At 40.3% G+C, this 57,671-nt stretch carries 54 protein-coding genes and 2 tRNA genes (2 of these 56 cut by a window edge); 35 read left to right on the top strand and 21 right to left on the bottom strand.

Annotated elements, in window-relative coordinates; all coding sequences use genetic code 11:
* Positions 1-262 carry the 3' end of a sterol desaturase family protein gene (locus tag L1264_RS04965; protein ID WP_199526379.1) on the top strand. The gene continues 860 nt to the left of window position 1, outside the view, so 262 of the gene's 1,122 nt are visible here — the last part of the coding sequence; its start codon lies off the left edge, out of view; the stop codon is at positions 260-262.
* Between the two features lie 37 nt (positions 263-299).
* Here L1264_RS04965 and L1264_RS04960 read toward each other — a convergent pair whose 3' ends face one another.
* From L1264_RS04960 to L1264_RS04950, 3 genes are all read right to left on the bottom strand, one after another.
* Positions 300-1,574, bottom strand: coding sequence for a protein kinase (locus L1264_RS04960; RefSeq protein ID WP_199526380.1), 1,275 nt, complete (start codon positions 1,572-1,574; stop codon positions 300-302).
* Between the two features lie 54 nt (positions 1,575-1,628).
* Positions 1,629-2,342, bottom strand: coding sequence for a YebC/PmpR family DNA-binding transcriptional regulator (locus tag L1264_RS04955; RefSeq protein ID WP_235403687.1), 714 nt, complete (start codon positions 2,340-2,342; stop codon positions 1,629-1,631).
* Between the two features lie 74 nt (positions 2,343-2,416).
* Positions 2,417-4,159 (bottom strand): ABCB family ABC transporter ATP-binding protein/permease, encoded by a 1,743-nt coding sequence (locus L1264_RS04950; RefSeq protein ID WP_425343226.1) that lies wholly within the window; start codon positions 4,157-4,159, stop codon positions 2,417-2,419.
* Between the two features lie 211 nt (positions 4,160-4,370).
* Between L1264_RS04950 and L1264_RS04945 the strand changes: the two genes are divergently transcribed.
* From L1264_RS04945 to L1264_RS04905, 9 genes are all read left to right on the top strand, one after another.
* Positions 4,371-5,417 carry an NAD(P)-dependent alcohol dehydrogenase gene (locus tag L1264_RS04945; RefSeq protein ID WP_199526404.1) on the top strand — a complete coding sequence of 349 codons (1,047 nt, stop codon included), beginning with the start codon at positions 4,371-4,373 and terminating at the stop codon, positions 5,415-5,417.
* Between the two features lie 207 nt (positions 5,418-5,624).
* Positions 5,625-5,996: a hypothetical protein gene (locus tag L1264_RS04940; protein WP_199526405.1), complete on the top strand. Its 372-nt coding sequence runs from the start codon at positions 5,625-5,627 to the stop codon at positions 5,994-5,996.
* 73 nt (positions 5,997-6,069) lie between these two features.
* A complete protein-coding gene (gene secD / locus L1264_RS04935) occupies positions 6,070-7,881 on the top strand; it encodes a protein translocase subunit SecD (protein ID WP_199526406.1) in 1,812 nt (603 codons plus the stop codon).
* The gene (gene secF, locus L1264_RS04930; protein WP_199526407.1) at positions 7,878-8,798 is read left to right on the top strand and encodes a protein translocase subunit SecF; all 921 of its coding nucleotides are present in this window, start codon (positions 7,878-7,880) and stop codon (positions 8,796-8,798) included. The genes secD and secF overlap by 4 nt, the downstream gene beginning before the upstream one ends.
* Positions 8,799-8,874: 76 nt before the next feature.
* A complete protein-coding gene (locus tag L1264_RS04925) occupies positions 8,875-9,351 on the top strand; it encodes a GreA/GreB family elongation factor (RefSeq protein WP_199526408.1) in 477 nt (158 codons plus the stop codon).
* A 241-nt stretch (positions 9,352-9,592) separates the two neighbouring features.
* The gene (locus tag L1264_RS04920) at positions 9,593-10,987 is read left to right on the top strand and encodes a RimK family protein (RefSeq protein WP_199526409.1); all 1,395 of its coding nucleotides are present in this window, start codon (positions 9,593-9,595) and stop codon (positions 10,985-10,987) included.
* On the top strand, positions 10,987-12,090 hold the full coding sequence (locus L1264_RS04915; protein WP_199526410.1) for a GNAT family N-acetyltransferase/peptidase C39 family protein: 1,104 nt from the start codon (positions 10,987-10,989) through the stop codon (positions 12,088-12,090). Before L1264_RS04920 ends, L1264_RS04915 begins: the two co-directional genes overlap by 1 nt.
* Positions 12,091-12,120: 30 nt before the next feature.
* Positions 12,121-12,615, top strand: a complete 495-nt coding sequence (locus L1264_RS04910) for an MgtC/SapB family protein (RefSeq protein WP_235403686.1) — start codon at positions 12,121-12,123, stop codon at positions 12,613-12,615.
* Positions 12,616-12,641: 26 nt separating this feature from the next.
* On the top strand, positions 12,642-13,085 hold the full coding sequence (locus tag L1264_RS04905) for a GNAT family N-acetyltransferase (protein WP_199526411.1): 444 nt from the start codon (positions 12,642-12,644) through the stop codon (positions 13,083-13,085).
* Here L1264_RS04905 and L1264_RS04900 read toward each other — a convergent pair.
* The 3 genes from L1264_RS04900 to L1264_RS04890 form a co-directional block, all read right to left on the bottom strand.
* Positions 13,062-13,961 (bottom strand): S41 family peptidase, encoded by a 900-nt coding sequence (locus L1264_RS04900; protein ID WP_199526412.1) that lies wholly within the window; start codon positions 13,959-13,961, stop codon positions 13,062-13,064. The two genes, L1264_RS04905 and L1264_RS04900, sit on opposite strands and share 24 nt — an antisense overlap.
* Positions 13,962-13,981: 20 nt before the next feature.
* The gene (locus L1264_RS04895; protein ID WP_199526413.1) at positions 13,982-15,181 is read right to left on the bottom strand and encodes a GAF domain-containing sensor histidine kinase; all 1,200 of its coding nucleotides are present in this window, start codon (positions 15,179-15,181) and stop codon (positions 13,982-13,984) included.
* 119 nt (positions 15,182-15,300) lie between these two features.
* Positions 15,301-16,347 (bottom strand): GlxA family transcriptional regulator, encoded by a 1,047-nt coding sequence (locus tag L1264_RS04890; protein ID WP_199526414.1) that lies wholly within the window; start codon positions 16,345-16,347, stop codon positions 15,301-15,303.
* 91 nt (positions 16,348-16,438) lie between these two features.
* Here L1264_RS04890 and L1264_RS04885 point away from each other — a divergent pair, with 91 nt between their 5' ends.
* The gene (locus tag L1264_RS04885) at positions 16,439-18,337 is read left to right on the top strand and encodes a beta-ketoacyl synthase (protein WP_199526415.1); all 1,899 of its coding nucleotides are present in this window, start codon (positions 16,439-16,441) and stop codon (positions 18,335-18,337) included.
* 102 nt (positions 18,338-18,439) lie between these two features.
* Positions 18,440-19,516: an energy transducer TonB gene (locus L1264_RS04880; protein ID WP_199526416.1), complete on the top strand. Its 1,077-nt coding sequence runs from the start codon at positions 18,440-18,442 to the stop codon at positions 19,514-19,516.
* 4 nt (positions 19,517-19,520) lie between these two features.
* Here L1264_RS04880 and L1264_RS04875 read toward each other — a convergent pair whose 3' ends face one another.
* A complete protein-coding gene (locus L1264_RS04875) occupies positions 19,521-19,937 on the bottom strand; it encodes an MgtC/SapB family protein (RefSeq protein WP_199526417.1) in 417 nt (138 codons plus the stop codon).
* A gap of 227 nt (positions 19,938-20,164) precedes the next feature.
* Here L1264_RS04875 and L1264_RS04870 point away from each other — a divergent pair, with 227 nt between their 5' ends.
* Together L1264_RS04870 and L1264_RS04865 are read left to right on the top strand one after the other, a co-directional pair.
* Positions 20,165-21,655, top strand: coding sequence for a BCCT family transporter (locus L1264_RS04870; protein WP_235403684.1), 1,491 nt, complete (start codon positions 20,165-20,167; stop codon positions 21,653-21,655).
* A gap of 228 nt (positions 21,656-21,883) precedes the next feature.
* Complete coding sequence (locus tag L1264_RS04865; protein WP_199526418.1) at positions 21,884-22,192, top strand: hypothetical protein; 309 nt, start codon at positions 21,884-21,886, stop codon at positions 22,190-22,192.
* Positions 22,193-22,202: 10 nt separating this feature from the next.
* Here the strand turns inward: L1264_RS04865 and fghA are convergent, their stop codons facing one another.
* Positions 22,203-23,039, bottom strand: a complete 837-nt coding sequence (gene fghA, locus L1264_RS04860; protein ID WP_138557592.1) for an S-formylglutathione hydrolase — start codon at positions 23,037-23,039, stop codon at positions 22,203-22,205.
* Positions 23,040-23,094: 55 nt separating this feature from the next.
* Positions 23,095-24,216, bottom strand: a complete 1,122-nt coding sequence (locus L1264_RS04855; RefSeq protein ID WP_138557591.1) for an S-(hydroxymethyl)glutathione dehydrogenase/class III alcohol dehydrogenase — start codon at positions 24,214-24,216, stop codon at positions 23,095-23,097.
* A gap of 110 nt (positions 24,217-24,326) precedes the next feature.
* Between L1264_RS04855 and L1264_RS04850 the strand changes: the two genes are divergently transcribed.
* From L1264_RS04850 to L1264_RS04825, 6 genes are all read left to right on the top strand, one after another.
* Positions 24,327-25,208, top strand: coding sequence for a LysR family transcriptional regulator (locus L1264_RS04850; RefSeq protein ID WP_199526419.1), 882 nt, complete (start codon positions 24,327-24,329; stop codon positions 25,206-25,208).
* A gap of 89 nt (positions 25,209-25,297) precedes the next feature.
* Positions 25,298-26,515 (top strand): lipoprotein-releasing ABC transporter permease subunit, encoded by a 1,218-nt coding sequence (locus L1264_RS04845; RefSeq protein WP_138557589.1) that lies wholly within the window; start codon positions 25,298-25,300, stop codon positions 26,513-26,515.
* Positions 26,508-27,206 (top strand): lipoprotein-releasing ABC transporter ATP-binding protein LolD, encoded by a 699-nt coding sequence (gene lolD, locus L1264_RS04840; protein WP_199526420.1) that lies wholly within the window; start codon positions 26,508-26,510, stop codon positions 27,204-27,206. Before L1264_RS04845 ends, lolD begins: the two co-directional genes overlap by 8 nt.
* The gene (locus tag L1264_RS04835; RefSeq protein WP_235403683.1) at positions 27,196-28,440 is read left to right on the top strand and encodes a lipoprotein-releasing ABC transporter permease subunit; all 1,245 of its coding nucleotides are present in this window, start codon (positions 27,196-27,198) and stop codon (positions 28,438-28,440) included. The genes lolD and L1264_RS04835 overlap by 11 nt, the downstream gene beginning before the upstream one ends.
* Before the next feature lie 9 nt (positions 28,441-28,449).
* Complete coding sequence (locus L1264_RS04830; protein WP_425343222.1) at positions 28,450-28,980, top strand: DUF924 family protein; 531 nt, start codon at positions 28,450-28,452, stop codon at positions 28,978-28,980.
* Between the two features lie 113 nt (positions 28,981-29,093).
* The gene (locus tag L1264_RS04825) at positions 29,094-29,540 is read left to right on the top strand and encodes a DUF4826 family protein (protein ID WP_199526423.1); all 447 of its coding nucleotides are present in this window, start codon (positions 29,094-29,096) and stop codon (positions 29,538-29,540) included.
* 46 nt (positions 29,541-29,586) lie between these two features.
* On the opposite strand, the gene L1264_RS04820 is transcribed toward L1264_RS04825, so the two are convergent.
* The 12 genes from L1264_RS04820 to L1264_RS04765 form a co-directional block, all read right to left on the bottom strand.
* A complete protein-coding gene (locus L1264_RS04820; RefSeq protein WP_135924853.1) occupies positions 29,587-30,048 on the bottom strand; it encodes a GNAT family N-acetyltransferase in 462 nt (153 codons plus the stop codon).
* Between the two features lie 12 nt (positions 30,049-30,060).
* Entirely contained in the window at positions 30,061-31,206 is a 1,146-nt protein-coding gene (locus L1264_RS04815; RefSeq protein WP_135924851.1) for a cupin domain-containing protein, read from the bottom strand.
* Positions 31,207-31,279: 73 nt separating this feature from the next.
* Positions 31,280-32,650, bottom strand: coding sequence for an adenylosuccinate lyase (gene purB / locus L1264_RS04810; RefSeq protein ID WP_135924849.1), 1,371 nt, complete (start codon positions 32,648-32,650; stop codon positions 31,280-31,282).
* Between the two features lie 33 nt (positions 32,651-32,683).
* Complete coding sequence (gene hflD / locus L1264_RS04805) at positions 32,684-33,286, bottom strand: high frequency lysogenization protein HflD (RefSeq protein WP_138557585.1); 603 nt, start codon at positions 33,284-33,286, stop codon at positions 32,684-32,686.
* On the bottom strand, positions 33,286-34,386 hold the full coding sequence (gene mnmA, locus L1264_RS04800; RefSeq protein WP_119852693.1) for a tRNA 2-thiouridine(34) synthase MnmA: 1,101 nt from the start codon (positions 34,384-34,386) through the stop codon (positions 33,286-33,288). Before mnmA ends, hflD begins: the two co-directional genes overlap by 1 nt.
* Positions 34,387-34,562: 176 nt before the next feature.
* On the bottom strand, positions 34,563-34,997 hold the full coding sequence (locus L1264_RS04795; RefSeq protein WP_199526424.1) for an NUDIX hydrolase: 435 nt from the start codon (positions 34,995-34,997) through the stop codon (positions 34,563-34,565).
* Positions 34,990-35,637 (bottom strand): rRNA large subunit pseudouridine synthase E, encoded by a 648-nt coding sequence (locus L1264_RS04790; protein WP_199526425.1) that lies wholly within the window; start codon positions 35,635-35,637, stop codon positions 34,990-34,992. The genes L1264_RS04795 and L1264_RS04790 overlap by 8 nt, the downstream gene beginning before the upstream one ends.
* Positions 35,637-35,966: a TusE/DsrC/DsvC family sulfur relay protein gene (locus L1264_RS04785; protein WP_135924837.1), complete on the bottom strand. Its 330-nt coding sequence runs from the start codon at positions 35,964-35,966 to the stop codon at positions 35,637-35,639. Before L1264_RS04785 ends, L1264_RS04790 begins: the two co-directional genes overlap by 1 nt.
* A 3-nt stretch (positions 35,967-35,969) precedes the next feature.
* Positions 35,970-36,236: a sulfurtransferase complex subunit TusB gene (tusB, locus tag L1264_RS04780; RefSeq protein ID WP_135924835.1), complete on the bottom strand. Its 267-nt coding sequence runs from the start codon at positions 36,234-36,236 to the stop codon at positions 35,970-35,972.
* Positions 36,233-36,589: a sulfurtransferase complex subunit TusC gene (gene tusC, locus L1264_RS04775; protein WP_199526426.1), complete on the bottom strand. Its 357-nt coding sequence runs from the start codon at positions 36,587-36,589 to the stop codon at positions 36,233-36,235. Before tusC ends, tusB begins: the two co-directional genes overlap by 4 nt.
* The gene (tusD, locus tag L1264_RS04770; protein WP_199526427.1) at positions 36,586-36,939 is read right to left on the bottom strand and encodes a sulfurtransferase complex subunit TusD; all 354 of its coding nucleotides are present in this window, start codon (positions 36,937-36,939) and stop codon (positions 36,586-36,588) included. Before tusD ends, tusC begins: the two co-directional genes overlap by 4 nt.
* Before the next feature lie 55 nt (positions 36,940-36,994).
* A complete protein-coding gene (locus tag L1264_RS04765; protein WP_135924827.1) occupies positions 36,995-37,660 on the bottom strand; it encodes a Bax inhibitor-1/YccA family protein in 666 nt (221 codons plus the stop codon).
* A gap of 259 nt (positions 37,661-37,919) precedes the next feature.
* Between L1264_RS04765 and L1264_RS04760 the strand changes: the two genes are divergently transcribed.
* From L1264_RS04760 to L1264_RS04690, 15 genes are all read left to right on the top strand, one after another.
* Positions 37,920-38,010, top strand: a tRNA-Ser gene (locus tag L1264_RS04760).
* Between the two features lie 42 nt (positions 38,011-38,052).
* Positions 38,053-38,143, top strand: a tRNA-Ser gene (locus L1264_RS04755).
* 152 nt (positions 38,144-38,295) lie between these two features.
* A complete protein-coding gene (locus L1264_RS04750) occupies positions 38,296-38,691 on the top strand; it encodes a hypothetical protein (RefSeq protein WP_138557581.1) in 396 nt (131 codons plus the stop codon).
* Positions 38,692-38,816: 125 nt separating this feature from the next.
* Positions 38,817-39,278, top strand: coding sequence for a GAF domain-containing protein (locus tag L1264_RS04745; protein WP_135924823.1), 462 nt, complete (start codon positions 38,817-38,819; stop codon positions 39,276-39,278).
* Positions 39,275-39,553 (top strand): hypothetical protein, encoded by a 279-nt coding sequence (locus L1264_RS04740; RefSeq protein ID WP_135924820.1) that lies wholly within the window; start codon positions 39,275-39,277, stop codon positions 39,551-39,553. The genes L1264_RS04745 and L1264_RS04740 overlap by 4 nt, the downstream gene beginning before the upstream one ends.
* 14 nt (positions 39,554-39,567) lie before the next feature.
* Positions 39,568-40,218, top strand: a complete 651-nt coding sequence (gene proQ, locus L1264_RS04735; RefSeq protein ID WP_138557580.1) for an RNA chaperone ProQ — start codon at positions 39,568-39,570, stop codon at positions 40,216-40,218.
* Positions 40,219-40,245: 27 nt separating this feature from the next.
* On the top strand, positions 40,246-42,270 hold the full coding sequence (prc, locus tag L1264_RS04730) for a carboxy terminal-processing peptidase (RefSeq protein WP_135924815.1): 2,025 nt from the start codon (positions 40,246-40,248) through the stop codon (positions 42,268-42,270).
* A 175-nt stretch (positions 42,271-42,445) separates the two neighbouring features.
* On the top strand, positions 42,446-43,927 hold the full coding sequence (gene nhaC / locus L1264_RS04725; RefSeq protein WP_135924812.1) for a Na+/H+ antiporter NhaC: 1,482 nt from the start codon (positions 42,446-42,448) through the stop codon (positions 43,925-43,927).
* Positions 43,928-43,972: 45 nt separating this feature from the next.
* Entirely contained in the window at positions 43,973-46,567 is a 2,595-nt protein-coding gene (pepN, locus tag L1264_RS04720) for an aminopeptidase N (protein WP_199526428.1), read from the top strand.
* Positions 46,567-46,788 (top strand): DUF2835 family protein, encoded by a 222-nt coding sequence (locus tag L1264_RS04715; RefSeq protein WP_199526429.1) that lies wholly within the window; start codon positions 46,567-46,569, stop codon positions 46,786-46,788. The genes pepN and L1264_RS04715 overlap by 1 nt, the downstream gene beginning before the upstream one ends.
* A gap of 309 nt (positions 46,789-47,097) precedes the next feature.
* Entirely contained in the window at positions 47,098-49,182 is a 2,085-nt protein-coding gene (locus L1264_RS04710; protein WP_235403682.1) for a DUF1302 domain-containing protein, read from the top strand.
* Between the two features lie 12 nt (positions 49,183-49,194).
* Complete coding sequence (locus tag L1264_RS04705) at positions 49,195-50,559, top strand: DUF1329 domain-containing protein (protein WP_135926279.1); 1,365 nt, start codon at positions 49,195-49,197, stop codon at positions 50,557-50,559.
* Between the two features lie 124 nt (positions 50,560-50,683).
* The gene (locus tag L1264_RS04700; protein ID WP_199526430.1) at positions 50,684-51,688 is read left to right on the top strand and encodes a WD40/YVTN/BNR-like repeat-containing protein; all 1,005 of its coding nucleotides are present in this window, start codon (positions 50,684-50,686) and stop codon (positions 51,686-51,688) included.
* Positions 51,688-54,012 (top strand): efflux RND transporter permease subunit, encoded by a 2,325-nt coding sequence (locus L1264_RS04695; protein WP_135924801.1) that lies wholly within the window; start codon positions 51,688-51,690, stop codon positions 54,010-54,012. The genes L1264_RS04700 and L1264_RS04695 overlap by 1 nt, the downstream gene beginning before the upstream one ends.
* A gap of 212 nt (positions 54,013-54,224) precedes the next feature.
* A protein-coding gene (locus L1264_RS04690; protein WP_135924798.1) for an NAD-glutamate dehydrogenase crosses the window boundary here: on the top strand, positions 54,225-57,671 show its 5' portion. It continues 1,392 nt past the right edge of the window; the window shows 3,447 of its 4,839 coding nt (coding positions 1-3,447); its start codon is at positions 54,225-54,227; its stop codon lies beyond the right edge, outside the window.

Below are 57,671 nucleotides of genomic sequence, written 5' to 3'. Positions count from 1 at the left end.
GTTTAACCACGCCAATGTTCGGGTGAAATTTGGTTGGTTAAAGTATTTGCTGGTTACGCCTCAGTTTCATCATTGGCATCATTCATCTGATAAAGCGGCCATTGACCGTAACTATGCTGCGCATTTTTCTTTTTTAGATTATCTATTTGGCACTGCTGTCAAAGGCCAAGCAGAGTGGCCCGACAAATATGGTGTGGTTGGCGATTACATGCCCGAAGGTATGTTAAAGCAGCAGGTGTTCCCGTTTAAAAAGCAAAAATAAAGCCTCACTGAGGCTTTATTTTTATAATGACCCTAAATCATAATCGCGAAACTAGCTCAGAAAGGCGAGGGCGTTTTTCTGAGTTGAGTACCAAGCACTCTTGAGCTATGTCAGCAAGCATCTTAGTAATGTCGTTTTGTTCAGTCACTACAGTCAGTAGATCATCAATGAAATAACCAAGGGCGCGCACTTCAATGCCTTCTAATAGCTGCTGTTGATCAGGCGTCAGCATTGATAAGTCTGTTGCTGCACCAAAGTCACCGAATAATAAATCGCCCTGTGAATTGATCATGCTGTTATGGGCATAAATGTCACCATGGCTTACTTGCTTTTGATGCAAATGAGCGAGGGTACTGGCCATTTGCTTAACAATTTTTAGCACCATTTCTGGCGCGTACTGGCAGTTGTCTTCGAATGTGTCACGGGTACAAGTTGCAAGGGAAGGTGGCAAACCAAGATTACTAAACTCTTTACTGATAAGCTCCATCACTAAACCAAGTTGTGACTCTTCATCAACATAGCCTAATGCTTTTATGAGATTTGGATGCTCACTGGCTTTTAAACAGCAATTTAGCTCATCAAGTGGATAGCCATCACTGGTGATCTCGCCTTTAAATAACTTAAGGGCAACAGGCCGTTGATGCCAATTGGCTAAATGAATAACCCCAGATGCGCCTTGGCCAACCTGCTTTTTAACATCGATTTCATCCAGTGCGATTTGGCTAAACAGCTCACAGTGCAAGCTAGTTGAGCGATTTAAATCGTTACCAGAGAAGGCAAGCCAAGCAAGTTTCGGTAAAGCTAAAAGCCAATCTTCAATTTTTGTAAGTTTATTGGCACTTAAACGTATTAGCTCAAGCTCTTTACAATTAGCCATTGAGACTGGCAAATGTGTTAACTGATTACCTGCCAGTGCGAGCTTTTTAAGCTTGCTGTACTCACCAAATGTATCAGGTAAAGAGGGAATTTGATTATCAGTTAAAATCAGCCATTCAATCCGCGTTGGCAAACAGTGCGCTTTAAATTCAGTAATTTGATTACCTTTAAATGCCACCATGATTAAGTTTGGGCATTCTCTTAGCACGTCTGGAATATGTTTAAACTGATTAAATGATAAAAACAGCCGTTTGAGATTTTTTAATTTGTAAAAATCGTCAGGTAAATCACTTAGCTGATTATTAGATAAATCGAGAATTTCTAACGTATCGGCTAGGGTATAAATTTCTTTTGGGAATTCGGTTAGTTCTGCAACAAGCTGAAGCCGTGTACAACCTTGTAGAGAACCGGCTTGTAACTCTTCGAGGGTATTCAATGTTGATTCCTTTGGGCTAAAAAGGTAAAAGGCCAACTTGGTTGGCCTTTTTTATTAAAACTGTGCGTTGTGGTAAACGTTTTGTACGTCGTCACAGTCTTCTAGCATGGCTAAAAAGCGTTCCATGACTTCAACGTCTTCATCTTCAATGGGTGCTTCTACTTGCGGCACAAAAGCAATTAGATCTTCGTGGAAATCAGTAATTCCCATTTCTTCAAGTGCTGTACGGGTGTTGTTGTATTCAGTGTGTGGAGCAAATACGGTAATTTTACCGTCTTCAACTTCTACATCAGTTACATCTACATCAGCCATCATTAGTGCTTCTAAAACAGCTTCGTCATCATCACCATCAAAGACAAAAATAGCAAGGTGATCGAATAAGTGTGATACTGAGTTTTGCGCACCAATTTTTGCATTCGCTTTTGTAAAACAAACACGTACGTCAGCAAAGGTACGTTTGTTATTGTCGGTTAAACAGTCAACAATAATCATACAGTTACCCGGGCCGTAACCTTCATAGCGAGTTGCTACGTAATCTTCACCGCCACCGCCTTTGGCTTTATCGATTGCACGCTCAATTACATGCGTAGGTACTTGGTCTTTCTTTGCACGCTCAATTAAGCGACGAAGCGCTAAGTTGCCATCGGGATCAACACCACCATTCTTAGCGCAGATATAAATTCCTTTTCCGTACTTTGAATAAACTTTGGTTTTTGCACCCGCAGTTTTTGCCATTGAGTCTTTTTTGTTTTGATAAGCTCTGCCCATCTGCGTGTTGCCTTTTTGTCATAGATAAAAATAAAGCGGTTATTCTAATCATTTAACCCACTAGTTAACAGTGTTTATTCATCGCTTTGCTGCAACTGCCACATTCGAGCGTATTCACCATTCGCAGCAAGTAGCTGTTGGTGCTGACCTTGTTCAACAACCTGTCCTTGTTTCATCACAATAATTTTGTCTGCGTCAGTAATTGTTGATAAACGATGTGCAATAACTAAGCTGGTGTGCCTTTGTGCGACTTCACGCATCGCACTAAGAATGGCTTGCTCTGAATGCGAATCTAGCGCCGATGTTGCCTCATCAAATAATAAAATCGGTGAACCTTTTAAAATGGCTCTGGCTATTGCAATGCGCTGCTTTTCACCGCCCGACACTTTTAAACCGCGCTCACCAACAAGGGTTTTATCGCCTTTGTCTAGGCTTGCAATAAATCCATCTAAATGGGCAAGGCTTATGGCTTTATCAATTTCATCTTCGCTTGCCGTTGGGTTTCCGTAGGCGATGTTTTCGCGAATACTGGAGTTAAATAGCACGGTATCTTGCGGTACGATGGCAATCGCTTGGCGCAAACTTTCAAGTGTCACTGTGTTGATTGCTTGCTCATCGATATAAATTTTGCCTGCATCCACATCATAAAAGCGGTAGAGTAGGCGGCTTAGAGTGCTTTTACCTGCGCCACTGGCACCCACAATCGCCACTTTGCTGCCAGAAGTAACCTCAAAGCTTAAGTTATTTAAAATTGGTCGTTGTTTGTCGTAACTAAACGACACATTTTCAAATCGAATAGCTGCTTTGGTTGCTTTTAATGGTTTTGCATCTTTGTCATCGCTAATGGCGGCTTTGCGATTTAACAGCCCGAGCATGTTTTCAAGGTCAGTCAGCGCACGGCGTATCTCACGATAAACAAAGCCTAAAAAGTTAAGCGGTAAAAATAGCTGGATCATGTAGGCATTGATCATCACAAGCTCACCTATTGTCAGCTCTTTATTGACCACTGAACTGGCACCTAGCCACATTAGCGCTGTAATAGCTGCGGCTATAATAAGTGCCTGCCCTGAATTAAGCGCCAGTAATGATAAACGATTTTTTAGCCTTGCTTGCTCCCATTTAGCTAAAAAGCCGTCGTAGGTATTTGCTTCATATTGTTCATTGTTGAAGTACTTAACGGTTTCGTAATTTAGCAAGCTGTCGATAGCACGGGTATTAGAGTTGTTATCGGCAGTATTTGCTTCACGAATAAATCGGTTACGCCACTGAGTTACTATCACAGTGAAAGCAATGTAAATAGCGACCGCTATAACGGTGACTAGTGCAAACCACGGCGAAAATAAGGTCGCAAAAATAATCGCTACTGTGATTATTTCAAATAAGGTTGGTACGATATTAAACATCAAAAAGCGCATTAAAAAACTAAGGCCACTTGTACCACGCTCTATATCGCGACTAATTCCACCTGTTTGCCTGTCAAGATGAAAGGCAAGCTCTAAACTATGCAGGTGTTTAAATACTTTTAAGCCAATATGGCGCATTGCGTGCTCTGTAACTCGGCCAAATAATGCATCGCGAACTTCACCAAAAAACACACTGGCAAAGCGCAGCAAACCATAGGCGATGAGCAGGGCAATGGGAACACTCAATACCGGGTTGATACTCGCATCAACCGCGTCAATTATTTCTTTAAGTGCCCAAGGCATCAGCAATGTGGCGCCCTTTGCTGCAATAAGCGCCATTACGGCTAAAATAACTCGGCCTTTAAAGGTCATTAAATAGGGCCAGAGTGTTTTGATGCTTTGTGATAGGTTCATTGCATCAGGCGATCTCGTCACCTGTTCTTTGCGGCTCATTCCACGCATGGGGGTCTCTTAAAAATCAATTTGATAAAAATAGGCAAAAGCTTTCGTGTTTTAGGCAAGTGTATTTTGCAAATTTACCTCTATACTGAGTGCAGTATACACCAGCGCATTAGCAAATTTGTTAATTGCATGAGTTAAACACGAAGAAAATTAAGGAGTAAGCATGAAAACCGTCGGTTATGCAGCACATGATTCTGAAAAACCATTAGAGCCGTATCATTTTGAACGCCGTGCACTTCGTGATGAAGATGTATCAATTGAAATTCTTTATTGTGGCGTGTGCCATTCAGACTTGCACACAGCAGAAAACGATTGGGGCTGGACTCAGTACCCAGTCGTGCCAGGCCATGAAATTGTTGGTCGTGTTCTTGAAGTAGGCAGCGGCGTTACTAAATACAAAGTGGGCGATAATGTTGCTGTAGGTTGTATGGTTGATAGCTGTTTAAGCTGTGACCAATGTCATCACGGTGAAGAGCAGTTTTGTCGTGAAGGTATGGTAGGGACTTACTCAGGACAAGATCGCATTAGCGGTGAACTCACTCAAGGTGGCTATTCAAAACACATTGTGGTGCGTGAAGAATTTGTATTGAGCGTGCCTGAAGGCTTAGACCTTGCTAAATGTGCACCAATTTTATGTGCGGGTATCACAACGTATTCGCCATTACGTACCTGGAATGTCGGCCCAGGCAGCCGTGTTGGTGTGATTGGTTTAGGTGGTTTAGGCCACATGGCGATTAAAATCGCAGCTGCAATGGGCGCACATGTTACGGCAATTAGCCGTAGTGATAAGAAAAAACAGCAGGTTTTATCTTATGGCGCAAAAGATCTATTAGTATCAAGCGATGAAGCTGCCATGCAAGCGCATGCTAATCAATTTGATGTGATCATTAATACCATTCCGGTAAAACACGACTTTACGCCGTATATCCCGCTTTTAGATATTGATGGTACGCAAGTATTGGTTGGTCAAGTAGGTGAGCTTGCTGAGTCTAACTCTGTGCCGTTATTAATGGGGCGTCGCCGTGTTGCAGGCTCATTGATTGGCGGTATTGCGCAAACTCAAGAAATCCTCGACTTCTGTGCACTACATAATATTCTGCCAGAAGTTGAAATGATCAAAATGGAGCAAATTAATGACGCATTCGATAAATTAAAGCAAGGTGATATGGCCTCACGCTTTGTTATCGACATGTCATCATTAGAGGTTTAACCCATTTAATAAAGTTAAACTAACTAAGCGGGTCTAGTTAGGCTCGCTTTATTTTAGTTACTTTTATTTAAGTAATACCTTGTGTTTTATTTTTTTACCCTCATTATAGCCCTGTTATCCGCTTAATTTATTGGTCAGTTCTTGTTACGGTTTTTCTCAGTCATTATCTTGCTATTTACTGTGTTCTTTAGTGCACAGAGCATGGCTATGCCTGACAATCACTCACACTTTGCTGCGACTAAATTGTTCCAAGTCGAGCTGACTAAAACCCCAGTTATTTCCCAAACTCATACAGTCGAACATCCTAAGCCGGTAGAACCATCGGGGTTTGATACCCTAGTGCCGCGTTTAACTGCCAGTAATTCATCATTGTTTCTTTATCATAGTCAGGTTGACCCTGATTACGAGCTATTAATTGAATTCTTTGCTGAAGATTGGGGGAAAGAGCACTTTTTAGCGCCGCCAGGGGCTGTGCGTGAGATCCCATGGTTTGCCTTAGCAACCCAACGTAAATCCCGTATTAGTGGCTGGAAAGACGCTAATCTTTTGTACAAAGCCAATACGACCTACCATAACTAAACGACTTCCTTCGTTACTTTTATATTTTTGGAATTAATTTTTACCGGCTGACAATGCCGGAAGGAAGTCATGTATGTCACATAAATCAAAGCCGGCGCTATGGCGTCGTCTAAAAATGAGTTATGTCGCTATGATAGCGGCGTGTATTTTACTAGCGGTAAGCGCATTACCTAATCTTTATCCTAATAAGTCTTGGTTGCACATTAGCTTGCCTGATCAAACTGTGACGCTGCAAAGTGTGACAACGTCACTAAACCAACATGGTTTTGAAGTGACTGAAGCAAATGATAGCCAAGCACAACTGGCTATTTTATTAAGCGAGCCAACCCAAAGTGCCAATGCGCTGAGTTTTATCAAAACACAATACCCACAGTTAGACGCTAAAATTGTTGAGCATGCGACAAGCCCACAGTGGCTTCAGCAGCTGGGTCTTTCACCAATTAAATTGGGACTCGACCTAAATGGTGGGGTGTTATTTGTGCTTGATGTTGACTTAGATAAGGCAATGCAAGAGCACTTAAGCAGTGTATATCAACAAACTAAATTGGCGCTTCGTAAAGATAAAATTCGTGGTATTCGGGCAAGTGAAGTAAAAGGAGGGGTTGAGCTACAAATTTTACCAAGCTCCGAGGAGCAACTCGCAGGGCTCGTCTCAACGTTACAAGGTCAATTCAAAGGCCTGATGCAAACTAAATCAACCACTAATAACCTAACCACGGTATTACTGCATTTTAATGAGCAAAGCCAAAGCGAATTCAATAAACAAGTTATGGCGCAAAGCTTAACAACCCTGCGTGGTCGTATTGAAGAGCTTGGCATCACAGAAGCGGTAACGCAACGACAAGGTAAGCAACGCATTCGCATCGAGTTACCCGGTGTGCAAGACCCATCTGAAGCTAAGCGTATTATTGGTGCAACAGCGACCCTTGATTTTTACCAGGTCGTCGAAGTAGGTGGTAAAGCGTTTAATGTGCAAGGCGGTGGCGTTGTTAATTTAAATCCTATAGCGATTTTTTCAGGTGATCACATCAATAATGCCAGTGTTGGTAAAGATGAGTGGGGCAAGCCTTTAGTTCAGCTCAGTTTAGACTCGCAAGGTGGTGATGCGATGTCTGCTTTTTCGAAGCACAACATAGGAAAACCAATGGCCACGGTGTATTCTGAATACTCGCGGGGTGAAAATGGCGAAGTTGTGAAAAAAAGCGAAGTGATCAATGTGGCAAACATTGGCCAGCACTTAAGCTCTCGTTTTAGCATTACCAATATGAAAAGCCCACAAGCTGCTTACGATTTAGCGCTTCTATTACGGGCAGGGTCGCTCACAGCACCAGTGACCATTGTACAAGAGCAAACCATAGGCCCAAGCTTAGGCAGTGAAAACATTGAGCATGGCTTAGCTGCGTTAATGCTGGGTATCGGTATTACCCTTGCATTTATGGCGCTTTGGTATCGTCGCTTAGGGCTGATTGCCAATATTGCTTTGCTACTAAATTTAACTGCTTTAGTTGGTTTAATGTCGTTATTGCCGGGTGTTGTACTGACCTTACCGGGCATTGCAGGTCTTGTTCTGACGATAGGTATGGCTGTTGATACGAATGTGATTATCTTTGAACGAATAAAAGAAGAAAAACGCAAAGGCAGGCCTACATATCAAGCGATTGAGCAAGGTTATAACCAAGCATTTACGACCATTTTTGATGCCAATGTAACAACCATGATCACGGCGATTATTTTATATGCCATAGGTTATGGGCCTGTGAAAGGCTTTGCCATCACGTTAGCGCTCGGCCTATTAACTAGCGTATTTACTGGCGTTTACATTTCAAAAGCGCTTAGCCAAACACTCTACATTAAACTAACCAATTTAACGGGGGCAAAAGCATGAGTTGGTCAACATTAACTGCACCGAGTAAAGCGCGCGTTTTAGGATTACTGCTAAGTTGTATTTTAGTCATCGCGAGCTTGGGTGTTTTATCTGTTAAGGGGCTTAACTTTGGCCTTGATTTTACAGGTGGCTACATTACTGAAATTAATACAACGTCAGTCACCACAATTACTGATTTAAAAGCAAAGTTAAGCTCTGAGGTTGCGAGCAAATTAACCATCACTAAAGCGGGTGAATATCACTATGTTTTAAGAGAAGCGCCAGAGGCTAGCAAAGCCAGTACTTGGCAATCAGAGCTGAATGAGCAAGGCGTAGACTATAGCGTATTATCTAGCTCATTTTTAGGCTCACAAGTGGGTGATGAGCTTTTTGAACAGGGCTGTTTAGCTTTATTTGCAGCGCTGATTGCCATTATGGTTTATCTTGCCGTGCGCTTTGAATGGCGACTCGCAGTAGGTTCAGTGGTTGCACTGTTACATGATTTAATCTTAGTGCTTGGTTTGTTTTCCTTGCTAGGGCTTGAGTTTAATTTAACCGTGCTGGCGAGTTTACTGGCTATTATTGGTTATTCATTAAATGACTCAATTATTGTTGGCGACAGAGTCAGAGAGCTTTTACGTATTAAGCCAGATAATCAACGGATTAATACCCATGTTGTGATTAATGATGCAATTGGTTCTACGTTAACGCGTACATTGATCACCTCAGGCACAACACTTGCGACCATTGCCTGTATTTGGCTGCTTGCAGGGGCTGCATTAACGGGTTTTGCTATCGCGTTATTTGTGGGCATAGTGGTGGGGACATTCTCATCGATTTGTATCGCCGCGACCTTGCCGCAGCTATTGGGGTTAAGTTCAGAAAATTACACCCAAACACTGGATGATAAAACCAAAGCCTATATGGAGATGCCGTAAGTCAGTTTTATAACTTACTTTCATCAGCCGCTATTTTTCCATAGAATAGCGGCTTTTCTGTTTTAACTGCTTTGATATGAATAAAACACACGTAATTGAACATTTACGCTTTGCGCTAGAGGCACAACTGCATAACGCCAAAGAAGCGGCAAAAGCGGCCCATGATGCTGCAACTCACGAAGAAAGTGTAGCTGAAACTCAATACGATACCTTGGGTTTAGAAGCCGCTTATTTAGCGCAAGGGCAAGCTGAGCGAGTCAATGAGTGCTATCGTGACATTCAAGCATTTAATACAGTGTTTAAAGAAAGCGAATTTAATAAGGTTCGCGAAGGTGCATTAGTGTGTCTTATCGATGAGCACGATAACTCAAAGTGGTTTTTTATAGGCCCAAGTGCAGGTGGCTTAATGGTCACCGTAAAACAGCAGCCCATTTATGTTGTAACCCGAGAAGCGCCGTTAGGTAAACAACTGATTGGTAAGCAAGTCGATGATGAAGTAACACTGACAATTGCAGGTAATAAGCAGTTTTACAGCATTGCAGAAATAAGCTGACCAAGAAAATTTATTAATCAATAAATTTCATCTTAAGGTAAAAAATAACTCGTTGGTCACAAAGCTAAAAACCCTCTATAAATCACATCAAGCTTAAGGCTTATACCAATACGCGCAATTACCAATTCTCGGGTATTGGTATTTTAAGCACCCATCTAGTTAAGTGAAGTTTAGCCTCATGCGTTCACTTAATTGGTTGGGTGTTTTCATTTTTTTCATAAGACTTAATTTAGGAAAAGTCGTGTTTAAAACCTTGATTGTGGTTGATAACAATGAGCAACGTATTGCTCAAAATTTCGAAAATGTCATTACCTTTGACACCTACTTACGTGATTACCCAAAACATAATGAGCCAAAAACGCGCATTTTAAACTTGTGTGATACTGGGCAGTATTTAAGTAAAGGTTATTATTGTTCTTTGCTTGCTGAAGCAAGAAAGCATCAGGTATTACCAAGTGTAAAAACAATTAATGCGCTACGTAGCGATGAGCACAGCACGCGTCATAAAGCGCTTGCTGGTGGCACTGTATTTTTTGGTCACACAGATCAAGAACAGCAAAGCAAAGCAACTAAAGTATTATTCTCGCAATATCCTGCGCCTATTTTGGTGTGTGATGAGCAAGGTGTTGTAAAGCAAGGCACAATTGCATCATTAGATGACGCTGGCTTTACAGAGTTTGTAAAACAACTCAGTAGCTTTACTGAGTCTGTATGGCGAATTCACGATAAAAAACGTCGTTACCGTTGGGATATGGCTATATTGGTTGATCACCAAGAAAAAGTGCCGCCAAGTGATAAAGATGCCATTACTAAATTTATTAAAGCAGCCGCTAAACATGGTATTTATGCTCAAGCACTGACATTTGATGAAATTACCAACATTGCACAATTTGATGCGTTATTTATTCGTCAAACAACGGCTATCGACCATCCAACTTATCGCTTAGCGAGTAAAGCGCAAAGCTTAGGCTTAGTGGTCATTGATGATGCAGAGTCAATATTGCGTTGTTGTAATAAAGTGTATTTGCACGATGCCTTTAATTATCAAAAAGTGCCGAGTTTAAAAACTCATGTTGTGGCTGATACAAACGAAGAGACAATCGAAAGTTTAGAAGCAAACTTTAGCTACCCACTGGTATTAAAAATGCCAGAAGGCTCTTTCTCTAAAGGTGTATTTAAAGTTGCTAATCGTGATGAGTTAGTAGCTAAGTTAACTGAGCTGTTTGAGTTCAGTGCACTTGTGCTAGCGCAAGAGTATATGTACACCGAATATGATTGGCGTGTCGGGGTGTTAAATGGCCGTGCAATTTATGCATGTCGTTATCTAATGGCGCGTAATCACTGGCAAATTTACAACCATGATGCAAAACGTTTCTTCTCTGGTGGCTTTGAAACCTTGCCAACATTTGAACTACCTAAAGTGGTTCTTGATGCAGCATTAAAAGCCTGCAAAACGGTGGGTAAAGGTTTGTATGGCGTTGATGTTAAAGAGCATCAAGGTAAAGCATACGTGTTAGAAGTGAATGACAACCCGAGTATCGACCATAAAGTCGAAGATGCTTATTTAGGTGATGAGCTTTATATGATCATTATGGATGAGTTTAAACAACGCCTAGAAGCACGAGGCCGCGGTTAATGAACGCATCTGTTTGCCAAATCCGTTTTGCTCAGGCAACGGATTTGGCGGCCCTTGTAGCGATTGAAGAACAAAGCTTTAGTCAAGATAGGTTAAGTAGCCGTAGCTTAAAACGCTGGATCAGCGCAACGCATGGTTTACTGATGGTGGCAGAGGTAGATAACCAACTGGTTGGCTATGGTTTAGTGTGGTGTCACAAAGGGACGCGCCTCGCTCGGTTATATTCACTGGCTGTTTTGCAATCTCAGCAAGGCAAAGGCATTGCCTCAAAGATACTGCTTGCGCTTGAAAACGAAACGGCTAAACGTGGCCGTTTATACATGCGTTTAGAAGTTGCGGTAAACAACCATTCAGCAATTCGCTTATATGAAAAACTGGGTTATCAGGTGTTTGGTCATTACAGTGATTATTATGATGACCACAGTGATGCACATCGAATGCAAAAAAACATTCGTCGTAATATCGAATTTAATGCCGATAAACACACGCCTTGGTATCAGCAAACAACCGAGTTTACCTGTGGTCCTGCGGCACTATTAATGGCAATGTCATCCTTGAATGATAGCGCAATGAGCCAACTGAAAGAGTTGGATATATGGCGTGAAGCGACGACTATTTTCATGACATCAGGGCATGGCGGTTGCCATCCTCTAGGGTTAGCACTTTCGGCAATGAAGCGAGGTTTTAAAGCTGATGTTGTTTTAAATACCCGCGATACTTTGTTTATTGACGGGGTAAGAAGCGAAAAGAAAAAAGCCATTTTGCATACGGTACATAATCAATTTGTGGCCGAAGCAATAGCTGCCAAGTTGCCAGTACGCTATCAAGAGTTAACCTTGGCAGCTATTGAGACTTGGCTTGCTGAGGGTAAAGCTGTGGTGTTATTGATCAGCACCTATCGATTCGATGGAAAAAAATCACCGCATTGGGTGTGTGTAACCCATATTGATGAGCACTGCTTGTATGTTCATGATCCATTCTGTGAAAACGAAAAGCAATTGGCGATTGACTGTCAGCACGTGCCAATAGCCAAAGCCGATTTTAGCAAAATGGCGAGTTTTGGTTCATCACGACTCAGCACTGCGATGGCCTTTTATTTATAATTTTGATTGTTAGTTTGATTTGGAAGTACAGTGACACTGAGTAGTTTATTTGATATTGCCCCTTATTCTTGGTCAGCAATTGGTAGCGCCGCTTTTTGCGGCGCAATTATTGGTATGGAGCGTCAATTACGCGGCAAACCTGTTGGCATACGTACCTCAGCACTCATTGTGTTGGGTACCTATTTATTTCTGGCTACTGCATTTATGTTACATGGCGATGTGATAGACCATTCACGTGTAGTGGGGCAAATTATCACCGGTATTGGCTTTTTAGGTGCCGGAGTAATGCTTGCAAAAGATGGCGCGGTTGTAGGAGTAACGTCCGCAGCAACTATCTGGGTGCTAGCCTCTATTGGTGTTGTGATTGCCACCAACAACTTACTAGCTGCAATAAAACTATCTGTGCTAGTAGTAGGTATTTTGTATGGCGTTGATGTACTCGAAGCTAAATTTAAAAGTTTAGGTCGCGGTGTACATGTGCGTGTAAAACGCTATTCAAAGTTGTATTATCGAAAAGAAAAGTGAAACAAGAAATTAGAGTGGAATAATCCATGGAACCTTGCTACACAATAAAGCCTGCTAATCTACAAGATTTACTGCTCGTGGATAGTCAAATCCCTGAGTTTGATGGTAGAAATACGCTCGGTAAATTACAAGCAAGGATAGCAGATGTTGAGTATTTAATTTTAGTAGCCTTTATCGATAATGAGCCTGTGGCCTACAAACTCGGTTATGCATTAGATTCAAATACTTTCTATAGCTGGCTTGGCGCAGTAGCGCCAAAGTGCAGAGGGCAGGGCATTGCACAGGCATTATTAAACGCACAAGAAACATGGGTTCAAGAGCACAATTACCGAGCTATTAAAGTTAAGTCGATGAACCGTTTTCCTGCAATGCTGAGTATGCTGATTAAAAATAGTTATGCAATAGTGGGTTATGAAGACAGAGGCTGCCCACAAGCTAGCAAAATTTTATTCTCCAAAATCTTTGATTAGCCTAATAAATTCTAGACTACTCATACTCGGTGTGATGCCATTTTTAAACGTTTGACCATGAATATTGGCCATCTCGCCTGTTGTTAAAACAAGAATACTTCCGTCACTGAGCTCAAACGGAGTATTGACGGTAGCTAAGCCACACGTTTTCTCGCCAACGAGTGTTACATTTTCAAGCGATGATAGGCCAATTGCCAATGCTTCTGCAGAACTTGCGACACTAGAATCAATCAAAACATAAATCCCAATAGGCTGATGTTTTAAATGATAGGTATCTGGTTGGAAATTGATTTTTTGTAGCGAGCTTTCATGGGCTATTCCATCTTTAAAACCAAATCTAGTAATGCTTCCAGATGACAAATGGAATTCACCTAATGTCTGTGTAGCGTCGAAAAAAGGGGAAAGTGCTTGTAACATAGGCCACATATTGCCGCCGCTATTTTTTCTTAAATCAATAATCCAGTATCGAGAGTTCTCGTTGTCTTGAGATCTTATCTTATTGATTGAATTACTAACATATTGAGATTTTTCTTCCGTGGTTGTTATACCAATACTGGAAACCTTTAGATAAGAAAATTTACCTTTTTGAAAATTCAGCTTAATTTTACTGTTATTAACACAGCGTTTTTTTGCACTAAAGAAAGTTGTATTTAAACCTTTAACTTTTAGGTAAGAGTGTGGCTCATTAAGTGATTTTATGAGTGATTTTAGGTTTAAGTTACCATATTCGAGATAAGCTGCTTTATTAGCATAATCAGTTTTATGGATAAAATGTAGGTCAATTAACTGTTTTACTTCTTGATAATTTGGTTCTGCAAATAAAGTTAAACTGCAAAAAGAAATATGGGCTAAAAGGCACCATTTGAAAATAGTCATTTTCTGCAATTTACTACTCACTATTTTGGCAGGCTTAATAAAAAGTGTACTCCCTCGTTGCTATCTATTACTGAGATATTACCTTGTAGTTGCTGCGTTACAATTTTTTTAGCAATACTAAGACCTAACCCCATTCCTGTATGGTTGTTTTTTCCTTTATAGAAAGGTGTAAAAATAGCGTTGATCTGATCATCTTCGATTCCGATGCCATTGTCAGTGTAATGAATTTTCAATATACCATTGTAATCTTGCATATCAATTTTGATTCGTGGTTTTTCAACGCCTAAAAATGCGTGCTCCATAGAGTTTTGTAGCAAAATGAACAGCACTTGTTTTAGTAAATCTATTTCAATTTCACATTCTGACTTGGAAGGCGAGTAACTAACCTCAAGCTTGGCATTCGTATCTTTAAGTGGTTGTGTTAAATGGTTAGTTAATGTATCAGCTAACTGTTTGAGGCTAAAGGGAGACTTTGATGATTGAGCTTTTGTGTATAGCAAGTCTTGTAAAATACGTATTTTATGGGCACAGGTGGTGAGGTTCCGTGTTAATAACTCATTAGTATTAGCCATTGTTTCAAGAGCCTTATATAGAGCTTTTTGGCCTAAACTTTTATTTTCAAGACTTTGGTGCGTGTTAGTAATTGATAAATTAGCCACATCAACTGCGGTTATGCAATTACCGAGTGGGGTGTTGAGTTCATGGGCAATCCCTCTTATTAGAGTAGCCAACTCCTCGAACTGTAGTTGTTCAAATGCTTGTTTTTGCTGATGAAGTAATTTTAGTTGGGCTTCAAAACTATGCTTGATGGTTTCAAGTAATTTAATAACAGGTTCACTGTAACTATGCGGTTTATTATCTAAAATACATATCGTACCAAAAGGGGTCGCATCGCCGGCTGATATAGGTAACCCCAAGTAAGAAATCATATTTAACTTTATATCAGGGTTATCTTTCCAATTTTCATCAATCAGTGCGTTAGATATTGATAATAGCTTTTGCGTTTTTATGACATGCTCGCAATATAGGCCAGAGCCATCTAAGCTTTCACAATCACCGATGTTATAGGGATTTTCGAGATGATCATTTTTTGAAAAAACACTGATAACGTTGTCTTCAACTTTCATAATTAAAGCAACGGGCACTTTTGCAAACATCGCTAAAACCTCAAGGGTTTTATTCCAACTTTGTACTAATTCATTATAATCAGGTTGATACATTATTTCCGACTCAGAGAAAAAATTACTGCTATCTGAAAGCTTAGTTACAAATTTAATTTCGGCAAATTAATGCTTGACTTAAATGATATTTTCAAAAATTTCTGAGTTTATCTTACTCGTTATCCGAATAACTTACGTCGCACAACTGTTCTGTATTCACTAGGAGTTTGTGATAGTACTTTCTTAAATACCCGTGTTAAATGACCTTGGTCGTTATACCCGACTTCAAGTGCGACTTCTTGAATCGATAAGTTTGAAGAGGCGAGTAATTCTTTTGCTGTTTGCACGCGAAGTTGTTGCCAGTATTCAATGGGGGTTTGGCTGGTGGCTTGACGAAAGCGTCGAGTAAAGGTGCGATAGCTTAGGTTGAATTGTGCTGCAATCTCTTGCAAAGACAACTCTGATGTTGGGTTGTTTTTCAACCAAAATTGTATTTGAGCAATGAGTTCATCAGGATGCTTATCGACAGCTCCCTCAAGATAACGTTGATCTTCATATGGCTTACGGATTTCATGGGAAAAATTACGCTCAACATGTTGTGCAGCTTCTCGGCCGTAATATTGACTAATAATATGCACAATAACATCGGCAAGCGCATTTAAACTTGCAACCGTGTACATGCGCTCAGATTGCGTGATGAAAAAGTCAGGCTTGAGCTGGACTTTAGGGTAGTCACGTTTAAATTGCTCTGCGTAATGCCAGTGAGTGGTAGCAGGGTGACCATCCAGTAATCCTGCTTCTGCAACTAAACAATTACCTGTGCCTACACCAATAATATGACTTCCTTGCTGCCATGAATCCTTTAACCATTGCACTAATTTTTTTTGTTTATTGACGACAGGACGCGGATTACGCCAGATGCCAGGTACAATTATTAAATCACTTGAAGGGGCGGTGACTGTTTCACAGTCAGGTATGATTGCCAGCCCCGTTCTGTTGGGTATAGGCGCCAAGTTACTGGCTACTAAGTTGATATTTAGAGGGCAAAACTGTTGAGACTGATGATGGCTTTTGGCAAACGCTTCGCCAGCTCTCAACATCTCAATTGGTAGCGTGAGGCTGGTAATTAATAAATGGGGATAAACCAAGATACTGATTTCGGTGGCTTTAGTTTGTTGAAGTTTTGTCACTTTAATTGCTCCGACCAGTTGTTTTTGGCATTTCATGCATAATATTTGGCTATTTAAGCATAAAGAAGCGTTGGTAATCCATTTAAACTTAAGCGAATTATCGTAACACGTTTTCTCAAGGTAAATTATGACAGCATTACCCGTTATTGTTGGTATGGGCGGTATTAATGCCGCTGGCCGCACGTCTTTTCATCAAGGTTATCGTCGTATCGTGTTAGACAGCTTGGACGCAAAAGCCCGTCAGGAGACATTTTTAGGCTTAGCGACTTTAATGAATTTAGTTACATTGACAGACGCTGTTTTAAAAGATGCAAATGGTAATACCGTCAATGAAGCAGATATTGAAACACAATTTGGCGAGCAAATTTTAGCTGGCACACTTATTCGTAAAATTGAAAAAAATCACTTCGATGTAGATGCAACGCCATGGCAGCAAAAAATGACGTTAACAGCGTCTGATGAACAACAGATTGTTTTTGAAACGCGCCGCCGTGATTTACCATCTCCAGTGCCAGCAAGTTGGCAGGTCGAAGACCTTAGTGATAAAAAAGTGAAAGTCACTATTAGTGCTGATCTTGCTATCAAACATGACAGTACGCGTGACAACCCAATTAAAGCGGCAGGTCAATTACCGACAGGTTTTGAACCTTCAGCTATGTATAACAGCCGATATCAACCAAGAGGCTTACAAGCAACTATCTTTGCCGCAACCGATGCTATTCGATCAACAGGTCTGCCGTGGCAGCAGGTAATGAACAGTGTTGAGCCTGATCAAATTGGTACATACTCAGCCTCTGTGGCAGGTCAAGTTGATGATGAGGGGTTTGGTGGATTGATACGTGCGCGTCAACAGGGCGATCGCGTAAGCACTAAACAGCTTGCACTTGGCTTAAACACCATGTCGACTGACTTTATCAATGCCTATGTAACAGGTAATGTGGGTACAACTTTTACCACATCAGGCGCGTGCGCCACGTTTTTATATAACCTGCGTGCCGCAGTAAACGATATTCAAGCGGGTCGTACACGAGTTGCTATCGTAGCGTCTGTTGAGTGTGCTATTACGCCAGAGATCGTTGAAGGTTTTGGTAATATGAGCGCACTTGCAAATGAAGAAGGTTTAAAGCGTCTTGATAATACTGATGTGGTTGATCATCGCCGCACAAGTCGTCCATTCGGTGAAAACTGTGGCTTTACTATTGGTGAAGGTGCACAGGTTGCTATCTTAATGGATGATGCACTGGCATTAGAGTTAGGTGCTGATGTGTTAGGCAGCGTTGCTGATGTGTTTGTCAATGCAGATGGTATTAAAAAGTCAATTACAGCGCCGGGTCCTGGTAACTATATTACAATGGCTAAATCTGTTGCATTGGCGAGCAGTATTGTTGGTCAAGAAGCGGTACAAAAAAGAAGCTTTATTTTGGCACATGGCTCGAGCACGCCACAAAATCGCGTAACAGAATCATTAATTTATCATAAAGTAGCACAGACATTTGCGATTGATAATTGGAAGGTTGCAGCACCTAAGGCGTATGTGGGTCATACTATAGCGCCAGCTAGTGGAGATCAGTTAGCTATGGCGTTAGGTGTGTTCAGTCATAATATTATGCCGGGTATCACGACAATCGATAAAGTGGCGGATGACGTTTATAGCGAGCATTTAGATATTCGTACTCAACATTACCAATGCGATGCAATGGACATTGCATTTATTAACTCTAAAGGATTTGGTGGTAATAACGCAACGGCAACAGTACTTTCACCAACAATCACATTAAAAATGCTAGCAAAGCGTCATGGTGATGCGGTTATGGCGCAATATCAAGACCGTCATACTCAAGTTGCACAAGCCCAAGCTGACTACCAAAAACAGGCTGATTTAGGTCATTATGAGCTTATATATCGTTTTGGTGATGGACTAATTGACGAAAATGACATTGAAATTTGTGAAGATTCAATGACAATCCCTGGTTTTGATAAGAAGATTTTGTTAACAAAATCAAACCCATACCAGGATATGTTTTAAGATCAAGACATGTTTAAGCACATTCTTGACAGCAAGGCGCTTTTAAAGCGCCTTTTTTAGTGCTATAAATGTTCCTATATAAGGGAATTGGAGCAATTACTCATGATCAAACTTACTAAATTTGCTGTACTTTGTTCACTAATCGGATTACCAACACATACTTTAGCACGAGACGTTAATGACTTAGGTATTGACGTACAAGCTGCTACATCGGCCTATATCGTCAAAAATCAAAATCCGCGTTTTGCTGGTAGCTACAATGGCTCTCGATTAGAAGGGTGGGCGTTAATGTCGTATGTAGTTGACACACAAGGTAAAGCGAAAGACATTGAAGTGATCATGGCCTCCGATACCCGTGGTAGTGAAGAAAACGCAGAGAAATATTTAACTAATTTAGAGTTTGCACCAGCCACTAAAGAGGGTAAAACAGTTGAAGGTGGGTATCTATTTTCATTTGAAGTAGGGAAATATTTTAACGGTTACTCAAATGATAAAGCGAGCCGTGGTTTTATTAATGAATACGATGAAATTAATAAAATGCTGCAAGCCAAAGAGTTTAAAAAAGCTGAGCAGGCATTGGCTAAGTTATATAAAGATCATACCAAAAACACCTCTGAGCAGGCGTTATTTGCTTGGTTAAAAAGTCAATTTTATTACTACCAACAGCAATGGTTTGGCTTTGATGAGCAATTGTCGATAGCCTATTTATTGCGAGCAAAATTACCAACAGATATTCAGTATTTAGTCGCTAAAAGTGCTCTTCAGTGGTATAGCTTTAAGGGCGATTTTAACCTCGCTTACAATGCTATTTATGCACTTGATAATATCGAAGGTAAAGAATTCTCAGAAGAAAACAAGCTTGCTACAATTAAGCAAATTGATGACTTGTTAGCCCGCACACCGCAAATCAATTCACAAATTAATGTTTCAAAAGATAAGCTGTCTTATTTATCTTTGTCTCGCGGTTCTATCAAGATAGAGGGCGCAAGTGATGTATCTAAATTACAGATCCGTTGTGCTGATCAAGTCATTGATCTTGAAGCCAGAGAGTTTGTTAACTATGTCATTGATGAGCAAAGCAGACGCTGCGGTTTATTAGTTAAATCTGCAAACCCAGCTGAAATTAAAGTTAAACAAACCGGGTATGCCATTGTTAACTCTAAATACGATGCTAGTTAGCTGTTTACTTTAAGCGTTTAACATACCTTAGCGTTACGAAATTAATTAATGCCATTAAAAAGGCAATTTCGTAGCGACTGAATGCCACAGCTATGCCAATAAGTCCCATATTCCAAATACTGGCTGCTGTGGCTGTTCCATAAGTTGAATTTTTGTTCTTCAAAATGGCACCGCCACCGATAAAGCCAATACCTGTGATAATTCCTTCTAGTACTTTTGATTCTGCCTCTGAGCTTGTTAATACAGACATGCCTACTAATGCATAACCACAAGATGCAACGGCTACTAACGGAAAAGTTCGAAGACCAGCGCCATTACTGGTTTTTTCACGGTCAAATGCCATGGGCAAGGCAAGTAAATAGGCAATCCCTAAGTGAATTAAATTATCGAGAATTTCATACCAATCAAAATTAAAGTTCATACTTAGCTCCTTGCGATGTTAATTTTGACTGAGCTGCAATTTCAATACCCGATCAACAAATTTAATAAAATGAGGAAACTAGGGACATGTAGCCGGGTTTTAAAAAGTAAGGCTTGGTATAATTTGCGCTTTTTACGCATTGCTATGTCATTTTTTCAGTCTTTTGGCTGTTTGAATTTCAGCCATGCTAACAGTATGCTAATCACGCTGAATAAATAGGCTTCACTTTGAAACATTCCACCTCACCTCTTGAAAAGACCGCGCTTGCACTGTGTATGTTTGGTGCTCTCATTGCTGTTATATTGCCGGACATTATCACTGAGCAAGTACAACCGTTTGTACAAATGGTTTTAAAGTGGATAGGTAGTAGCTTTTTCTTGATGATCAATTTTTTATTGTTTGCCATCATAATATTAGCCGTAAGTCCATTAGGAAGCCGCAAAGTTGGTGGCGAACATGCTGTTGTCGAGTACTCAAACTTTGGTTGGTTTGCTATGCTGTTTGCTGCTGGAATGGGCTCAGGGTTGGTTTTTTGGGGTGTAGCAGAGCCTGCATTACACTCCCTTGACCCACCACTTAAACAAAGCTTATACCCAGACAGACTAGCAAGTAGCTTGGCTTTAACCTTGGTCAATTGGGGAGCTCATGCTTGGGCTCTTTATGCAGTCTTTGCATTAGTTCTTGGCGGGTTAACACAGTACAGTGGTAAGTCAGGAGATATATGTGCTCCTGTTTTAACGGCACTTGGCAACCGGTTTGATAGGTCTGCAAAATATACAGTCTCGTTTATTGTAAAATTAACTGCGGTGCTCTCGATATTTTTTGGTGTAGTGGGGACCATAGCAAATTCAACTTTACTGATCAGTAAAGGTGTTGAGATCGAGTTGGGTGTTACTTCAACATTATTAGTTGGGTCTTTAATCGTTTGTTTGTTAGCAGTTATTTATTCTCTGTCGGTTAAGTTTGGTTTACGTCGCGGTGTGCAATCACTGAGCATATTTAATGTGCTTTTGGCATTTAGTTTGCTCGTTTGGTTGCTAATAGTGGTGCCGGTTGCGCCTATTATTAAAATTGCATTAGATGGAACCGGCTACTATTTACAGTTACTTGCGACCGGCACTTGGCAATTTGATAGCCAATTAAAAACACCAGATTGGGCCAATCATTGGACATATAACTACTACTTTTGGTGGTTAGCATGGGGACCATTCGTCGGCGTGTTCCTAGCCAAAATTAGTCAGGGGCGTAAGGTTTGGCAATTTATTATGGCGGTTGTGTGCATTCCAACTTTAGTCACAATTATCTGGTTTGCGACTTTTTCAGGCGCAGCGATTGAATGGGATAGACTAAATCAAGCAGGCATTTTAGCTGCAATTAGACAAGATTACAGCCAAGGTTTATTTGTATTTTTTCATCAATTAGGTTGGCAAGGGACCGTGTTTATTTGGTCGAGTTTGTTATTACTATTGGTATTTGTGGCAACCTCAGCTGACTCTGCAATTTTAGTGATAAGAGAGCTTGTTGGAGCTAAAAATAATCGTGTGACCCTCTACGCATGGTGTTTTGCTTTATTTATATGCAGCTTTTCATTATTACTGTTACAAGATGAGCCCTTAAATCGTAGCATTGCAATTTTAGGGGCTTTACCTTTCTTACTAATATTTTTATTACAGCTGGTCGGTTTTTTAAAAGAGTTTATTCGCGATATTTGTGATTAATACCAACCCAAGAACAATTACCTCAAAGTAGATCACTTAATTAAGCGAGTTGGTATCAATACATTTTCTTACAGTAAAATTAAGCGTTTGCTATTATGCTCATAAAATAAGCTTAAGTATATTGGAAGACCCATGCTTAATTGTTGTCAAATAAACCATGTCATAAAAGAATGTGTTGTGGTTAAAGCTAAACCGAAAAAAGACCTACAATGATGGATAGCTTTAACAATGAAGATTAACTTCTCAAAACTTGTTATCTACTCACTAATTTATCAATTAACGGGGTGTACCTTGGCGGGAGCCTTTATTGATGGTTCTGCAAAAAGCTCACCATCAACTAAGCTTGGAAATACAAATGCAAATCATGCTAAGACTACAATAAAAGATCCCGAGGGTTTCTCATTCGCAAAGCTAGGTTTTGAAATTGACAGTGCTGTGATTGGCTTATTAAAACCGAAAGACAAAGAACCGCAACTGGTTTGCAGGCAAATCAGTCAAAGTATCAAAGAGTGTGAGGAAATAAAGCCCTCACACTAGTCATTACACATTACAAATACTTTTGATGAAACATTAGGTGTTCATCAATAAAGCTGCTGATAAAGAAGTAACTATGATCATAACCAGCGTGCATGTTAATTTCAGCTGGGTAATCTTTTTCGTTCACGACAGCAAATAAGTTCTCGGTTTTGAGCTGCTCAGTTAAGAAGTTATCGGCTTCACCTTGATCAATACGCATCGGTAAATAATCGTCAGCAATTGCTTTTTTCATTAATTCACAGCTATCGTATTCGAGCCAATTTGCTTTATCACTGCCAAGGTAATTGCTAAACGCCTTTTCACCCCAAGGGCAATTCATCGGGTTCACAATCGGGCTAAAAGCACTGGCGCTAACGTACTGCTTAGGGTTTTTAAGTGCAATCATTAGCGCGCCATGACCACCCATAGAGTGTCCGGCAATGGCTTTTTTGTTAGTAACAGGGAAGTGCGCCTCAATCAGTGCTGGTAACTCAGCAACAACATAATCGTACATGTTGTAATGCACATTATAAGGTGCTTGGGTTGCATTAACATAAAAGCCTGCACCTTGACCAAAATCGTAGTTTTCGTCGTCAGGAACATTATCACCGCGCGGGCTAGTATCTGGGGCGACGATAGCAATACCTAGTTCAGCCGCTTTTTTAAAAGCTCCCGCTTTTTGCATAAAGTTTTCATCAGTGCAGGTTAAACCTGATAACCAATACATTACAGGTACTTTATTCGTTTCGCTGGCACCAGGCGGTAAAAATATCGCAAAGCGCATGGCACAATGTGTACTATTAGCTTGGTGGGTATATTGTTTATGCCAGCCACCGCTGACTTTTGTTGAGCTTATGTTTTCTAGCATAACCACATCCTTGAAACAAAAGCGCTAGGTAGTAACCTAGCGCAAAATTAAAAGATTAATAATGAATAACTGAGCGAATACTCTTACCTTCGTGCATTAAGTCGAAAGCTTCATTGATATCTTCCAGTTTCATGGTGTGTGTGATGAAATCATTTAACGCAAACTCACCATTCATATAGCGCTCAACAATCTCTGGTAGCTCAGAGCGACCTTTAACGCCACCAAATGCGCTACCACGCCATACACGGCCTGTTACTAGTTGGAATGGACGGGTAGAGATCTCTTGACCTGCGCCTGCAACACCGATAATTACTGATTCGCCCCAACCTTTGTGACAACACTCAAGGGCAGAGCGCATAACATTAACGTTGCCGATACATTCAAATGAGAAATCAACACCGCCGTCAGTCATTTCAACAATGACTTCTTGGATTGGTTTGTCGTAGTCATTTGGATTAATTAAATCAGTTGCGCCTAATTTAGTTGCTAGTTCGAACTTGCTGGTATTGATATCAACACCAATAATACGGCTTGCGCCAGCCATAGTTGCACCAATGATGGCAGATAAACCAATACCACCTAGACCAAAAATAGCGACAGTATCGCCTTTTTGAACTTTTGCTGTTTTAGTCACAGCACCCATGCCGGTTGTTACACCACAACCAAGTAAACAAATTTCTTCAAGAGGTGCTTCTTTGCTCACTTTAGCAAGTGAAATCTCAGGTAATACAGTGTATTCAGAGAAAGTAGAGCAACCCATGTAGTGATAAATTGGTTGACCATCTTTATAGAAGCGCGTTGTGCCATCTGGCATTAAACCTTTACCTTGCGTTTCACGTACCGCAGAGCATAAGTTTGTTTTGCCAGACTTACACATCTTACACTCGCCACATTCAGCAGTGTAAAGAGGAATAACATGATCGCCTACTTCAACGTGCGTTACGCCTTCACCAACAGCTTCAACAATACCGCCGCCTTCATGGCCTAGGATTGCTGGGAAAATACCTTCAGGGTCTTCACCAGACAAAGTGAATGCATCGGTATGACAAACACCTGTTGCAACAATCTTTACCAGTACTTCGCCTTTTTTAGGCATCATTACATCCACTTCTTCAATTGAGAGTGGTTGATTTGGACCCCAAGCGATAGCCGCTTTTGATTTAATAAAATCAGTCATAACGTTCCCTTATAGTTGTTGGAAGTAAGTAATAAACTTAGTCTATTTTATTTATTTCTCAATGAATGATAATCTTAGTTTTATTAAAACACTTTTACAGTATGGTAATAATGAATCGTTGGCACGGAATTGATGAATTTTTAGCGGTAGCCGAAACCGGTAGTTTTACAAAAGCAAGTAAACTGCTGGGTATGTCAGTGGCGCATGTAAGCCGTTATGTGAGTCAATTAGAAGAACGATTAAACACACAATTGCTAACCCGAACGACCCGTAAAGTAGTGCTAACGCAAGAGGGGCAAGTGTTTGCGCATCGAACAAAACAGTTACAGCATGCTATGGATGATGCCACGGCACTGCTTGCCGAGCAGCAACTGACACCTAAAGGCAGCATCAAGCTGACAGCCCCTGTCATGTATGGTGAAAGCTACATAATGCCTGCGGTGCATACATTTATGCAAAAGCACCCAGATATTGAAGTAATCAGTCATTTAAGTAATGAGCAAGTCAATCTATTAGAAGAAGGGTATGACTTAGCTATTCGGCTTGGTCATCTAAAGGATTCATCTTTAAAAGCTAGGCGCATTAGTCAGCGCAGGCTGGTTATATGTTGTAGTCCTGAATACATAAATAATTATGGTCAACCGCACAGTGTCAGTGAATTAAGTCAGCACCATTGCCTCATCGGTAATAACAGCTACTGGCGGGTAAAAGAGCAGGGCCAAGATAAGCATATAAAAGTGGCTGGGCGTTTAGCATGTAATAGTGGTTGGGCATTGGTGGATGCAGCTATTAAAGGGTTAGGCATCGTGCAATTACCGGATTATTATGTCAATGAGCACCTAGCCAATGGCAAGTTGACCGCTGTACTTTCGAATGTTGCACCTGCACCTGAAGGTGTATGGGGGGTGTACCCACCTAGGCAATTTATAGCAACCAATGTAAAAGCATTACTTGACCATTTGGTCGCTACTGTTCAAGTATCAGATTTATAATTATTTTTTACAATTTCGCGCATCCCATGCTGGCTAAATCTATGCTAACATGAGCGCATATTTAGCCCTTGGAATATTCATAACTTATTATGTTTCAACCTGTTAGCCTTTTTATAGGGCTGAGATATAGTCGCTCTTCAAAGGGTAATGCCTTTATCTCATTCATCTCTTTTTTTTCTATTGCGGGCATTGCTATTGGCTTAATGGCCTTGTTTACAGTTAGTTCGGTTATGAATGGTTTTGAGAATAACCTTAAAACTAACATGCTCGGTTTAATTCCCCATATCGAAGTATCAGCTGAAGATAATTCGAAAGAAACCATGTTGCAGTTACAGCAGCAACTAGCAAACTCTAAAGATATTAAACAAGTTAACCTTTATCGCCATGGCGAAGCCATTTTGCAAACCAACCAAGATTTACACGGCGTGTTATTGCAAGGGCTCTATGACGAAGGAAGCTCCCTGTATAACGTAAAAGATAAAATTGTTGCTGGCAATTGGTCACAAGTAATGGACAGTAACTATCACATTGCGATTAGCCGCTATTTAAGCCGTAAATTGGGTATTTCGCTTGGGGATAAAGTACGGGTGATCATGCCAAATGCCAGTTCTTATACACCCCTTGGTCGAGTACCTAGCCAACGTTTGTTTACCGTTGCGGCACTGTATGAAACACAATCTGAAATTGATATGTCATTGGCATTTACCAGTGGTTATTCGTTAGGCCGAGTTTTAAAGCTGGCAAAATCAGCAGCACCCAACTTGAGTATCTCTTTGTACGAACCTTTTTCCGTAGAGCAAGTATTGCAATCTCAAACAGCAATTTTAAATGATTACACAGTAACTGATTGGCGAGCTAGTCAAGGGACGTTATTTGCCGCTGTGGCGATGGAAAAGCGCATTATGTCTATGTTACTTGGTTTAATTGTGCTTGTTGCGGTGTTTAATATAGTTTCTGCATTAACCATGATGGTAAGTGAAAAACAAAGTGAAGTGGCTATCTTACAAACTCTGGGTTTAACTCCTTTGCAAGTTCAGCATGTATTTATGATCCAGGGTTTATACAATGGTGTTATTGGCACCAGCATTGGTGCGTTACTTGGCGTGCTATTAAGTAGCAATATAAATGAGTTATTGAATATGTTAGGCATTAATTTATTAGCGGGTGTGAGTTTACCCGTTAAATTTGATGTTATGAGTTTGAGCCTAATTGCCGCAGGGAGTATTGCTATGAGCTTTTTAGCTACTTTGTATCCTGCCCGAAAAGCTGCAAAAGTGAATCCAGCAGAGGTATTACGTTATGAGTGATTTAGTGATTAATTGTCAGCAGCTTAATAAAGTGTATCAAGATGGCGATAATCAGGTTGCAGTCTTAAAAGGGGTTGATTTAACGCTCAATCAGGGCGAAATGTTAGCCGTTGTAGGTAGTTCTGGTTCTGGTAAAAGTACTTTATTACATATATTAGGCACCTTAGATAATGCGACAGATGGAACCGTTGAAATCAAAGGTCAACAGGTTGCTAAATTAAACCGAAAACAACAAGCGAGTTTCCGCAACGAAAATTTGGGCTTCATTTACCAATTCCATCATTTATTAATGGAATTTACTGCCATTGAAAATGTTGCTATGCCACTTTTAATTAAAGGTTTAAGCGCAAAAGCGGCAAACGAAAAAGCCCTCAACATGCTTGATAAAGTAGGGTTATCTCATCGTTGCAAACATAAACCATCGGCGTTGTCAGGTGGTGAGAGGCAGCGGGTTGCGATAGCACGTGCATTGGTAACAGAGCCTGCATTGGTGCTAGCCGATGAACCAACGGGTAACTTAGATAAACAAAACGCAATTAAGATTTATGACTTGATTAAAGAGTTAAATACCAGCTTAAAAACTAGTTTTGTTGTGGTAACCCATGATTTAGAGCTTGCAGATAAACTAGGCAAAATTGCCTATTTAGATGATGGTAAGCTTGCAATTAAAGAGTCTCAGCATGTTGCTTAGTGCCTTTATTTCAAAACGATTTCGCGCTCACAGTGGCCAAAAAGAGGGGCAAAATGGCTTTGTAAGCTTTATTGCTAAAGCATCGACAATCGGCATACTTTTGGGAGTCGCCGTATTAATTGTTGCTCTATCAGTGATTAATGGCTTTGAGCAACAACTAGTGCATCGGCTTTTATCGGTTGTACCGCAGGTTGAATACGTTGCTCCTAATAAACCAATCAATAATTGGCAGTCAAAAGTTGCTTTATTGCGCTCTCAAGCCGGTGTAACAGGTGCAGCACCTTTTATTAGTGTCAACGGGATGGCGCAGTTTAAAAGTGAGTTAAAAGCGGTTGAAGTGCGTGGCGTTAGCCCAGAGTTTGAAAACCAAGTATCGGCGTTAAATCAATTTACAGAAGGGCGCTTAGTTAGTCAGTTACAACAAGAAGATGTACTTTTAGGACAACAAATAGTCAATCGGTTAGGTCTTAAAATTGGCGATCCAGTTACCTTATTAATCCCACAGATAAACCAGCAAAGTAACACTTTACTTGCTCCAAAGCGGGTGAGTTTGAATCTTGCGGGTATTATTAAAATGGGCGGCCCGATAGATGAAACTGCGGCTTTTATTCGCCTCGACAAAGCGCAAAGTGTACTGAGTTTCGATGAAAACCAAGTAACCGGTTTACGGTTACAAGTAGCTGATGTGTTTGCTGCTCATCAAACCTCTATGCGGGTGGGGCAAGTTATCCCAGATTATGTCTATGTCTCTAGTTGGTTCAGAACGCAAGGCAGCTTATATCAAGATATTCAAATGGTTCGAACTATTGTGTATATCGTGGTGTTTCTAATGATTGCCGTAGCTAGTTTTAATATTGTTTCATCACTTGTTATGGAAGTACGCGAAAAACAGGCAAATATTGCGATTTTGAAAACCATGGGAGCACAAGACAGTACGATTTTAGCGACCTTTGTTATGCAAGGATTTACGCAAGCACTTATTGGCGTAATACTTGGAACGATTATAGGTGTTATGCTTGCATTAAATATCAGTGAATTATTCTCGTGGATCAGTCATTTGTTAGGTGATAATCCATTACAAGGTGTTTATTTCATTGAGTTTTTACCTAGTAAACTCGTTTGGCAAGATATCGTTATAACGGTGATTGTTACCTTTGTCCTCGCTATTTTGGCAACATTATACCCTGCGTGGCAAGCAACCCGAGTAGACCCAGCAAAAGTACTCGGTAATTAAGGAATGTTTATGGATAAGCAAAGGATTATCGATTTTTGGTTTAATGAATTAGGCTCAGATGCTTGGTATAAGCAATCTGATGACACTGATGCATTAATTACGGTTAAGTTTTCAGAATGTCTATTGCAAGTTATCGCTGGCGAGCATGCTTACTGGCGAGTGGATGCCCTAGGCTCTTTAGCTGAAATTATCGTGTTAGATCAGTTTTCACGCAATATTTATCGAAATACTGCACAGGCTTTTAGCCAAGATCCACAAGCATTAACCTTAGCGCAAAGAGCAATTGAACTTGGCTTTGATAAAAAGTTACCTAGCTCTCAAGCTGCGTTTATTTATATGCCGTTTATGCATAGTGAATCCAAAGTTATTCATCAGCAGGCTGAGCAATTGTTTAAAGGCATGAGTAATTATGAATTTGAACTAAAGCACAAAGTTATTATTGATAGGTTTGGTCGCTATCCACACCGCAACGCAATTTTAGGTCGTGAATCAACACCTGAAGAGCTGCAATTTTTAACAGAGCCTAACTCTTCTTTCTGAGTTGACTGAATAGTAGGCAAGTAAATTAAAATGCCATTTGATTGCCCGTAAACACTTGCACAGCGCCATTTTAAACCTTAAAGTGTCAGAAATGTTGTAAAAGAGTAACCACCATGGAACAAAAACAAGCAAGACCATTAACACCAGAAGAACAAGCCGAAGCGCAAAAACAAAGTGTTATGTGGCAAAGAGAATGTTTCCAGAATGCACAAAAGCATTTAGCTGAAAAAGGCGTTATCCCGCAAACAGTTGTTGAGAAAGAAAGCCGTTTCATTGCGCCATTAGTGGCTATTTGGAAGTTTAAAGCACAAAGTGGTAAAAGCTATTGGGTTATCACAGGGCGTTTACCAACCGATCACGCAGAAGCGAGTGCAGCAACCAATGCCCGTGAAGTACTTAGATATTTCTCAATGCAATGGCAACTAAAGGCTGATCAACTAATGCAGTCAGGCGCTGTAGATAAGACCAAAGTAGATTTTGCTAATTTACTCATTAACCGCGCTCATGGTTTATATGAGTTATTCGAAAAAGATGATATGTGGCAAAATGAGCCAGCTTAACTTTAAATAAAAAAGCTGAATAATTATATTCAGCTTTTTAAACCATCTAGTGCACCAAAGTGAATGGCCGCGTATCAAATTGCTTGATAGGGCAGAGCATTCGTTGTCTTGGAATTCCTGCCTCCATAAATACTAAGCCATCAGCCGAAAACCCATTTCGTTTAAATCGATCAACTTCATTTAATATGCAATTGATACTAACGCAATCACAGCCTTGTTTTTCAGCTAAACCTACTAAGTAATTCAATAATGATTTGTAAACTGATCGGTTACGGTGTTCAGGTAATACAGCAATCCGACCAATTAAGCCATCATTACACAAGCGCCCAGTCGCAACTGGACATTTATTACTTTCATCAGTAACAAGTACGTGATGAGCCGTTTTATCTAAATGGTCAAATTCGACGTGTTTTGGAATATGTAATTCGCAAACAAATACCCTCTCTCGGATTTGTTGCAATAGTTCCTTGTCGATACTCCATTCAACTTCATCTATCATGTAGCCCATATAAACACGCTCCTAACAAAACCAAATACCCTCATTTAATAGTGTAGTAAAAGTTTTTAGGAAAATGTGGTTATTTTTTGAACTATTTATATCGCTAGCGGTCAGTGATGTTTGGTCTGTTAATCTTTTTATTAGAGAAAGATCTTCTAGATCATGCATATAATTGACCCCATTAACACTAAAAAGTACTTTATCATCGATGATTTGATAAATTGCACGTGTGCCGCCTAAGCGTTCAAAAATGAGCATATCATCATCTAACAGTGCTTTTACATCATCAAGCGTGTATGGTTCTTCTAGTGGTGCTAGGTCCATTTCATGTTTTGGCTGGCTCATACTATTGCCAAGCCATGTCTTAAATACTGAGTCATCATTGATTGCAGCAATCATTAATTGCTTCACTTTTTCGGCTTCAGTTTGGCTTAGTTCACCTTTTGAGGCACGTAATTTTAGCTCTGGATCACCATATCGTTGATTACCAAGCTCAGTATCAATCAGGTGATCTGCAAATTGGGATAACAAGTCGCGTTGGTTTGGTGCTCTAAAACCTACAGAATAATTAAGTGCATTTTCAACAGCGTAACCCTCGTGCGGGCAGCCTGGTGGAATATAAAGAATATCACCCGGTTCTAACACACAATCGATCACGGCAGGAAATTGCTCAACTTGTAATAAGCTTTTATTTTGCGCAAATTGTTTTAAGTTCGCATCAGGTAAACCAACGCGCCAATGGCGTTTACCTTCGCCCTGAATAATAAACACATCGTATTGATCTAAATGCGGACCCACGCCACCACCCGGCGTAGAGTAGCTGATCATCAAGTCATCGATACGCCAGTTTGGAATAAAGCGAAATGGTTCCAGTAGTTGCGCTGCATCGTTATGCCAATGGTCAACCGCTTGTACGAGTAACGTAGCGTGCTTCTCAGTTAGCAAGCTAAAGTCTTCAAATGGACCATGGTATGCTTGCCAATCATCTGAGTGATTGGTCACAATACGTGATTCAATGCTTTCTTCCATGGCAAGCCCAGCAAGTTCTTCGGGCTCAATAGGATCAGCAAAATCTTTAAAGCCTTGCTTAATAAGTAGTGGTTTTTTTTGCCAATACTCAGCTAAAAATTGCTCTTGGGTTAATGAATTGATGGTTAATTGATACATAACATGACCTAAGCGAATTGATATAAAAAAAGCGAAAGGAAGGCCTTTCGCTTTTTTAAGTCTTAATTTGAATTTAAGCTAAGTTGTCGATGAACTCAACAGCACGACCAATGTAATTAGCCGGTGTTAATTTTTTCATTTCTACTTTTGCTTCTTCAGGTAACTCAAGACCATCGATGAAATCAGCCATGATTTCTTGGTTTACGCGCTTACCACGCGTAAGGTCTTTAAGTTTTTCGTATGGCTTTTCGATACCATATTTACGCATTACCGTTTGAATTGGCTCTGCTAGTAATTCCCAGTTTTGGTCTAGCTCTTCTAGTAAACGCGCTTCGTTTACTTCAAGTTTGCTTACACCTTTTAATGTCGCTTGGTAAGCGATCAAAGTGTAGCCCATACCAACACCTAGGTTACGTAACACTGTTGAGTCAGTTAAGTCACGTTGCCAGCGAGAAACAGGTAGTTTTTGCGCAAGGTGAGTAAAGATAGCGTTAGCAATACCTAAGTTACCTTCAGAGTTTTCAAAATCAATCGGGTTTACTTTGTGAGGCATAGTAGATGAACCAATCTCACCTGCGATTGTTTTTTGTTTAAAGTGGTTTAGTGCAATGTAGCCCCAAACGTCACGGTCAAAATCAAGTAATACAGTGTTGAAACGTGCAACTGCATCGAATAACTCTGCAATGTAATCATGCGGCTCGATTTGTGTTGTGAATGGGTTAAATGTTAAACCTAGGCTTGTTACAAATTGCTCAGCGTGGCTGTGCCAATCGTAATCTGGGTAAGCACTAAGGTGAGCGTTGTAGTTACCTACAGCACCGTTGATTTTACCTAACATTTCTACCTTGGCAATTTGGTCACGTTGACGCTTTAAGCGCATGTATACGTTTGCAAACTCTTTACCCATTGTAGATGGCGTAGCAGGTTGACCGTGGGTACGCGTCATCATCGCAACTGACTTGTATTCAACTGCTTTTTCTTTCAATGCATTTAGAAGTTGGTCACAGTATGGAAGTAATACTTTATCACGCGCTTCTGTAAGCATTAAACCGTGAGACAGGTTATTGATGTCTTCTGAAGTACAGGCAAAGTGAATGAATTCGTTAACTGCGTTTAGCTCTGCGTTGTCAGCTACTTTCTCTTTAAGTAGGTATTCAACTGCTTTTACGTCATGGTTAGTTGTGCGCTCGATCTCTTTAACGCGTGCAGCATCCGCTTCGCTAAAGTTATCAACAATGGCATTAAGTAAAGCATTAGCCTCGTCGCTAAATGCCGGTACTTCTGTGATTGCGCTTGCTGCAGACAAAGCTTGTAACCAACGAACTTCAACAGTTACACGGTATTTGATTAAACCAAATTCGCTGAAAATGCTGCGTAGTTCCGTGGTCTTGCTGCCATAGCGACCATCTACCGGAGAGATAGCGGTTAACGCTGAAAGCTCCATAATGACTCCTAAATTGTCTAGTTTGAACGATAATTAAATTGATTGTTTAGCAATAGCGAGGATTTTTCTTTTTGCAAAGAAAAAATGACGGCGCTTACCGCCCATTTGTCGCCATAACACGGCACTACGAATTCCGGCCAATAATAGGGCACGAATTTTGTTTTGCGTGAGCTGCTGTTTTAATAACTCTGGCTTGCCGTAAACTTGAATACGATGCCCAAGGGGGCTTAGCACCGATGAGTAAATATCAGCAAGCGCTGCTACAACAGTATCATCTGTGATAGCAAAATGGTCGAGGCGACGTTTAACATCATCAATGCGACGACCTAATTCATTTAAGCTGTTTTGTTTTGAACTTAATGCACGTTCTAATTGCATTAAACCACCCACATATTTCACGATTTCGACGTCTTTGTCTGCGCCGGCAGAAAGCTGTGCAATCAAAATGCGATAGCCTTCACGTAAATTATGTTTACCCTGATACACATCTTCAGGGCTATTTGGTGATGTTTCAATTATACAGTTTAATAACTTTTCTAATTCGTGGTCGCTACCTTGGCCATATTGCGCAACTTTTTGTACTTGTTTAGCAACTTGACACATGGCAGCTAACGCCATGACTTGGTGTTCTGTCATTATTTGATCACCGAATCAATAATCCCACCGCCTAAGCAGACTTCGTCAGCATAGAAAACGGCTGATTGACCAGGAGTCACGGCTTTTTGTGGCTCATCAAATAACACGCGTGCCATACCATCTTCACCAACGAGTAATGTACAACTGATATCTTCTTGGCGATAACGGGTTTTAACCGTACAGCGCGTAGTTCCTTTAGGGCCTTCGCGGTCAACCCAGTGAAGTTGATTTGCATTTAAGCCATTACTGTATAGGCGAGGGTGGTCTTTGCCTTGGCCAACTACTAGTACGTTGCGCTCAACGTCTTTATCTACAACGTACCAAGGTTCACCTGAGCCTTCTTTCATGCCACCAATTAATAGGCCTTTACGTTGACCCAGCGTGTGGTACATCAAACCTTCGTGCTCACCCACTTCATTGCCATCGGTATCTTCGATTTTACCTGGCTGAGCTGGTAAGAATTTTTGTAAAAAGTCTTTAAATTTACGCTCACCGATAAAGCAAATACCAGTGCTGTCTTTTTTATCATGCGTAATTAAATCTTGCTCTTCAGCAATACGGCGTACTTCTGGTTTTGCAATGTCGCCAACAGGGAAAAGTGTTTGTGCAATATGCTCATGGCTTAATGTGTACAAGAAATAGCTTTGATCTTTGTTGTCATCAAGACCACGACACATGACAAATTTATCACCACGTTTTTCGCGGCGTACATAGTGACCAGTCGCGATATAATCTGCACCCAGTGCTTGCGCTGCAAATTCTAAAAATGCTTTGAATTTGATTTCTTTATTACACATGATGTCTGGGTTTGGCGTACGGCCTGCTTTGTACTCAGCTAAAAAGTACTCAAATACGTTGTCCCAGTATTCGGCTGCAAAATTTACAGTGTGAAGCTCAATGCCTAGCTTGTCGCACACAGCTTGTGCGTCTTTTAGGTCTTCAGCTGCAGCGCAATATTCATCATTATCGTCTTCTTCCCAGTTTTTCATGAACAGGCCTTCAACTTGATAGCCTTGCTGCTTTAATAAATACGCTGATACAGAAGAATCAACACCGCCGGACATACCCACGATGACTTTAATGTGACTATTTTCGCTCATAATATTCGCTGTCATTTTTAACTGCTATGGAAAGGGCGGTATTATATACCCAAACCACCTCAAGATGCGAGTTTCAGTTGGAATTAAAAGCGATTTAGGCAAGGCATTGATTGCAAGTAATAGTGGGTTGGATATAGCATACTTTTAGACGCCCAAACCAGCCAAAATCACAGCGGTTATTGGTAAATCAAACTTAGGGGGTAGGCTTGGCCAGCTAAATGATCTTCAATGCATTTTAAAACCAGCGGGCTTCTAAGTGGTAAGTTTCTTATTTGCTCAATGCTAAACCAATCGGCACTGAGAATGTCATTATCTTGGGGTGATGGTAAATATAGCTCTGGGCAAGTAAAAGCAAAGCTAAAACGCATATAATGGACGCCATTAGCCGCATGTAAATTGTAAATACCAACCAGATGGCTGGCATTAAGGCTAATACCTGTCTCTTCAATAAGCTCACGACAAGCAGCTTCAGCTAAGGTTTCATTTGCCTCCAAATGACCGGCAGGCTGGTTATAACAGATCTCACCTGTGTGTTTATCGCGTTCTTTAACAAGTAAAAACTTATCTTCGCATGTAACGATAGCCGCGACTGTGACATTAGGTTTATGCATCTGGATTGTTCACTACTTTAAACTGACCACTATCCAAACCATCGAGAGTATAGTTACCAATGCTGTAACGAATTAATCGTAGAGTTGGAAAGCCAACATGAGCAGTCATGCGACGAACTTGGCGATTGCGTCCCTCAGTTATAGAGATTTCCAACCAGCTGGTAGGTATGTTTTTGCGCTCGCGAACGGGCGGGGTACGCGGCCAAATTGATGGTTCGTTAATGCGTTTAACCTTGGCAGGCTTGGTCATGCCATCTTTAAGTTCTACGCCTTTGTTTAGGGCAAAAATAGCCTCATCACTGACATCGCCTTCTACTTGAACCCAATACGTTTTAGCTGTTTTTTTATTGGGTTCAGTGAGTGTATGTTGTAACTTGCCGCAGTTTGTAAGTAGCAAAAGCCCTTCGCTATCTCTGTCTAAGCGTCCTGCTGCATACACGTCTTTAATACTAATAAAGTCGGCAAGCGTTTTGCGGTTTTGATCATCAGTAAATTGGCAAAGCACATCAAATGGTTTGTTAAACAGCACTACTTTGCGCTGCTCTGGATTAATTGCTTTTTTAACTTGGCGTTTTTGCGTGGGCCTTGAATACGTTCGACCGCTACTACGACGTGGTTTGCTATTGGCTTTGTTTACCATTAAATACACCTAGCCGGTTTAGGCAAACCTGCAATTTTAGTTGCTTGTTTAGCTGGGCCTTTGGGAAATAGTTTATATAAGTACATACTATTACCTTTTTCTTCACCTAGTTTTTGGGCCATGGCTTTGACCAGCATCCGGATTGCTGGGCTGGTGTTATATTCTAAGTAAAAATCACGCACAAAGTGCACAACTTCCCAGTGCTGTTCACTTAACGTAATATTCTCTTGCTCAGCAATGATTGGTGCAAGCTCTTCACACCAATCATTTGAGTCAAGTAAATAACCTTGTTTGTCAGTTTCTATTTGTTTGTTATTAAATTCAAGCATGGTTTACCAAGTAATCGTGTTCTTTGTGTTTAGAGTCATTTCTACAAATTGCGTGTAGTCGATTGCGATGTCGCCCAAGCTTATAGAGATATTTCGTGCTGTGGCATCTTCATTGAGTAAATATAAAGCGGATGAAAATTGCTTAAATTGCGTGCTGCTGTAGCAAGCATCGCTAACTAATAGAATAGTATCCTCTGCGGCTATTAAATTTGCTAGCGTATTGGTGCAATAATGAGAAAGTGGTTTAGCAAATATATGAAGTGTGCTCATAATGTTACCACCTGATCTTGTTGTCTTATTAAATGACGTTGCTGCTCAAAACTGGCTACCTTCACATCAATAATTAATTTATCTTTTGTTAAATTAAAGTCTATTAATGATTTTTCACACACATAAATATTTTCTACATCATATAACTCAAGCGTCTTAATGGTTTTAAAATAGTTTTTGATACCAAGTTGTTCTGGCTGTTGATTCTTTTTTAGAGCTAAAACCGCCTCACCACTGAGCAACCAGCTAATGTTTTGTTCAATAGCAGCGAAAATTAGCGTCGTGTCGAGTGAGTCACGAATATGCTGGTCATCAAACGGGCTGTGTTGGCTAATAACTAATACGTTTTTCATTTAAATTGCACCCATTTATCAGCATCACTGGCAAGCATTGCAAACTCAGCTAACCCCGCCACTGTGAAAACACCCGTTTGGTTAATATTTAATCCTCGTTTTTCTGCAGCTGTAACGCATAATAAAAGCGGAATAGCTTGTTCATGTAAACTTTGCCACAAACGACTTATTGGTAGTTCGTCACTGGCAAGCTCTAAATGTTGGCTGGCATGAAAAACACCTGCTTGGTATAAAAATACAGCTGAAATAGTGTGACCTGACTCAATGCATGCCTGTGAAAATTTAATCAGACGTTGTGTAGTATCGTGGTCAGTCGGTGCGGTGTGAAGAGAAAGTACAAATTTTGCCAAAACGCATCCAATAAAAAAGCCCCTAGAAAGGGGCTATTTTAACAGAACTATTTAATTAGTCATCACTTGCACCAAGTAGGTGTAGAAGAGATGTAAATAAGTTATAGACGTTCAGGTATAAAGATACTGTGGCACGAATATAGTTTGTCTCGCCGCCATTTATGATACGGCTTGTATCGAATAAGATTAAACCAGACATAATCAATACAACAGCTGCATTAATAACCATAAAGGTGATAGAGCTACCAATAAAGAGGTTTACTAGGCTTGCAATGATAACCACTATTAAACCAACAGTTAAAAAGCCGCCCATAAATGAGAAGTCTTTTTTAGTGGTTAGTGCATACGCAGACAAACCAAAGAAGATCAACGCAGTAGAACCAAGCGCTTGCATTATTAGCATTGGACCGTTCGGCATTGCTGCATAGTAGTTAAGCATAGGGCCAAGGCCCGCGCCCATCAAACCAGTAAATACAAACACCCATGCAACACCTGATGCACTGTCAGCCTTTTTGTTAACTACAAAAAGAACACCAAATGCAATCAAGCTAAATACTAACCCCATAAAATAAGGTAGATTCATCGCCATTGAAATACCTGCAGTTACTGCGCTAAAAGCAAGTGTCATAGCCAGTAAAAAGTAAGTATTTTTTAATACTTTATTTGTTTCAATAGTCGACATTACCGGTCTAGTGGTATTGTACGATTGATTAAACGCCATTGTTAGAGCTCCTTTGAATGAACTTAATTCGTTCGTTAGTTCCAATATTAAACTGAAACTAAGCCTATCAAGAGTTATATGTTTGGGCAAACCTTTGTAGATCAATAGACATGCAAAATAATCAAAAAGTTCAAATCGATTATATTTTGACTTTAATTGTGTTAATGCTGAGCGATTTAGTTGTTTTTTAATCACTTAAACAGATTTTTGAAAAAAAAGCTTCACAAACACAGCTGCCTTATCTATTATGCACGCCGTCGGAGAGATGGCAGAGTGGTCGAATGCACCGGTCTTGAAAACCGGCAGGGGTTTGTAGCCCCTCTAGGGTTCAAATCCCTATCTCTCCACCATTATTTTTACTACTGGCGTTAGCGAGTAGGTTTTTCGCATTCGGAGAGATGGCAGAGTGGTCGAATGCACCGGTCTTGAAAACCGGCAGGGGTTTGTAGCCCCTCTAGGGTTCAAATCCCTATCTCTCCACCATCATTGAAGCCGCTGAATTTATTCAGCGGCTTTTTTGTTTCTACAGCCTTTCCTCAGTTTTACAAATTACGACTATTGTCGATATTTCGCATTTCAACCACTTAGTCCATGCTTTACGTATCTCGTATTATCTTTGTGAAATTAGGGAATTTATGAAACATCGTTTAGCAAAGAGTGTAGGACTTTCATTATTATCGCCCGTTATCGTAGGTTGTATCCTCGGCCTTTATTATGCTTTTACCTTAGATGGTAATGGGCTGAGTATTTTTTTTAATCTACTTGTCAGTGCAATCGCTAATGCGCACATTGTGGGTCTTACAATGGCGGCGTTTGTAGTGCCGGGTTATTTACTTATGTATAAATATGCAAAAGTAAACTATTCGGGCGTTTTGACACTGGGATTATTAGGTGGGGCAATTTTTAGTTACTTGTTAAGTGCAACTACAGGGATGGCATTTGTAATCAATGCAGTAATGTCTGCCTTAGCAGCAGGGCTGTTTTTATTTGGTTTAAGACAGGGGTTAGCAACCCAATCTCCACATCAATAGCAGAATATTTAATCAAGCTAGCTTATTTTAAGGGCAAATTGTTTTTTTTTGCCCTTAAAAGGTTTCATTTATTGCTTACAAAGAGTACCTTTAGCTACTGTATGTTTAATAAGAAGTAGTTTGGTATGCAAAAGCAGGATTTTTACCAGTCATTAGTTAAACAAGCTGAATCACTAATTGCAGGTGAATCAAATGTCATTGCAAATATGGCAAATTTAAGTGCGTTGTTGTTTACCTCTTTAGAGGATATAAACTGGGCGGGCTTTTATCTAATGGATTCTCCCGAAGAATTAGTGTTAGGGCCGTTTCAAGGCAATCCAGCATGCATCCGTATTCCAGTAGGTAAAGGAGTATGTGGGACTGCTGCACAAACACAACAAACACAATTAGTTGAAGATGTTCACGCATTTGCAGGTCATATTGCATGTGATGCAGCATCAAATTCTGAAATTGTTGTACCTGTTTTTAAAGATGGTAAAGTGTTTGCTGTACTTGATATTGATAGCCCGAGCATTGGCCGTTTTGATACTGATGATCAAGCTGGTTTAGAAGCATTGGTAAAATGCTTTGAGGCAAATCTAAAATGAAAGATCTGCTAAATGTGCAAGATTACCTTTTTGCGATTCACGATGTAGGTGATTGGGAAGGGGAAGAAGAAGTTGTTGCTGAAAGGCTCAACGACTTGATTCACATGGCTTGGGATCGTCTACCTGATGACCTTGACTGTGAATCAATTGATGAAATTATTAATGGTATTTGGGAACACCTTCGCGGTGATTTAGCGCTTATTGAAGCGGACTTCGAAGAGTTGACCGACTGGGTAACACACTATGTCGATTCATCACTTGATGAAAAGATGTAATAAAAGGTTCTAACATGGAAACCACAAACAAGCTAAAAGATATTAATGAAGTACTGGATTTCTTATACCAAGAATTTCCACAATGTTTTAAACAAAAAGACGGCATTCAACCGCTAAAAGTAGGTATTTTTAAAGATATCGCTGAGCGCATTGAAGGTTCTGAGAAAGTAAGTAAAACTCAGGTTCGTCAAGCGCTAAGAAAATACACCTCTAATTGGCGTTATTTAGAAGCAGTAACTAAATCTGAGTTTCGTATCGATCTTGATGGTAATCAAGACGAAAAAGTGGAACAAGAACACGTTGAACATGCACAAAAAGCGTTAGAAGAAAGCCGTGCAAAAATGGCTAAACGCAAAAAGCAACAACGTCCACGCAAAGACGGTGACACAAAATCTTACAAAAAGAATACGGGTCATCATGCAAAATCAGCTGAAAAAGGCGCTAAAGTTAGCAATAAGCCTGCAAAAGCTGCACCTGCAAAACGTTCTGGAAAAGTTGAACCTTTACCTGCCTCTGAGGTCAAGGTAAATAGCAAAGTTAAAGTTAAACTTGGCCAAGCACTTGTTAATGCGGTTATTACTGAAGTGAACAAAGATGAGGTTCATGTTGAGTTAGTAACAGGGATGCAAGTTAAGACCAAAGCAGACAGCCTGTATATCATTTAATAGCTGTAAAAAATTAAGGAGTTGTGTATGAGTAATAAGTTTACGCTCATTCCGTTAGTCGCTGCCCTGTTTTCAGGTTCATTATTGGCATCTACAGACAATCTTACTGTTGAAGATTTGCCTATTCTTAAGCAAGAAAGCCAGCATAGTACGGCTAGTAAACGGGTGACAAACTTATTTACTCGTGCACACTACAAACCTATTCGTTTTAACGACGAATTATCTGAACAAGTTTTTGATCGTTACATCGAATCCCTTGATTTCAACAAAAGTGTTTTTTTAGCTTCAGATATTGCATCATTCTCGCAATATAAAGACCAGTTTGATAATGCACTTTCGACAGGGAAGCTTGGGTTTGCTTTTGATATTTTTAACTTAAGCTTAAAACGACGTTTTGAGCGTTATGATTATTCATTGTCATTACTTGATAAAGAAATGACTTTTGATAAAGAAGATGAATACATGTTCGACCGCGAGGACGCGAGTTGGGCAACAACTCAGGCTGAGTTAGATGAGTTATGGCGTCAACGAGTTAAATATGATGCGTTACGCTTAAAAATGACAGGTAAAGATTGGCAAGGCATTAAAGATGTTTTAACCAAGCGTTACCACAATGCGCAAAAACGCTTAGTACAAACAAATAGTGAAGATGCGTTTCAAATTGTAATGAACTCGTTTGCACGAAGCATCGAAGCGCATACTTCTTATTTATCTCCACGACGTGCTGAACAATTCAAGATGGATATGGACCTTGAGTTAGAAGGTATCGGCGCAGTCCTTAGTTATGATGAAGATTACACAGTAATTCGTAGCCTAGTACCAGGTGGTCCAGCAGATAAGTCAGAGCAAATTAAAGCTGATGACCGTATTATTGGTGTTGCCCAAGAAGGTGAAGACTTTGTTGATGTTATCGGTTGGCGCTTAGATGATGTTGTTGAGCTTATAAAAGGTCCAAAAGGCACCAAAGTTCGTCTGCAATACTTAAAAGGTGCAGATGCTCACGGTACACCTAAAGTGGTTGAAATAACCCGTGATAAAATTCGCTTAGAAGACCGTGCTGCCAAATCAAATGTGTTTGAAGCAAAGTATTCAGATTTAACCAGTAAAATCGGTGTGATTGAAATACCAGGCTTTTACAATAACCTATCACAAGATGTAAAAGTTGAGCTTGCTAAATTAAAAGAAGCTAAAGTTGATGGTATTATCATCGACTTACGTCAAAATGGTGGTGGTTCTTTATATGAAGCGACACAACTTTCTGGTTTATTTATAGATCAAGGCCCGGTCGTTCAAATCCATACACTAAATAATCGTATTGAAGAGCAAAAAGACCGTGATGGTGTGACTTTTTATGATGGCCCATTAACGGTATTAGTTGACCGTTATAGTGCCTCTGCCTCAGAAATTTTTGCTGCGGCAATGCAAGATTATGGTCGTGCAATTGTGATTGGTGAGCAAACATTTGGTAAAGGCACTGTACAGCAGCATAAACCGCTTGGCCGTGCTTACGATTTATATGATCATCCATTAGGTAGCGTGCAATATACGATTGCAAAATTCTACCGTATCAATGGCGGCAGTACACAGCACAAAGGCGTGATACCAGACGTATCTTTCCCTTCAGCTATCGATCCTGCAGAGTGGGGCGAAAGCCAGCAAGATAATGCACTACCTTGGGACAGCATCATCCGTGCTAAATACAACTCAGTTGATAACCTAAAACCAGCTATCTCTTACGTTAATAAGCTTCATGATGCACGTATTGCAAGTGAACCTGAGTTTGGCTATGTGTTTGATGACATTAAGCGCTATCAAGAAGAGAAAGACCGTAAGACTATCTCACTAGTTGAAGCTGACCGCTTAAAAGAGAAAGACGAAGGCGAAGAGCGTGCGTTAGAGCGTGCAAATGAACGTTTGGTTCGTCTGGGTGAAAAGCCGGTTGAGAAACTAGACGACTTACCTGATGTGCTTGATGATTTAGACCCATTCTTAGAAGAAGCGGCTCTGATCACTCAGGACTATATTAAATATGGTCGTATCGCGAAAAAATAATTAGCAATTTTTTAGCAAAATTGTTCAATAAAAAGGCGCTTAGGCGCCTTTTTTGCTACCTAAAACAGGTCATCTTGTTATAATGAAAAATCTGATAGCCTTAAACTATAAGGGTTTGAGGCTTATGAACAATAATAATTAAACACGCCATATAAGACGTGTAGGAGACTATCTTTTGAATTCAGTTGAAGATAAACCTGTTAAACAGGCCAGCTTTTTGGACGCCCTGATCCCAATTTCAGTGCTGGTTTGCCTGCTAGGTGCAGCAGTTTACTTATTCGGTGATAACTCATCATCGGGTCCAAATCAAATCGCATTATTATTTGCCACCTTTACTGCCGCATTAATTGGCTTAAAAAATGGTTATACCTGGAAGAAACTAGAACAAGCCATGATAGAAGGGATCACTTTGTCTCTTGGTGCAATCATCATTCTTTTGATGGTCGGTGCTTTAATTGGTACTTGGCTACTTTCAGGCACTGTACCAACCTTAATTTACTATGGTTTACAGATCATTAATCCAAGCTGGTTTTACGCAGCTAGTTGTTTAATTTGTGGCATTGTTGCGATGAGTATCGGTAGCTCATGGACTACAGCTGCGACCATTGGTGTTGCACTGCTTGGTGTCGCAACAGGCCTTGGCCTTGAACAAGTTGTTACTGCGGGGGCGGTTATTTCTGGTGCTTACTTTGGTGATAAGTTAAGTCCATTATCAGAAACCACTAATTTGGCACCGGCTGTTGCGGGAGCTGATTTATTTGAACATATTCATCATATGCTCTGGACAACAGTGCCAAGCTTTATTATTGCGTTAATTATTTTTATTTTTATGGGATTTAATGCAGGTGGTTCGACAGAAGCAGGCCGTATTGATGAAATCGTTAATTTATTAGAGCAAAACTTCAATATTGGCTTTGAGATGCTAGTGCCGTTAGCTGTATTACTTTTCTTAGCGATCCGTAAAATGCCAGCATTTCCTGCAATTTCTATCGGGGCAGTATTAGGTGCGATTTGGGCGATGTTATTTCAATCAGATTTAATAAATAGCCAAATTGATGCATCACAAGGCCACGCGATTGGCTATTTTAAACTAGTTTGGACAACCTTCTTCGACGGTTTCAGTATCGATACTGGCGATGAAAAAATGGACTCACTATTAAGTGGTGGCGGTATGGCAGGCATGCTAACAACAACTTGGCTGATTATGACAGCCTTGATGTTCGGCGCTATTATGGAAAAAACCGGTTTACTTGATATGTTCGTAAAGAGCATTTTAAAAATAGCAAAAAGCACAGGCTCGCTTATTACTGCCACTATCGCAACCTGTATTGGTACAAATGCGGTAGCAGCTGACCAATATATTGCGATTGTTGTTCCTGGTCGAATGTTTAAAGACGAGTACGAAAAGCGCGGTTTGAAGCCAGTTAACTTATCTCGCACATTAGAGGATGGCGGTACTATTACAAGCCCACTTATACCTTGGAATACCTGTGGTGCTTACATGCAGAGTGTTTTATTAATAAATCCATTTGATTACGCTATGTATGCATTCTTTAATTTAATTAATCCATTCTTAGCGGTTGTTTACGCCTATTTAGGTATTAAGATTTTACGTATTACCCCAAAACACGTTAAACAAGAAGCTAGCGCTGAATAATAAACTTAGGCCCTGTATAGTTGCAGGGCCATTTTGGAGCCAGTTATGTCTGCTACGAGTAAACCTCAAGCTCAATATTTAAAAGATTATCAAGCCCCTCAATTTTCAATTCAACATATCGATTTACGCTTCGAATTAGCGCCTTTACAAACGTCAGTACAGTCTACAATGACAATCAATCGTACTGATGAAAGTAATTCGGACCTTGCTCTTGATGGTGTTGATTTAACGCTTATCTCAGTGGTGGTTGATGATAAAGCCTATGATGATTATACACTCGAAGATGAAAAACTAATCATTCATAACCTACCAGAAAACTTTATTCTGAAAATAGAAAACCATATTGATCCGCAAACGAATACTTCACTAGAAGGTTTGTATTTGTCGGGTGGTGCTTACTGTACGCAATGTGAAGCCGAAGGTTTTCGAAAAATTACTTATTACCTCGACCGTCCAGACGTACTTGCCAGTTTTGATGTGACTATTATTGCTGACAAAAAATATACTCACTTGCTCTCAAATGGTAACCAAATTGAGGCTGGTAACTTAGATGACGGTCGGCACTTTGTAAAATGGCAAGACCCATTTAAAAAGCCTAGCTACTTATTTGCATTAGTCGCTGGTGACTTTGATGTGCTACGTGATCATTATACAACCAAGTCAGGTCGCAATGTTGAATTAGCGTTATTTGTTGATAAAGGAAATTTATCAAAAACACCTCATGCTATGACATCTCTCAAAAAATCAATGCGATGGGATGAAGAGCGCTTTAACCTTGAATACGATTTAGATATTTACATGATTGTCGCTGTTGATTTCTTCAACATGGGCGCGATGGAAAATAAAGGTTTAAATATCTTTAACTCTAAATGTGTTCTGGCGAATCAAGAAACAGCAACAGATAAAGATTACCATACAATTGAATCCATAGTCGGACATGAGTACTTCCACAACTGGACAGGAAACCGAGTTACATGCCGTGATTGGTTCCAATTGTCTTTAAAAGAGGGATTGACTGTTTTCCGCGATCAAGAGTTTAGTAGTGATATGGGGTCGCGAGCACTCAATCGAATTGATGCGGTTAAAGTGATGCGAACGCACCAATTTACTGAAGATGCGGGGCCTATGGCACACCCAATTCGCCCTGAAAAAGTCATCGAAATGAACAATTTTTACACGGTTACTGTGTATGACAAAGGGGCTGAAGTTATTCGTATGATGCATACCTTACTGGGAGAAGAAAAGTTCCAACAAGGTATGTCATTGTATTTTGAGCGTCATGACGGACAAGCTGTTACCTGTGATGATTTTGTTGCTGCTATGAGTGATGCATCAGGTATCGATTTAACGCAATTTAAGCGTTGGTATAGTCAAGCTGGTACGCCAAAACTTAATGTAGAACAAGTTTACGATGAACAAAAGCAGACCTTCACACTCAGCATTGAACAGTTTGCTCCTGATAATCAACCTGACAATGCCTTATTGCATATTCCGTTTGCTATTGAGCTTTTAGACAGTGTAGGGCAGTCACTACCTCTTGTGATTAATAACCAGCCACAAGATTCGGTATTAAATGTCACTGAAAAAACACAGCAGTTTGTTTTTGAAGGGATTAAACAGCGTCCAGTCGCAGTGCTGTTAGAGGACTTCTCTGCGCCATGCATTGTTAATCAAAACACTTCTGCTGCTGATCTGTTACATATTATGCGTTTTGCCCGTAGTGACTTTTCGCGCTGGGATGCTCAACAACGCTTATTTACTAATGAGATGAAACAAGCTGTTGCATCTGGTGATGCTAACTTATCAGATGAAATAATTAATGCGCTTAAAACACTTATTGATGAGCGAGATGGTGATCTTGCACTAATTGCAGAACTGTTAAAACTACCCAGTTACGATACTTTAGCCTCGGAATACTCAATCATTCCTGTGGATGACATCATCGCAGTGCATAATACCTTTGAAGCGCAAATTGCAAGCAGTTTAGCTGACTCTTTTGTTAATTGTTATAACGCTCTGTTGGATGATGGATCAACCTCTGCAACTGCTGTAGCCATACGTGCTCTTAAACAAGTTTGCTTGTACTATTTAGCTAAAACAAATCACAACTCAGTAAATAGCTTAATTAATGAGTCTGCTCACAGTAGTAATATGACGAATGTATTGGCAGCATTAAGTGCTGTTGTGAAAGCTAACCACCCATTATGTGACACATTACTTGATGAATTTGATGCAAAATGGCGTCATGATGTACTTGTGATGGATAAATGGTTTGCACTGCAAGCGATGAAAGAGACAGCGAGCAGTATTGAAGACATTAAAGCTCTTTATAATCATCCAAGCTTCGATTTTGGAAACCCAAATCGTGTACGGGCATTAGTTGGCAGCTTTAGTCATTTTAATATTACCCAATTCCATCGTGCAGATGGTAAAGGTTATGAACTTTTGGGTGACTTATTAGTTAAATTAAATGATATTAACCCTCAAAATGCATCGCGAATGCTAACCCCATTTATGTCATGGCGACGTTACGACGAAAATCGTTCAGCAGCTATAAAAGCGCAGTTAATGCGTTTAGCAAATTTAGAAGGGTTAAGCGATGATTTATTTGAAAAGGTTGAGAAAGCACTTGAAAGCTAATGAGAGAATACTATTTTGCTTTGTACCTTAGTTATGCTGAATGTCTTGATTACTATCATGGTAAATATAAGTCTGTTCAGGTAACAGAAGACGGCGGTAAAGTCGTACGATTCGATGCTCGTTATTTACGCCCGCACATTTCTTCTTTAGGAATAAGAGGGCGCTTTCGGCTAACATTAACCGATGAAAATCAGTTTATAAAATTAGAGAAAGTGAGTTAAAAAGCAGCTATAGCTGCTTTTTTATTGCTCAGTACCCAGTAAAAAAGCCTCATTTGTAGTTATTTTCTTGCTCTTCAAAACAGTAATTTTATTATATTTTTGTTAATTCGATTTGTTCTATTGTTAATTTACGTGTATAAAATATCTGGTATGACGTCTTACCAATACGTAAACGTCACATTTTTAAATAAATATTAACCGATTGAACGCGTTCTATATTGTATTTTTATTGTTTCGCTTCTATCGTTAGAAAGATACTAAAAACAACAATTTGATCACAGAACAACCCGTTACAGGGGGATGAACACAATGATAAAACGATCGCTTTTTGTTAAAAACAAAATAGCTTTGGGACTCGCGGCGGCTACACTCGGAATCTCAAGTACATCTTTGCATGCAGCAAACTTCGAGTTAGGGGACTTTGACGTACGTTTTGACTCTAACTTTTCTTATGGTCAAAGCATTCGTGTTGAAGACCGAGATTTTAAACATATAGGTAAAAGTAATAATCCTTCATTTGATTGGACAGGTTATCATTCTGCGTTAAATCCTATTTATTCTTCTGCGGATGTTTGGAACCAACCTGGTGCCTACTCTAATAATGGTGATGCAGGGAATTTAAATTTTGATAGTGGTGATTCATTCTCAAAATTATTAAAGGGCAACCACGAGTTATCAATTAGTAAAGATAACTATGGTTTCTTTACACGCTTTATGTATTTTTACGACTTTGCATTGATGGATGGCGATTTTGCATATAGCAATCCTACATCAGGTAACAAAGTAGACCCATGTGACGATGATGACACTAAAGAACAAGTATGTGCTGATTTACGTTTATTAGATGCGTACGTTTGGGCAAACTTCGATTTAAATGAAGGTCGTAACCCTCTGTCTATTCGCTTAGGTCAGCAAGTTGTAAACTGGGGTGAAAGTACCTTGATTTCTCATGGTATTAACGTTAACCCAGTTGATATCGATCGTTTAAAAGCGCCAGGCGCTGAGTTAAAAGAAGCCTTTATCCCTGTGGGTATGCTTTGGGCATCACTTGGCATTACAGATAACTTAACACTGGAAGGCTTTTACCAATATGAATGGCATGAAACACGTCTTCCAGCTGCTGGTACGTACTTCTCGACTAACGATTTCGCGTCAGAAAATGGTTATCAGCAAAATATTCAACTAGGTTTTACATCAAACCCAGATATCGATTTAGCATTCTTAACAGAAAGCTTAAACAGCTTAGACGATATTGTGCGTTCGCAAGGTGTTGATCCAACATCTGCGCAAGGTCAAGCTATGATGGCGCAAATGTATTTAGCTTATCCGACTAAAGTAGCTCTTAAAGGTAAGGGCAGTGCGGGTAAAAATGAGCCAGATGATGGTGGTCAATATGGTTTACGTTTAGGTATGTTTTTACCTGAATTAAACGATACTGAAGTGGCTTTATACCACATCAATTACCATAGCCGACGCCCAGTAATTTCTGGTCAAGTGTCTAATTTTACAGCTGGTGCTATCGCGGCTGATATTGGTATGTTGTTATCTACAGAAATCACTGAAGATAATGTAACTAGCTTACAAGCATTCACCAAAGGCCAATTAGAATACCCTGAAGATATTAAGCTTTATGGTATCAGCTTTAATACATCATTAGGCGAGACTGCTTTCGCTGGTGAATTTGCATTCCGTCAAGATGAGCCACTACAAATTGATGACGTAGAGCTTCTTTATGCGGGTATGCCAGAACAACTAGCCGTGGCTGGAATTCGACCTGACTTTGCGGGTATTTCGCAAATGAGTCTGGGTGATGCTACAAGTGTTGTAGGTCCTGGTGAAGTGGCGCAAGGCTTTATATTACGCAACACAGCACAATTACAATTTACAGCAACATATCTATTTGGCCCATCATTAGGTGCAGACAGCTGGGCGGTTGTTGGTGAAATCGGTGGTGTGCGCATTAATAATATGCCTGAGTACGATGAGCTGCGTTTAAACGTTGCAGGTACGGGTCGAAGCGGCATTATGCAGGGGCCACTGAGCGATGATTATTCAACCCTTCATATGGGTTTATCGAATGGTCCTGAAACGAATCCGTTCCCAACAGCATCGGCATGGGGTTATCGTTTAATCGCTAAAGGTGATTACTATAACATTTTCAACGGTGTTAACTTCTCGCCACGTTTTGTGTTCTCACATGATGTGAATGGTATTACACCTGATCCGATGTTCTTATTTGTTGAAGACCGTAAATCACTCGGTGTAACGATGAACTTCAACTATCAAAATGCGTGGTCATTCGACTTTAGCTATAACTCTTTCTGGGGTGGTGGCGCGACGAATACATTCTCTGACCGCGATTATGTTTCATTTAATATTAAATATTCAATCTAAGGGTAAATTATGATTATTAGAAAACCTACCCTCATTGCTGCAGCTTTTTGTAGCGTTTTCGCAAGCTCTAGTGTACTTGCAAAAATTACTGCTGATGAAGCAGCACGTTTAGGTAATGACTTAACGCCAATTGGCGCAGAAAAAGCAGCTAACAAAGATGGTTCTATTCCAGCTTGGACGGGTGGTATCACAACCCCTCCTGCAGACTATAAACCAGGCATGCACCACCCAGACCCATTCGCTGATGATAAAGTGTTGTTCACCATCGATAAATCAAACGTTGATAAATATAAAGAGTACTTGAGCCCTGGTCAGGTTGAATTATTCAACACTTATCCAGACACGTTTAAGATGAACATTTATCCAACGCGTCGTAGTGCGTCTTATCCGCAGTTTGTTTATGATGCGACTAAAAAATACGCTACGACAGCCGAGTTAGTTGAAGGTGGTAACGGTATTAAAAACACAGCTGTGGGTGTACCTTTCCCAATTCCTAAAGATGGTTTAGAAGCAATTTGGAATCACCTTTTACGTTTCCGTGGTTTATCAATTGAACGCTCTGGTGGTCAAGCAGCACCAACAGCGTCAGGCTCATATAATTATGTTGGTTTTGAAGAGCAACTTTTAGTTGAATATTCATCACCAGATGCAACGCCAGAAAAACTGCAAGAATCTAATATCTTGTTTAAGTTTAAGCAAAAAGTAACTGAGCCAGCTCGTCTAGCAGGTACTGCGTTATTAGTTCATGAAACTATGGACCAAATCTTAACGCCACGCCAAGCATGGACGTACAACTCAGGTCAGCGTCGAGTTCGTCGTGCACCTAATGTTGCATATGATGCACCAGGAACAGCGGCTGATAGCTTACGTACCACTGATGACTTTGATATGTTCAACGGTTCTCCTAACCGTTACAACTGGACATTAAAAGGTAAGCAAGAGCTTTATATTCCATATAACAGCTATAAACTTCACAGCGATAAGTTAAGCTATGATGATATCTTGCAAGCTGGTCACATTAACCCTGAATATGTTCGTTACGAAAAGCACCGTGTTTGGGTTGTAGAAGCAAACCTGAAAGAAGGTACGCGTCATATTTATAAGAAACGTGTTTTCTATATTGATGAAGATAGCTGGCAAGTACATGTAACGGATATTTATGATAACCGTGACCAAATGTATCGTGTAGCAATGGCACATGGTCTTAACTACTATGAAGTACCGACTCATTGGAGTACGTTAGAAGTTTATCATGACCTTAACTCACGTCGTTACCTAGCAATTGGTTTAGATAACCAAGAAAAAATGTATGATTTCTCACAATCATTCAATGATAACGAGTTCACTTCAAGCGCTTTACGCCGCGAAGGTCGTTAAACAATCTAAGGCACCTGACTTCAGGTGCCTTTTGCAATTCGCGTAAGTCATCAAGACACGCAATTGGTTTTCCCAGTGGCTTTTTTGACTTCTCTTTTTATCTTTTCGAAGGCGATTTATCTTTATGAAGTATTTGCTTTATGCCTGTCTTGCTTATAGTGCTTCATGTTTTTCTCAAGACATGCCCACACCGCAACAAGCGATTAGTGCCGTTAATGCAAACAAAACTCTACTCACTGACATCGAATTGGTCGGTGAAAAACTGGTTGCTGTTGGTAAACATGGTGTGGTTATCACTAGTACTGACGCACAAACATGGCAGCAAGCCAGTGTACCAACACAAGTATTACTCACCGCGGTTGATTTTTACAATGACGAATTAGGCTGGGCTTGTGGCCACGATGCCACTATTATCAACACCGTGGATGCTGCTAAAACTTGGCAGTTACAACAATCTTTACCAAACATGGATAAACCATGTTTAGATATTCTTTTTACATCTGAAAGCCATGGTTATGCAGTGGGTGCATACGGCATGTTTTTTGAAACCACTGATGGTGGCCAAACATGGCAGAAACGTTTTTTAGATAGCTTGTTATTTGAAGATGATCGCGACTATTTGAATGATCTAAAAGAAACAGATCCTGAAGGATATGAACTTGAGACCGCATCAATTTTGCCGCATTTTAATCGTATAGTGAAAACTAAAGACCGATTAATCTTAGCAGGTGAAATGGGGCTAATGGCCGAAAGTGTTGATAATGGCCAAACATGGCAACGTCTTGAAGAGATTTATATGGGCTCTTTCTTTACGTTTGCGTCAACTGCAGATCAGGGTGGTGAAGACCTAGTTGCAGGTCTGCGTGGCAATATATTTACTCGTCAAGCAAATAGTGATCAGTGGTTACCAATTCAAAACACTAATTATGCCACCGTCAACAGCGCAATAAACCACAATAACGAATGGCTTTTATTTGCTAATAGTGGAGTTATTTTTCATGTTAAGGGTGATCAATTATCAGAAGAGCAAATGGCCGATGGCAAATCATTGCTCGACGGTGTTGTGTTTCAAGACAAACTAATTATGGCTTCAGAAAATGGCATTAAAGTGAAGGAGTTGAATCCGTAATGCGTGGTTTATTAGACTTTTTAGAAAGAGCGGTATTTCGTCATCGCTTGTTCGCAATTATTTCCTTTGCTTTGATCACCTGTTTTTTATTATTCAAAGCAACACAAATTCAATTAGACGCCTCGTTTAATAAAAATATCCCTCTTAATCATGAATACATGAAAGTATACACCAAACACGAAAAGCAATTTGGTGGTGCAAATAGCATTTTAATTTCGGTGTGTGATGCTGACGGTGATATTTTCAATGAAGAATTTTTTACCCAACTAAAAGCAGTTCATGACCAACTTTATTTTATTCCAGGTGTTAACCGTCCATTAGTTAATTCAATTTTCGCACCGAGTGCACGTTTTGTTGAAGTTGTTGAAGATGGCTTCGCTGGTGGTCCAATTATTCCGGCTAACTTCACAGCTGATAAACGTGGTCTTGCAGTTGTTAAAGAAAACATCGAAAAAGCAAAAGTAGTCGGCCGTATGATCGCTAGTGACTACTCGTGTGCAATGGTAACAGCCCAGTTACTCGAGACTGATCCGCAAACACAAGAAAAACTCGATACATTAGCCTTTGCTGAAAAACTAGAAACACAAGTTCGTGAACCGTTAAGTACTGATAAAGTCAGTATCCATATTATTGGTTTTGCAAAGATGGCAGGGGATGTAGCAGAGGGTGCTAAAGGCGTACTGTTATTTTTTGCAATCGCGATTGCTTTTACCTTTGTGATGGTTTGGCTGTTCTGCCACTCTTTAAAACTGACAATTTTACCGATTGCCTGTTCAATCATTGCCGTTGTTTGGCAGTTAGGTTTGTTATCAACCTTGGGCTTTGGCTTAGACCCTATGTCAATTTTGGTGCCGTTTTTAGTGTTTGCGATTGGCGTAAGTCATGGTGTGCAAATGATCAATGACATCGGTAAAAAAGTGACGTCAGGAAGCTCAACCCGGGTGTGTTGTCAGGCAAGCTTTAGAGCACTTTTGATCCCAGGTGGTATCGCGCTGCTATCAGACACAATTGGCTTCTTAACCTTACTCACCATTGATATTGGTATTATTCGTGAACTTGCCATCACCGCAAGTTTAGGTGTGGCTGTGATTATTTTCACAAACCTCGTATTATTACCAGTGTGGGCATCGTATATGCGCTTTGAAGGCTCAGTGCATATTCAAGCAGGAACACACTCAGACAAACCGAATTTCTTAGATAAATTGCGTGAACTGTTAGTAAAAGCGACGGACCGTAGAACCGCCGGTTTAATTATTGTGCTTACAGCGATATTATTTGCAGTGGGTTATTGGCAAGCTGACAAAATGCGCATTGGTGATTTACACGCAGGTGCGCCATCTTTGCACCAAGATGCCCGCTATAACCAAGACACCTTTTTGATTTCTGATAAATACACCATTTCATCAGATATCCTAAAAGTGATTGTAGAAGCGTATCCTGCTGCTTGTACTGAGCATGATGTGATGGAGCGTATTAGTCGTTTCCAATGGCAGATGGAAAACGTTGCAGGGGTGCAATCAGCAGTGAGTTTAAGCTCAGTTGCGCAATCTGTGAATGCCGGCTTCAACGAAGGTAACCTTAAATGGCAAAGCCTGCCGCGCAACACGGCAAGTTTAGTGCAAGCTACTTCACGCGTTGAAACAAGCTCAGGTTTACTCGATGGTAACTGCTCTGTAATGCCAGTGATTATTTTCTTAAATGACCACAAAGCAGAAACTATTGACCATGTAGTAGCGAAGGTTAAAGAGTTTGCTAAGGCAGAAGAAACGGATGAGTTGAAGTTTAAGTTAGCATCAGGGCCTGTGGGTGTAATGGCCGCAACCAACGAATCTGTATCAGCTGCACAGCTACCTATGATGCTTTACGTTTACGGCGCCGTAATCCTGCTATGCTTAATTAGCTTTAGAAGTGTTAAGGCAACGGTTGCGGTTGTATTACCTCTGTATATTGTATCAACTTTAGCGCAAGCCTTGATGGTACAACTTGAAATAGGTTTAACAGTATCGACACTACCAGTTATCGCTTTAGGTGTTGGTATCGGTGTTGATTATGGGATTTATATACTGTCATCAATGATGGGGCAGCTAAAACAAGGTGTGGCACTCGAAGTGGCTTATCGCAATGCATTAGCAGAGCGTGGCAGTGCAGTGTTATTCACGGGTATTACCTTAGCCATTGGTGTTAGCACATGGATTTTCTCTGATCTGAAGTTCCAAGTAGATATGGGTATTCTTTTGACCTTCATGTTTTTGGTTAACATGCTGGGCGCAGTACTACTTTTACCTGCAATTGGTAGCTTCCTCTGGACTGACCAGAAAAAATAATGTGAATAATTGTGCTCCAATATGGCCAGTAATGGCCATTTATATCTATATTTTGTGAATAGATGACCAAATAGCTGAAAAGCTTAAAATGATTTCATCGAAAAGGCTGTTTATTAGCTGCAAAAGAGTTAGAATTTACCTGACTCCACGCTAATAAATGGCTGTACAAATATTCTACTAATCGATAAGTAGTATAGATTAAGGAACATACAATGACACGAAATGAAGGGCAAGCCTCGGTTATCTTAGATAATGTCTGTAAGCTGATCCAGAAAAAAGTTCACGCTGATAATGTGTTACTCGTTGAGAAATTCGCCAAAGCCTTGTACAGCAATATGTCTAAAGAGGATTTGGCACATCGCAACGATAGTGACTTATATGGCGCTGCACTAAGCCTATGGAACTCGCTAGAAAAAAATAACTCTGATGACGCGGTTGTCCGTGTCTTCAATCCAGAAGTAGCAAAAGATGGCTGGCAGTCATCGCACACTATTGTTGAAATCATCGCGAAAGACATGCCTTTCTTAGTTGATTCTGTGCGTATGGCCATGACTCGCGAAAACATCTCTTCTCACTTATTACTTCACTCTCCACTGAAAATCCAACGTGACAAAAATGCTAAAATCACGGGTATTTCAAGCTTAAAAGCAGAGCAAGAATCAACGTCAACAAAAACGGTGTTCTTTATCGAGATTGATCGCCAAACAGATGCAAAAGTTATTGAGTCTTTCAAAAAAGAACTTGAGTCTGTGTTAGTTGACGTATCTATCGCTGTAGAAGATTGGCAGCCAATTCGTGAAAAGCTAATTGCTGTAACGAAGGATTTACCTAAGCGTCATCATAATAATAACGAAAGTGAAGTTGCTGAAACGGTTGAGTTTTTAGACTGGTTAGCAAAAGATAACTTTACCCTAATGGGTTATCGTGAGTATGAACTGTCGCCTGTACAGGGTGATTATCAATTAAAAGGTAAAAAAGGTACTAGCCTTGGTCTGATGAAAAACACAGACGAAGAGCACAGCCGTTTACTTTCTGAATTACCAGAAGTTGCACGTCAAGAAGCGCGTAGCAATAATTTACTGATTTTAACGAAAACTAATTCAGTGTCTCGTGTTCACCGTCCTGCTTATATTGACTATGTGGGTATCAAGCGTTTTGACGAGGAAGGTAATGTAATTGGTGAAGACCGTTTCCTTGGTTTATTCTCTTCGAGCTTCTACAACAACAGCGCCGCTGATGTTCCGGTACTGAAAAGTAAAATTAATCGCATTATGGAAATGTGTGACTTTGCTAAAGGCACCCATGCTTATAAAGCGGTATTAAATATCCTAGAAACATATCCACGTGATGAACTTGTGCAAGCACGTGAAGCCGAACTACTTGAAGTTGCTATGGGCGTACTACAAGTACAAGAGCGTGATATGTGCCGTATTTTTGTGCGTAAAGACGCATATGGCCGTTTCTTCTCTTGCATGGTCTATGTACCGCGTGAGCGCTATAACACGGCACTACGTCGTGAAACGCAACGTATCTTAGCTAACGCATTTAATTCTGACGACAAAGTCGAATTTACTACTTTCTTCTCTGAGTCAACATTAGCCCGTACTCATTATACGGTGCGTGTGACTGACAATAATATTGAATATAACGTGAAAGACATCGAAAACAACCTAATTGAAGCTGCCCGTACTTGGGAAGATAGACTCCAGTCTGCACTACTTGAGAGTGCAGGTGAAGCACGCGGTAAAGAACTAAACCGTAAATATGCACAAGCATTTGCAAGTGCATATAAAGATCAGGTTTTACCAAGTGCTGCGGTTGTTGATATCGAGAAACTTGAGCTTCTTAATGACGAAAACAAACTAGAAATGTTGTTCTATCGTCCACAAGAAGAAGCAAATACCAATGTTGTTCGTTTAAGCTTATTCCATAAAGATGAGCCAATCCACTTATCTGACGTCATGCCAATGTTAGAAAACTTTGGCTTACGTGTAGTGGGTGAAACGCCTTACTCAGTTAAAACGACAGACGGTAAAGTTAATTGGATCATGGATTTCACCATGCTAATTGACAATAAGGGCATTGCTGACTTTGATAAAGTATCTGCTCGTTTCCGTGCTGCGCTTACTAATGTTTGGAATAACCGTTTAGAAAACGATGGTTTCAACCGTTTAGTATTAATGGGTGGTTTAACCGGTCGTGAAGCGTCTATTCTTCGTGCATACGCTAAATACATGCGTCAAATTGGTGTAACTTTCTCGCAGACTTACATCGAAAGCACATTTGCAAATTACCCACATATTGCTTCGCAAATCGTTAACTTATTCACTAAAAAGTTCTCAGTTAAGAACCCTGGTAGTGAGAAGACGCTTGAGAAGCTAGTTGCACAAGTAAATCTTGAACTAGAAAACGTAGCAAACCTAGATGATGACCGTATCATCCGTTTATACGTTGATATGATCAATGCAACTCTTAGAACGAACTTCTTCCAAAAAGAAGCGGATGGCCAATTTAAGTCATATGTATCGTTCAAGGTTCAGCCTTCTATGATCCCAGAAATGCCATTACCACTGCCTGCGTTTGAGATCTTCGTATACTCGCCGCGCGTTGAAGGTGTGCATTTACGTGGTGGTAAAGTTGCACGTGGTGGCCTACGTTGGTCTGACCGTCGTGAAGACTTCCGTACTGAGGTACTGGGTCTTGTTAAAGCGCAACAAGTTAAAAACACGGTTATCGTGCCAGTAGGTTCGAAAGGTGGTTTCGTATGTAAACAGCTACCGACTGATCGTGAAGCATTCTTCAAAGAAGGCCAAGAGTGTTACAAAATTTTCATCCGTGGTTTATTAGATATCACAGATAACATCGAACGTGGTGAGATTGTTCCGCCAGTTGATGTTGTTCGTCATGATGAAGATGACCCGTATTTAGTTGTTGCTGCCGATAAAGGTACTGCGACTTTCTCTGATATCGCAAACGGCATCGCAAATGAATATAACTTCTGGCTAGGTGATGCATTCGCATCAGGTGGCTCAGTAGGTTATGACCATAAGAAAATGGGTATCACTGCAAAAGGTGCGTGGGAGTCTGTTAAGCGTCACTTCCGTGAAATGGATATTGACTGTCAAACAACTGATTTCACTGTTGTAGCTATCGGCGACATGGCGGGTGACGTATTTGGTAACGGTATGTTGCTTTCTAAGCACATTCGCTTACAAGTGGCGTTCAACCACATGCACATCTTTGTTGATCCAAACCCAGATGCTGCAACATCTTACCCTGAGCGTGAGCGTTTATTTAATTTACCGCGTTCTTCTTGGGAAGATTACAACAAAGACCTTATTTCACAAGGTGGTGGTGTATTCTCTCGTGCGGCTAAATCAATTAGCTTAAGCCCTGAAATGAAGAAAATGCTTGGCACTAAAAAAGCGAGCATGACACCTAACGAATTAATCAAAGCAGCTCTAATGATGGAGTTTGATTTACTTTGGAATGGTGGTATCGGTACTTACATCAAGAACTCTAAAGAGACTGATGCAGATGTTGGTGACCGCGCAAATGATGCACTTCGTATTAACGGTTCTGAGCTTGGTGCGAAGATCTTAGGCGAGGGTGGTAACTTAGGTGCTACACAATTAGGTCGTATCGAATTTGCAGCTAAA

This window comes from Pseudoalteromonas sp. APAL1, from assembly GCF_021532475.1.
GTDB lineage: Bacteria > Pseudomonadota > Gammaproteobacteria > Enterobacterales > Alteromonadaceae > Pseudoalteromonas > Pseudoalteromonas lipolytica_C.
This window is presented reverse-complemented; position numbering and strand designations above follow the sequence as displayed.

Coding starts and splice junctions, on each gene's coding strand:
- L1264_RS04715 (WP_199526429.1), top strand. CDS start 46,567: ATGAGAGAATACTATTTTGCTTTGTACCTTAGTTATGCTGAATGTCTT.
- L1264_RS04940 (WP_199526405.1), top strand. CDS start 5,625: ATGCCTGACAATCACTCACACTTTGCTGCGACTAAATTGTTCCAAGTC.
- lolD (WP_199526420.1), top strand. CDS start 26,508: ATGAGTGATTTAGTGATTAATTGTCAGCAGCTTAATAAAGTGTATCAA.
- L1264_RS04785 (WP_135924837.1), bottom strand. CDS start 35,966: ATGCTTGAATTTAATAACAAACAAATAGAAACTGACAAACAAGGTTAT.
- L1264_RS04885 (WP_199526415.1), top strand. CDS start 16,439: ATGACAGCATTACCCGTTATTGTTGGTATGGGCGGTATTAATGCCGCT.
- L1264_RS04830 (WP_425343222.1), top strand. CDS start 28,450: ATGGATAAGCAAAGGATTATCGATTTTTGGTTTAATGAATTAGGCTCA.
- L1264_RS04855 (WP_138557591.1), bottom strand. CDS start 24,216: ATGACTGATTTTATTAAATCAAAAGCGGCTATCGCTTGGGGTCCAAAT.
- L1264_RS04750 (WP_138557581.1), top strand. CDS start 38,296: ATGAAACATCGTTTAGCAAAGAGTGTAGGACTTTCATTATTATCGCCC.
- L1264_RS04845 (WP_138557589.1), top strand. CDS start 25,298: ATGTTTCAACCTGTTAGCCTTTTTATAGGGCTGAGATATAGTCGCTCT.
- L1264_RS04815 (WP_135924851.1), bottom strand. CDS start 31,206: ATGTATCAATTAACCATCAATTCATTAACCCAAGAGCAATTTTTAGCT.
- L1264_RS04905 (WP_199526411.1), top strand. CDS start 12,642: ATGGAACCTTGCTACACAATAAAGCCTGCTAATCTACAAGATTTACTG.
- L1264_RS04700 (WP_199526430.1), top strand. CDS start 50,684: ATGAAGTATTTGCTTTATGCCTGTCTTGCTTATAGTGCTTCATGTTTT.
- L1264_RS04925 (WP_199526408.1), top strand. CDS start 8,875: ATGAATAAAACACACGTAATTGAACATTTACGCTTTGCGCTAGAGGCA.
- L1264_RS04765 (WP_135924827.1), bottom strand. CDS start 37,660: ATGGCGTTTAATCAATCGTACAATACCACTAGACCGGTAATGTCGACT.
- L1264_RS04875 (WP_199526417.1), bottom strand. CDS start 19,937: ATGAACTTTAATTTTGATTGGTATGAAATTCTCGATAATTTAATTCAC.
- tusB (WP_135924835.1), bottom strand. CDS start 36,236: ATGAGCACACTTCATATATTTGCTAAACCACTTTCTCATTATTGCACC.
- L1264_RS04790 (WP_199526425.1), bottom strand. CDS start 35,637: ATGGTAAACAAAGCCAATAGCAAACCACGTCGTAGTAGCGGTCGAACG.
- L1264_RS04850 (WP_199526419.1), top strand. CDS start 24,327: ATGAATCGTTGGCACGGAATTGATGAATTTTTAGCGGTAGCCGAAACC.
- L1264_RS04865 (WP_199526418.1), top strand. CDS start 21,884: ATGAAGATTAACTTCTCAAAACTTGTTATCTACTCACTAATTTATCAA.
- secF (WP_199526407.1), top strand. CDS start 7,878: ATGAGTTGGTCAACATTAACTGCACCGAGTAAAGCGCGCGTTTTAGGA.
- secD (WP_199526406.1), top strand. CDS start 6,070: ATGTCACATAAATCAAAGCCGGCGCTATGGCGTCGTCTAAAAATGAGT.
- pepN (WP_199526428.1), top strand. CDS start 43,973: ATGTCTGCTACGAGTAAACCTCAAGCTCAATATTTAAAAGATTATCAA.
- mnmA (WP_119852693.1), bottom strand. CDS start 34,386: ATGAGCGAAAATAGTCACATTAAAGTCATCGTGGGTATGTCCGGCGGT.
- L1264_RS04835 (WP_235403683.1), top strand. CDS start 27,196: ATGTTGCTTAGTGCCTTTATTTCAAAACGATTTCGCGCTCACAGTGGC.
- L1264_RS04955 (WP_235403687.1), bottom strand. CDS start 2,342: ATGGGCAGAGCTTATCAAAACAAAAAAGACTCAATGGCAAAAACTGCG.
- hflD (WP_138557585.1), bottom strand. CDS start 33,286: ATGACAGAACACCAAGTCATGGCGTTAGCTGCCATGTGTCAAGTTGCT.
- L1264_RS04695 (WP_135924801.1), top strand. CDS start 51,688: ATGCGTGGTTTATTAGACTTTTTAGAAAGAGCGGTATTTCGTCATCGC.
- L1264_RS04740 (WP_135924820.1), top strand. CDS start 39,275: ATGAAAGATCTGCTAAATGTGCAAGATTACCTTTTTGCGATTCACGAT.
- purB (WP_135924849.1), bottom strand. CDS start 32,650: ATGGAGCTTTCAGCGTTAACCGCTATCTCTCCGGTAGATGGTCGCTAT.
- L1264_RS04820 (WP_135924853.1), bottom strand. CDS start 30,048: ATGGGCTACATGATAGATGAAGTTGAATGGAGTATCGACAAGGAACTA.
- L1264_RS04895 (WP_199526413.1), bottom strand. CDS start 15,181: ATGTATCAACCTGATTATAATGAATTAGTACAAAGTTGGAATAAAACC.
- fghA (WP_138557592.1), bottom strand. CDS start 23,039: ATGCTAGAAAACATAAGCTCAACAAAAGTCAGCGGTGGCTGGCATAAA.
- L1264_RS04945 (WP_199526404.1), top strand. CDS start 4,371: ATGAAAACCGTCGGTTATGCAGCACATGATTCTGAAAAACCATTAGAG.
- L1264_RS04795 (WP_199526424.1), bottom strand. CDS start 34,997: ATGCATAAACCTAATGTCACAGTCGCGGCTATCGTTACATGCGAAGAT.
- L1264_RS04900 (WP_199526412.1), bottom strand. CDS start 13,961: ATGACTATTTTCAAATGGTGCCTTTTAGCCCATATTTCTTTTTGCAGT.
- L1264_RS04825 (WP_199526423.1), top strand. CDS start 29,094: ATGGAACAAAAACAAGCAAGACCATTAACACCAGAAGAACAAGCCGAA.
- prc (WP_135924815.1), top strand. CDS start 40,246: ATGAGTAATAAGTTTACGCTCATTCCGTTAGTCGCTGCCCTGTTTTCA.
- L1264_RS04950 (WP_425343226.1), bottom strand. CDS start 4,159: ATGAACCTATCACAAAGCATCAAAACACTCTGGCCCTATTTAATGACC.
- L1264_RS04880 (WP_199526416.1), top strand. CDS start 18,440: ATGATCAAACTTACTAAATTTGCTGTACTTTGTTCACTAATCGGATTA.
- L1264_RS04890 (WP_199526414.1), bottom strand. CDS start 16,347: ATGAAATGCCAAAAACAACTGGTCGGAGCAATTAAAGTGACAAAACTT.
- proQ (WP_138557580.1), top strand. CDS start 39,568: ATGGAAACCACAAACAAGCTAAAAGATATTAATGAAGTACTGGATTTC.
- L1264_RS04745 (WP_135924823.1), top strand. CDS start 38,817: ATGCAAAAGCAGGATTTTTACCAGTCATTAGTTAAACAAGCTGAATCA.
- L1264_RS04915 (WP_199526410.1), top strand. CDS start 10,987: ATGAACGCATCTGTTTGCCAAATCCGTTTTGCTCAGGCAACGGATTTG.
- tusC (WP_199526426.1), bottom strand. CDS start 36,589: ATGAAAAACGTATTAGTTATTAGCCAACACAGCCCGTTTGATGACCAG.
- L1264_RS04710 (WP_235403682.1), top strand. CDS start 47,098: ATGATAAAACGATCGCTTTTTGTTAAAAACAAAATAGCTTTGGGACTC.